Annotated in this window: 52 protein-coding genes and 1 pseudogene (2 of these 53 cut by a window edge); 43 read left to right on the top strand and 10 right to left on the bottom strand. The window is 47.0% G+C overall.

The features are described 5' to 3' along the window. Nucleotides 1-719, top strand: partial view of a YetF domain-containing protein gene (locus F4V51_RS22800; RefSeq protein WP_153979751.1) — the 3' portion only. It extends 22 nt beyond the left edge of the window; 719 of the gene's 741 nt are visible here — the last part of the coding sequence; its start codon lies off the left edge, out of view; the stop codon is at nucleotides 717-719. A gap of 11 nt (nucleotides 720-730) precedes the next feature. Here F4V51_RS22800 and spoVB read toward each other — a convergent pair whose 3' ends face one another. After that, the gene (gene spoVB / locus F4V51_RS22795) at nucleotides 731-2341 is read right to left on the bottom strand and encodes a stage V sporulation protein B (RefSeq protein ID WP_153979750.1); all 1611 of its coding nucleotides are present in this window, start codon (nucleotides 2339-2341) and stop codon (nucleotides 731-733) included. Nucleotides 2342-2568: 227 nt separating this feature from the next. Between spoVB and F4V51_RS22790 the strand changes: the two genes are divergently transcribed. The 6 genes from F4V51_RS22790 (at nucleotide 2569) to F4V51_RS22765 (ending at nucleotide 9085) form a co-directional block, all read left to right on the top strand. Continuing rightward, the gene (locus F4V51_RS22790; protein ID WP_095289489.1) at nucleotides 2569-2808 is read left to right on the top strand and encodes a post-transcriptional regulator; all 240 of its coding nucleotides are present in this window, start codon (nucleotides 2569-2571) and stop codon (nucleotides 2806-2808) included. Nucleotides 2809-2899: 91 nt separating this feature from the next. Further along, complete coding sequence (secD, locus tag F4V51_RS22785) at nucleotides 2900-4150, top strand: protein translocase subunit SecD (RefSeq protein WP_153979749.1); 1251 nt, start codon at nucleotides 2900-2902, stop codon at nucleotides 4148-4150. Next, the gene (secF, locus tag F4V51_RS22780) at nucleotides 4140-5048 is read left to right on the top strand and encodes a protein translocase subunit SecF (protein WP_153979748.1); all 909 of its coding nucleotides are present in this window, start codon (nucleotides 4140-4142) and stop codon (nucleotides 5046-5048) included. The genes secD and secF overlap by 11 nt, the downstream gene beginning before the upstream one ends. A gap of 73 nt (nucleotides 5049-5121) precedes the next feature. Further along, nucleotides 5122-6087, top strand: coding sequence for a cation diffusion facilitator family transporter (locus F4V51_RS22775; RefSeq protein WP_153979747.1), 966 nt, complete (start codon nucleotides 5122-5124; stop codon nucleotides 6085-6087). 40 nt (nucleotides 6088-6127) lie between these two features. Next, on the top strand, nucleotides 6128-8536 hold the full coding sequence (recJ, locus tag F4V51_RS22770) for a single-stranded-DNA-specific exonuclease RecJ (protein ID WP_153979746.1): 2409 nt from the start codon (nucleotides 6128-6130) through the stop codon (nucleotides 8534-8536). 36 nt (nucleotides 8537-8572) lie between these two features. Further along, on the top strand, nucleotides 8573-9085 hold the full coding sequence (locus F4V51_RS22765) for an adenine phosphoribosyltransferase (RefSeq protein WP_095289483.1): 513 nt from the start codon (nucleotides 8573-8575) through the stop codon (nucleotides 9083-9085). A 186-nt stretch (nucleotides 9086-9271) separates the two neighbouring features. Here the strand turns inward: F4V51_RS22765 and uraA are convergent, their stop codons facing one another. Then, on the bottom strand, nucleotides 9272-10588 hold the full coding sequence (gene uraA, locus F4V51_RS22760; RefSeq protein ID WP_153979745.1) for a uracil permease: 1317 nt from the start codon (nucleotides 10586-10588) through the stop codon (nucleotides 9272-9274). Between the two features lie 372 nt (nucleotides 10589-10960). On the opposite strand from uraA, the gene F4V51_RS22755 reads away from it, so the two are divergent. From F4V51_RS22755 to F4V51_RS22705, 11 genes are all read left to right on the top strand, one after another. Then, nucleotides 10961-13138, top strand: a complete 2178-nt coding sequence (locus F4V51_RS22755; protein ID WP_153980827.1) for a RelA/SpoT family protein — start codon at nucleotides 10961-10963, stop codon at nucleotides 13136-13138. Nucleotides 13139-13150: 12 nt separating this feature from the next. Further along, on the top strand, nucleotides 13151-13612 hold the full coding sequence (dtd, locus tag F4V51_RS22750) for a D-aminoacyl-tRNA deacylase (RefSeq protein ID WP_095289486.1): 462 nt from the start codon (nucleotides 13151-13153) through the stop codon (nucleotides 13610-13612). A 74-nt stretch (nucleotides 13613-13686) separates the two neighbouring features. Then, on the top strand, nucleotides 13687-13854 hold the full coding sequence (locus F4V51_RS22745; RefSeq protein WP_153979744.1) for a hypothetical protein: 168 nt from the start codon (nucleotides 13687-13689) through the stop codon (nucleotides 13852-13854). A 318-nt stretch (nucleotides 13855-14172) separates the two neighbouring features. After that, on the top strand, nucleotides 14173-14679 hold the full coding sequence (locus tag F4V51_RS22740) for a type 1 glutamine amidotransferase domain-containing protein (RefSeq protein ID WP_153979743.1): 507 nt from the start codon (nucleotides 14173-14175) through the stop codon (nucleotides 14677-14679). Nucleotides 14680-14765: 86 nt separating this feature from the next. Then, entirely contained in the window at nucleotides 14766-15218 is a 453-nt protein-coding gene (locus tag F4V51_RS22735) for a hypothetical protein (RefSeq protein WP_153979742.1), read from the top strand. 725 nt (nucleotides 15219-15943) lie between these two features. Next, the gene (hisS, locus tag F4V51_RS22730) at nucleotides 15944-17197 is read left to right on the top strand and encodes a histidine--tRNA ligase (RefSeq protein ID WP_153979741.1); all 1254 of its coding nucleotides are present in this window, start codon (nucleotides 15944-15946) and stop codon (nucleotides 17195-17197) included. A gap of 217 nt (nucleotides 17198-17414) precedes the next feature. Next, complete coding sequence (gene aspS / locus F4V51_RS22725) at nucleotides 17415-19193, top strand: aspartate--tRNA ligase (RefSeq protein ID WP_153979740.1); 1779 nt, start codon at nucleotides 17415-17417, stop codon at nucleotides 19191-19193. A gap of 18 nt (nucleotides 19194-19211) precedes the next feature. After that, nucleotides 19212-19970 (top strand): tRNA threonylcarbamoyladenosine dehydratase, encoded by a 759-nt coding sequence (locus tag F4V51_RS22720; protein WP_095289508.1) that lies wholly within the window; start codon nucleotides 19212-19214, stop codon nucleotides 19968-19970. A gap of 167 nt (nucleotides 19971-20137) precedes the next feature. Then, complete coding sequence (locus F4V51_RS22715) at nucleotides 20138-21436, top strand: NCS2 family permease (RefSeq protein ID WP_153979739.1); 1299 nt, start codon at nucleotides 20138-20140, stop codon at nucleotides 21434-21436. Nucleotides 21437-21491: 55 nt separating this feature from the next. Continuing rightward, complete coding sequence (locus tag F4V51_RS22710; protein WP_153979738.1) at nucleotides 21492-23300, top strand: ABC transporter ATP-binding protein; 1809 nt, start codon at nucleotides 21492-21494, stop codon at nucleotides 23298-23300. Between the two features lie 176 nt (nucleotides 23301-23476). After that, nucleotides 23477-25663, top strand: coding sequence for a HelD family protein (locus tag F4V51_RS22705; protein ID WP_153979737.1), 2187 nt, complete (start codon nucleotides 23477-23479; stop codon nucleotides 25661-25663). 98 nt (nucleotides 25664-25761) lie between these two features. Here F4V51_RS22705 and F4V51_RS22700 read toward each other — a convergent pair whose 3' ends face one another. Beyond that, a complete protein-coding gene (locus tag F4V51_RS22700; RefSeq protein WP_416226490.1) occupies nucleotides 25762-26700 on the bottom strand; it encodes a DMT family transporter in 939 nt (312 codons plus the stop codon). Continuing rightward, nucleotides 26697-27440 carry an SDR family NAD(P)-dependent oxidoreductase gene (locus tag F4V51_RS22695; RefSeq protein WP_153979736.1) on the bottom strand — a complete coding sequence of 248 codons (744 nt, stop codon included), beginning with the start codon at nucleotides 27438-27440 and terminating at the stop codon, nucleotides 26697-26699. The genes F4V51_RS22700 and F4V51_RS22695 overlap by 4 nt, the downstream gene beginning before the upstream one ends. A gap of 138 nt (nucleotides 27441-27578) precedes the next feature. On the opposite strand from F4V51_RS22695, the gene F4V51_RS22690 reads away from it, so the two are divergent. From F4V51_RS22690 to crcB (F4V51_RS22675), 4 genes are read left to right on the top strand one after another with little or no spacing between them, the layout of a single operon-like run. Further along, nucleotides 27579-28457, top strand: a complete 879-nt coding sequence (locus F4V51_RS22690) for a LysR family transcriptional regulator (protein ID WP_153979735.1) — start codon at nucleotides 27579-27581, stop codon at nucleotides 28455-28457. Between the two features lie 51 nt (nucleotides 28458-28508). Further along, nucleotides 28509-29816: a replication-associated recombination protein A gene (locus F4V51_RS22685; RefSeq protein WP_153979734.1), complete on the top strand. Its 1308-nt coding sequence runs from the start codon at nucleotides 28509-28511 to the stop codon at nucleotides 29814-29816. 28 nt (nucleotides 29817-29844) lie between these two features. Continuing rightward, nucleotides 29845-30243, top strand: coding sequence for a fluoride efflux transporter CrcB (gene crcB / locus F4V51_RS22680; RefSeq protein WP_153979733.1), 399 nt, complete (start codon nucleotides 29845-29847; stop codon nucleotides 30241-30243). Then, nucleotides 30240-30599, top strand: a complete 360-nt coding sequence (gene crcB / locus F4V51_RS22675) for a fluoride efflux transporter CrcB (RefSeq protein ID WP_153979732.1) — start codon at nucleotides 30240-30242, stop codon at nucleotides 30597-30599. The genes crcB (F4V51_RS22680) and crcB (F4V51_RS22675) overlap by 4 nt, the downstream gene beginning before the upstream one ends. A 132-nt stretch (nucleotides 30600-30731) precedes the next feature. Here the strand turns inward: crcB (F4V51_RS22675) and mnmA are convergent, their stop codons facing one another. Further along, entirely contained in the window at nucleotides 30732-31856 is a 1125-nt protein-coding gene (gene mnmA, locus F4V51_RS22670) for a tRNA 2-thiouridine(34) synthase MnmA (protein WP_141236692.1), read from the bottom strand. A gap of 316 nt (nucleotides 31857-32172) precedes the next feature. Here mnmA and cymR point away from each other — a divergent pair, with 316 nt between their 5' ends. Next, the gene (gene cymR, locus F4V51_RS22665) at nucleotides 32173-32592 is read left to right on the top strand and encodes a cysteine metabolism transcriptional regulator CymR (protein ID WP_127538637.1); all 420 of its coding nucleotides are present in this window, start codon (nucleotides 32173-32175) and stop codon (nucleotides 32590-32592) included. Between the two features lie 90 nt (nucleotides 32593-32682). On the opposite strand, the pseudogene F4V51_RS29175 reads toward cymR, so the two are convergent. The 4 genes and pseudogenes from F4V51_RS29175 to F4V51_RS29485 all read right to left on the bottom strand — a co-directional run bounded on the left by F4V51_RS29175 (nucleotide 32683) and on the right by F4V51_RS29485 (nucleotide 35125). Further along, a pseudogene (locus tag F4V51_RS29175) lies at nucleotides 32683-33438 on the bottom strand (tyrosine-type recombinase/integrase). A gap of 278 nt (nucleotides 33439-33716) precedes the next feature. Then, nucleotides 33717-33905, bottom strand: a complete 189-nt coding sequence (locus F4V51_RS22650; RefSeq protein ID WP_153979729.1) for a hypothetical protein — start codon at nucleotides 33903-33905, stop codon at nucleotides 33717-33719. Nucleotides 33906-33994: 89 nt separating this feature from the next. Then, a complete protein-coding gene (locus F4V51_RS22645; protein WP_153979728.1) occupies nucleotides 33995-34465 on the bottom strand; it encodes an ImmA/IrrE family metallo-endopeptidase in 471 nt (156 codons plus the stop codon). 162 nt (nucleotides 34466-34627) lie between these two features. Further along, nucleotides 34628-35125 (bottom strand): helix-turn-helix domain-containing protein, encoded by a 498-nt coding sequence (locus tag F4V51_RS29485; RefSeq protein WP_153979727.1) that lies wholly within the window; start codon nucleotides 35123-35125, stop codon nucleotides 34628-34630. Here F4V51_RS29485 and F4V51_RS22635 point away from each other — a divergent pair. The 19 genes from F4V51_RS22635 (at nucleotide 35069) to F4V51_RS22545 (ending at nucleotide 55681) form a co-directional block, all read left to right on the top strand. Beyond that, a complete protein-coding gene (locus F4V51_RS22635; RefSeq protein WP_162009977.1) occupies nucleotides 35069-35719 on the top strand; it encodes a M23 family metallopeptidase in 651 nt (216 codons plus the stop codon). The two genes, F4V51_RS29485 and F4V51_RS22635, sit on opposite strands and share 57 nt — an antisense overlap. Nucleotides 35720-36060: 341 nt before the next feature. Continuing rightward, on the top strand, nucleotides 36061-37086 hold the full coding sequence (locus F4V51_RS22630) for an SDH family Clp fold serine proteinase (RefSeq protein WP_153979725.1): 1026 nt from the start codon (nucleotides 36061-36063) through the stop codon (nucleotides 37084-37086). 657 nt (nucleotides 37087-37743) lie between these two features. After that, nucleotides 37744-37971 carry a helix-turn-helix domain-containing protein gene (locus F4V51_RS22625; RefSeq protein WP_153979724.1) on the top strand — a complete coding sequence of 76 codons (228 nt, stop codon included), beginning with the start codon at nucleotides 37744-37746 and terminating at the stop codon, nucleotides 37969-37971. 470 nt (nucleotides 37972-38441) lie between these two features. After that, nucleotides 38442-38624: a hypothetical protein gene (locus F4V51_RS22620; RefSeq protein WP_153979723.1), complete on the top strand. Its 183-nt coding sequence runs from the start codon at nucleotides 38442-38444 to the stop codon at nucleotides 38622-38624. Further along, entirely contained in the window at nucleotides 38624-39271 is a 648-nt protein-coding gene (locus F4V51_RS22615) for a GNAT family acetyltransferase (RefSeq protein ID WP_153979722.1), read from the top strand. The genes F4V51_RS22620 and F4V51_RS22615 overlap by 1 nt, the downstream gene beginning before the upstream one ends. Before the next feature lie 454 nt (nucleotides 39272-39725). Beyond that, nucleotides 39726-40877, top strand: coding sequence for a cysteine desulfurase family protein (locus tag F4V51_RS22610; RefSeq protein ID WP_153979721.1), 1152 nt, complete (start codon nucleotides 39726-39728; stop codon nucleotides 40875-40877). Nucleotides 40878-41042: 165 nt separating this feature from the next. Beyond that, a complete protein-coding gene (locus F4V51_RS22605) occupies nucleotides 41043-41564 on the top strand; it encodes a PRC-barrel domain-containing protein (RefSeq protein ID WP_095289518.1) in 522 nt (173 codons plus the stop codon). Nucleotides 41565-41574: 10 nt separating this feature from the next. Further along, a complete protein-coding gene (locus F4V51_RS22600; RefSeq protein WP_095289519.1) occupies nucleotides 41575-41784 on the top strand; it encodes a hypothetical protein in 210 nt (69 codons plus the stop codon). Nucleotides 41785-42059: 275 nt separating this feature from the next. Then, on the top strand, nucleotides 42060-43127 hold the full coding sequence (locus F4V51_RS22595) for an AI-2E family transporter (protein WP_095289520.1): 1068 nt from the start codon (nucleotides 42060-42062) through the stop codon (nucleotides 43125-43127). Nucleotides 43128-43559: 432 nt separating this feature from the next. Then, a complete protein-coding gene (gene alaS / locus F4V51_RS22590) occupies nucleotides 43560-46178 on the top strand; it encodes an alanine--tRNA ligase (RefSeq protein WP_153979720.1) in 2619 nt (872 codons plus the stop codon). A 253-nt stretch (nucleotides 46179-46431) separates the two neighbouring features. Beyond that, nucleotides 46432-46692 carry an IreB family regulatory phosphoprotein gene (locus tag F4V51_RS22585; RefSeq protein WP_024633073.1) on the top strand — a complete coding sequence of 87 codons (261 nt, stop codon included), beginning with the start codon at nucleotides 46432-46434 and terminating at the stop codon, nucleotides 46690-46692. Nucleotides 46693-46817: 125 nt separating this feature from the next. After that, nucleotides 46818-47234 carry a Holliday junction resolvase RuvX gene (ruvX, locus tag F4V51_RS22580; RefSeq protein ID WP_153979719.1) on the top strand — a complete coding sequence of 139 codons (417 nt, stop codon included), beginning with the start codon at nucleotides 46818-46820 and terminating at the stop codon, nucleotides 47232-47234. Nucleotides 47235-47246: 12 nt separating this feature from the next. Continuing rightward, on the top strand, nucleotides 47247-47546 hold the full coding sequence (locus F4V51_RS22575) for a DUF1292 domain-containing protein (RefSeq protein ID WP_095289523.1): 300 nt from the start codon (nucleotides 47247-47249) through the stop codon (nucleotides 47544-47546). Then, nucleotides 47547-47861 (top strand): DUF1292 domain-containing protein, encoded by a 315-nt coding sequence (locus F4V51_RS22570; RefSeq protein WP_095289524.1) that lies wholly within the window; start codon nucleotides 47547-47549, stop codon nucleotides 47859-47861. It abuts the gene before it with no gap. 75 nt (nucleotides 47862-47936) lie between these two features. Continuing rightward, a complete protein-coding gene (gene mltG, locus F4V51_RS22565; protein WP_236146623.1) occupies nucleotides 47937-48977 on the top strand; it encodes an endolytic transglycosylase MltG in 1041 nt (346 codons plus the stop codon). A gap of 15 nt (nucleotides 48978-48992) precedes the next feature. Next, a complete protein-coding gene (locus F4V51_RS22560) occupies nucleotides 48993-49922 on the top strand; it encodes a peptidase U32 family protein (RefSeq protein WP_153979718.1) in 930 nt (309 codons plus the stop codon). 17 nt (nucleotides 49923-49939) lie between these two features. Beyond that, nucleotides 49940-51268, top strand: a complete 1329-nt coding sequence (locus F4V51_RS22555; protein WP_153979717.1) for a peptidase U32 family protein — start codon at nucleotides 49940-49942, stop codon at nucleotides 51266-51268. A 229-nt stretch (nucleotides 51269-51497) separates the two neighbouring features. Continuing rightward, a complete protein-coding gene (locus F4V51_RS22550; protein WP_236146622.1) occupies nucleotides 51498-53738 on the top strand; it encodes a methyl-accepting chemotaxis protein in 2241 nt (746 codons plus the stop codon). Nucleotides 53739-53872: 134 nt separating this feature from the next. Then, nucleotides 53873-55681 (top strand): peptidoglycan D,D-transpeptidase FtsI family protein, encoded by a 1809-nt coding sequence (locus F4V51_RS22545; RefSeq protein ID WP_236146621.1) that lies wholly within the window; start codon nucleotides 53873-53875, stop codon nucleotides 55679-55681. Here F4V51_RS22545 and F4V51_RS22540 read toward each other — a convergent pair. Then, nucleotides 55660-56856 carry an AI-2E family transporter gene (locus F4V51_RS22540; protein ID WP_153979716.1) on the bottom strand — a complete coding sequence of 399 codons (1197 nt, stop codon included), beginning with the start codon at nucleotides 56854-56856 and terminating at the stop codon, nucleotides 55660-55662. The genes F4V51_RS22545 and F4V51_RS22540 overlap by 22 nt on opposite strands. A gap of 171 nt (nucleotides 56857-57027) precedes the next feature. Here F4V51_RS22540 and F4V51_RS22535 point away from each other — a divergent pair, with 171 nt between their 5' ends. Then, nucleotides 57028-57671: the 5' end (the start) of a polysaccharide deacetylase family protein gene (locus F4V51_RS22535; protein ID WP_153979715.1), read on the top strand. 781 nt of this gene lie beyond the right edge of the window; the window shows 644 of its 1425 coding nt (coding positions 1-644); its start codon is at nucleotides 57028-57030; its stop codon lies off the right edge, out of view.

The following is a 57671-nucleotide window of genomic DNA, read 5'->3' as shown; positions in this document are numbered from 1 at the left end:
CACATATCTTTCGAACAATTCTCATGTATTTTATTGTCTATGGGGCCATTCGGATTATGGGTAAAAGGGAAATAGGAAAGCTATCCATGTTCGATCTGGTTGTGTCCATTATGCTTGCTGAGATAGCCGCATTTGTCATCGAGGATACAGATAAGCCGTTGTCTCACGGCATTGTGCCCATGGTGACTGTACTTGTTGTTCAGATTGGCATGGCTTTTCTAAGTCTCAAGAGCCGTCGCTTACGACTCATGATTGATGGCAAACCGACGGTACTCATCTCCAAGGGTACACTGCATCGCGATGAAATGCGCAAACAGCGATATAATTTGGATGACCTGCTGCTGCAGTTACGTGAACAGAATATCGACAGTATTGGTGAAGTCGAATTTGCCATTTTGGAAACGACGGGGAAGTTAACGGTTATCCCCATGAACAACTCTTCTTCGGGCCAAGGAAACAGTTCATCGCAAAATAACATGAAAAAGCCCAGGCAGGACAAGGTCGATGGCTTTCAAAATATTAAATACGAGGGCCTTCCCCTGCCGTTAATTATGGATGGTAAAGTCCAAGACCAAAATTTGGAGCTGATCCAGAAAACACGCTTTTGGCTGAAAAACCAGATACAACAGAAGGGTGTGCTCGATTTCAAGGATGTGTTTATATGCTCCATCGACCATAATGGCAAAGTATTCGTAAGCCTCAAGGATGATAAAAAATAGCGATAGTCTGCTTACTTCCGAGATCGCCGTTGGAACCAGGAACCAATGATCGGCATCCGGGAGAGATCATGAAAGTCAATCATGCGGGTCATGCCCATCACAATAAAATAAACAATGAGACCAGCAAGAGGGGCAAGGATCATTCTCAGCCAGAAGGGCAGCAAAATGGCCGTATGTTCATAAACCAAAAGGGTTGCTGCTCCCATAATAACCATGCCGGCTGCTGTTTTGACCCAATCCATCCATTTGAACCGGAACTGAAGCAAATGGCGCACACTTCTGGCATGTAAAAGAGTAACCACAGTTGAGTTCACACAGATAGCAATTACTGCACCAAAAATGCCGTATTCAGGTTTGGATGCAAGCAGCAAAATCAAAGTGATTTTAATGACCGCACCGATAAATGTATTGAGAAGAGCTTTTCCTGGACGATCGAGTGCCTGCAGAGCAGCTTGAAGAGGTGCCTGAATGTAGATAAACAGAGCAAAAGGAGCCATAAGTTTAAGCATGCTTCCGATCGATGCATCATTATACAGTACTAAACACATCGGTTCGGCAAGCACATACATAAAAACAGCAAAAGGGGCACCTGTGACGAGCGCAAGCCGCAGTGCCTGGTGCATTCGTTTATGGATGAGCGCCCGATCCCCCTGTGCAGATGCTTCTGACAGGGAGGGAACAAGTGATGTGGCAAGTGATGAAGTCAGTGCACCCGGCAGGAGCAGCAGCGGAATGATCATGCCTTGTAACGCACCATATTGAGCGGTCGCCAGTCCACGGGATATGCCCGCAATAGCCAGACTTTGAGCGGTGACAATGGTTTCAGCAAGATAGGAGAGTGAGCCTACTAGACGGCCTGCTGTTACGGGTACAGAGATGGCCAGGAGGCGTCTGATCAATCCTGTTTGTGATGCATTTGAATCAACGGGTAGTGCGGGTGGGGGAACATGTGCATTTGGTGGGATCAGATGGTTGGAGCGATCAGGATCCTTTTTATGTCTGTTGTAATTCCATAGCAGGACAAGCATGCCTACAAATTCACCGACGAGTGCTCCGAGCATGGCCCCTGCTGCTGCCTGGGCAATACCTTGTGGGAGAAGCAGCCAGGAGAACCAGATCACGCAAATAATGCGTACGATGGTTTCCGTAATGGAGGAAGCGGCAGTAGGAATCATATTCTGCTTGCCCTGAAAATACCCGCGATACACCGCAGACACGGCTATGATCGCAATCATCGGACTCATGCTTACAAACGTATGATACACCCTCTCATCCGTTAGAACATAACGTGTAACCCACGGTGCAAAGACAATGCACAGAAACATGAAAACAACGCCCAAGGTCAAGGTGAAGCTTAGACTAATCTGTAGTATGCGCTGGGGAGAATAGCGGTTGGCCCCTGTATCTGCTTCAGCAACGAGTTTGGCAACGGCGAGCGGTATGCCTCCGGTAATCAATGTCACAAGTACGATGAAGAAAGGATAGCTTAGCTGATACAAACCCACTCCTTCTGCTCCGATTACGCGAGGGAGCGCAATACGGGGGATAAAGCCGAGAATACGATTAATAATGCCTGCAGCGAGCAGGATCATGGCTCCCTGGATAAATGTCTGCTTCTTCAAAACTACCCCTCTTTCCCGGTTGAAAGTAACAGGTCTCGTAAACGGGACAAATCCGTTGTTCTTCATCCTATGCCAGTCCACTGTCTTCTCATGACAACTTGGACTTCATTAACAAAAAGATCCAGATTGGGCAAGCAGGAATCTGAATATATGAAGTCGAATTATGTAATATTGATGCCGCATAAAGGCTTGTGCGTAAGAAGGGAGGCGCTCCCCGCTTGGAAGAAATGAACGATATGGAGCTGGAAGAATCCATTGAGATGTTATGTCGCAGCAAGGCGGAGGAATTAAGGCTCGTCGGGTACGAATATGTGACCAGCAAAGATGTCTGGAATTGCGTTAGTCATAAATATGAAAAACAGGGCATTCCACCGCTTCACCAATTGGTGAACGACATTTTGTCACTGAAAGCAACAAGCTTTATGAACTTTATGACCGTTTCTGCATATCGGGGGTCCTCTTTCTAACGAAAGGGATCTTTTTGTGTTGGAAATTGACTGCTTTTTACGGCATCGCTATAATAGGAATATTGAGAATGAAGGGGGATCTAGGAACGGCATGAAGAGAATTGTCAGTTTCATTCTGGTCGTGCTTGTGACCACAGGAGTTATGTTGGGCACAAGTCCGGGCCTGCTCAAAAATATTCGCTTGGGCCTCGATTTAAAGGGAGGCTACGAGATCTTATATGAAGCAGAGCCGCTGGAACAAGGGCAGCAAGTTACCAAAGCCTCTTTGGTACAAACTGCAAGAAGTCTGGAAAGCCGTGCCAATGCGCTCGGAACAAGCGAGCCGGAAGTAACCACAGAAGGAACCAACCGGATTCGTTTGAAATTGGCTGGTGTTACGGACGAGGCTGAAGTAAGAGCCAAAATGAAAGAACCTGCCGTCCTGACTTTCCGTAGTAAAGGAGAGAATGACAAGGAAGGCGAGTATACGAAGATTGAGCTTCGAGGAAATGAATTTGTTGAGAATGGAGCGAAGGTGGTCTTTAATCAGCTCAATGCTCCCATGATTGACATTCAAGTTAAGGATAAGGCTAAATTTTCTGAAATTACGAAGCGCCTTATTGGACAACCTCTGGCCATCTATCTGGATGATCAGCTGCTCTCTGCCCCAACCGTACAGCAGCAATTGACGGACGGTTCGGCGCAAATCACAGGCAGTTACACACGTGAGGAAGCAAACCAGCTGCGTGATACCATTAACCTGGGTGCACTCCCTCTGAAACTTACAGAGAAGTACTCGCAAAGCGTTGGAGCAACGCTGGGGAAATTGTCTCTCGACCAAACGATTAAAGCGGGCTTGATCGGTTCCGTTATTATTTTAGTGTTCATGATTGGTCTGTACCGCATACCGGGGATCATCGCAAGCTTTGCCTTGATTACACATACGTGGCTGGTACTTGCGATCTTCTATATGGGAGAATTTGTGCTTACCCTTCCGGGTATTGCAGCATTTATCTTGGGTATTGGGATGGCGGTTGACGCCAACATCATTACGTACGAACGGATTAAGGAAGAAATGCGGAGTGGTAAATCAATTCTGTCGTCGGTTAAGGCAGGAAGCAAACATTCCTTCCGTACCATTATCGACTCCAATATCACAACCATCATTGCTGCGGCCGTTATGTTTTTCCTGGGTACAGGCGCAGTCAAAGGTTTCGCGCTCGTGCTGATTTTTGACATCGTCACCAGCATTATCACGAATATTTTCTTCTCCCGCTTCCTGTTGACCCTGCTTGTGCGGGCTAACGTGTTGAAGAAGCCTAAGTACTTCGGAGTGAAGGAGAGTGAAATTCGTGCGCTTTAATTGGAACTTTGATTACATTAAGGGCAGTAAGATTGCCTATACGTTCTCCATTATTTTGACTTTGGCAGGGATTATCAGTTTGTTCTCCCTAGGATTGAATTATGCGGTTGATTTCCGCTCAGGTTCGAATGTGGATATTACCGTATCCAAAGCGATAACGTCTGAACAGATTACTCCGATTATCAAAGACATTGGCGTCAATGAAGGCGATGTAAATATCACGCCAGGTTCAGACCGGGTTAACGTTCGTTTCTCCAACGTATTGGACGAAACACAGGAGAGTAAATTCAAAGAGGAATTCACCAAGCTGGACTCAGCAGCTTCGTATGAGGTCAATACGGTTGATCCGGAAATGGCCAAAGAGTTAGAGCGTAATGCTATTTATGCTGTACTCATTGCCAGTATCGGGATCATGATCTATGTAGCTATCCGGTTTGAGTGGCGCTTCGCTGTAGCAGCAGTGGTTTCTCTGTTTCATGATGCGTTTGTGGTCATCAGTGTATTCTCTCTCTTCCGGCTGGAAGTGAACTTGACGTTCATTACTGCTGTATTGACGATTGTCGGATTTTCGATTAATGATACAATCGTTATCTTTGACCGTATGAGAGAGAACCTTCGTTTTGCTAAGAAAACAACAAAAGCTGATTTGCGTGAAGTAGTTAACCGCAGTTTATCACAAACAATGACGCGTTCATTAAATACGACATTTACGGTGTTTATTGCGTCACTTTGCTTGTTTATCTTCGGTGGAGAGTCCATCCGCATGTTCTCGCTTGCAATGGTAATCGGAACATTGTTCGGCGCATACTCTTCCATCTTTATTGCAGCACCGTTGTGGTTTACACTCAAAGGCAAGCAGACAACAAAGCCTAAAGCAACTGCTAAAGCATCCAACTAAACATCTTATTTGCAAGCCGCGTCTGTCAGGCGCGGTTTTGCAACTTTACGTACAGGATTAAGGGGGAATTTTCATGACCAGAGAACGTATTCCAGCTGCTCAAGCGGCAACGTGGAGTGGTATTGCCGGGAATATGACACTTGCAGTGATTAAGGCTGGCGTCGGTTATATGGCGAACAGCAAATCGCTGCTTGCCGATGGTCTGTATTCTGCCTCGGAAGCTGCTTCCTCACTGGCAGGTCTCTTCCCCTCGAAGTCTGTACAGGATAGCAACAAAGCTCGCAGGGAAAAGGTCAGAGAGCATTCGCGCATGGCGAGGCCCGGGATTACGGTGCTGCTGTCCGTCCTGATCCTGATGGGAGGATTACAGATTGCAATCTCTGCTCTGACCGGATTGACCGGGGATGAGCCTGGCGAATCGGCAAAATACGATCATGCACTTATTGCAGCTTTTGCTGCGCTTGCTGTGAAAGAAGCTATTTTCCAATTTCAATATCGATATTACCGCAGGCGTAATCAGTCGCAGGCTCTGTCCTATGCTCAGGAACATCGTCGTGCTCTCTATTGTTCTCTCACTGTACTCATAGGCATTGCAGGTTCTATGGCTGGTGAAACGATGGGGATTCATGTTCTGCTGTATATGGACCCAGCGGCCGCACTTATTGCTTCCTGCTTCGTGCTTCATAAGGGTTACCGCATGATTGTAGATACCGTCTATGGCTCGCTCGTTCAGGAACTGGAACAGGAAGAGGCCATGGATTTCAAGGAAACGGTACAACGGGTTTATGGTGTTATTACAATTGAGCATCTGACTGCCCGGGAACAGGAACATGCTGTAACCGTTGAACTGGTCATTAGTGTGAATCCGAGAATCTCGGTGCTGGAAGCACAGGAAATTGCCAATCGCGCCAAGACCCTGCTGTTAACCCGATTTAGTCATGTAAAAGAAGTACAAATCCAGGCTATCCCTTATGATCCGGGATATCCATACAAATCCAATCATGAACTGCCCGATCATGAAGCGACATTAATTCAGTAATGAAGCGCGGGTCCCGTAGATCAGGAAAGGAGCGTTATCATTGCTTTATTCGCAATACCGGTGGAACACACCGAATATCGATTTGGAGGCGGCTGCGGGACTCTCGCAGGCGCTTTCCGTTTCAGCACTTGTTGGACGTTTGCTGGTTAGCCGGGGAGTCCATAATGAAACTGAGGCAGAGCGGTTTCTTCATCCAGATCTGGGGCAGATGCATGATCCTTATCTGTTACGGGGCATGAATGAAGCTGTACCCCGTATCCGGCTTGCGCTGGAGCGTGGTGAACATATTTTAATTTATGGAGATTACGATGCAGATGGTGTGTCCAGTACTTCGCTAATGATCCATTTAATGCGGCATCTTGGGGCATCCTATGATATCTACATCCCTCATCGGTCCAATGAAGGCTATGGATTGCACAATCATGCGCTGGACTGGGCCCATCAGCAAGGGGTTACTCTAATTATTACGGTCGATACAGGAATCAGTGCGGTGGAACAAATTGCATATGCGGCAACACTTGGAATGGAAGTCATCGTAACGGATCACCATGAACCGCCTGAAACTCTTCCAGAAGCGTTTGCTCTGATTAATCCCAAACTTCCCGATTGTCCCTATCCTTTCAAAGGCTTGGCCGGCGCGGGAGTAGCCTTGAAACTGGCCCAAGCCCTGATCGGTGAGGTGCCTGGCGAATGGATGGAGATTGCTGCTATCGGTACCGTCGCCGATCTCATGCCGCTTGAAGGAGAGAACCGGGTTATTGTCAGTTATGGCGTTGAGTCCATGCGGGGAACACGTCTGCCAGGCATAAGTGCGCTGCTTGAGATCAGCGGTGTAGATCAAAGTCAGGTGACATCAGTGAACATTGCCTTTGCGATGGCTCCCCGTATTAATGCCAGTGGTCGTTTGGATCATGCAGGAAGAGCTGTTTCGCTTCTTACAACCGAGAACCTGGATGAGGCTCATATGCTTGCAGGTCAACTTGATCTGTTGAATCGGGATCGGCAGCAGGTTGTCGAGGGCATTGTCCAGGAGGCAAGCGCGCAGTTGGAGCAAAAAATTCAGCTTCGTTCCGGTAAAGTTCCCGATGTGATTGTTCTCGCGGGAGAAGGCTGGAATGTGGGGGTTGTGGGCATCGTGGCTTCCAAAATACTGGAACGCTATTATCGTCCGACGCTCATCTTGGGAATAGACCCCGAGACGGGTGTATGCAAAGGCTCTGCCCGCTCCATTGATGGCCTGGATATCTATGAGGCACTCACGGCTTGTAAACATACAATGGACCACTATGGTGGACATCCGGCAGCTGCAGGCATGACCCTTCATCGGGATCAGCTGGAAGAGCTGGAGTCGGGGTTGAATGAGTTTGCAGCCGCCGTTCTGACGGAAGCGGATTTTATGCCTGAGCGACTGGCAGACGACGAGTGTAGAATTAGTGACGTGCCGCTGAAAGTCATTCAGGAAATCGACAGACTTCAGCCTTTCGGCATGAGCAATCCTTCACCTCGTTTTGTTTTGAGAAATGTCATGGTAAAAGAAACACGAACGATGGGCCGGGAGAAACGGCATCTGAAACTGGTTCTCGAACAAGACGGGCAGCAGCTCGAAACGGTTGCCTTTGGCAAGGGAGCTTTGGCCGAATATTTACCTGCGGGTACGCTTATTGATGTAATGGGCGAATTGTCCATCAATGAATGGAACGGGATGCGCAAACCGCAATTGATGCTTCAGGACATTCATGTTCCACACGCTCAAGTCTTCGATCTGCGTGGGAATGCTGATCCACTGAACGCGATGAAACAGTTCCTTGGTTCACTTGAAGTACATTTAAGGTATACATCTGGCTCGGTAGGTGCGATTATCCGGAAGGATATCGATGTTTCTGAGGGAAATTCATTGTATGAACCGTGCCTTTGGGTATATGATAGAAAGGTCGGGTTGTTTCCGTATAATGCTGCTGCGCAGCATTATGGACAGGAACAGGTCCGGACGTTATTTGTGTTTGATACGCCGGAAACCCCGGAACAACTTGATGCCATGCTGGCCATGTTCAGCGGAGCCGAGAATATCATCCTTCTGCACGGATCAGGCAACCGCCGAGATCGCCTTCAGATGCCTTCCAGAGACCTCTTCAAGCGTATATATATGTTGGTGTCGAAATGGAGAGCTGAACCGGTAGAGGAACAAGAGATTACTCCTGTGCTCAGTCGTCAGTGTGGATGTTCGCCGCGTATGATTACCATGATGCTGGATGTGTTTGAAGAATTATCGTTCATCACCCGCAAGGATGGCAAAATATCGTTTGTGGATAACCCGCCCAAACGCGATCTGGCTTCGTCCCGTCATTATCAGGCATTGGAAAACATGGCCGAGACAGAACAGGTACTGCTGGATGCATCTACACCGCAGCTGACACAATGGATGATATCCCGGATGAAGGGCGTATCTTAGATGGAAGTTGTGTATTTATTTTAGGAGGAGATTATTTTGGATTTTAAAGAGTATATTCGTGTCATTCCTGACTTTCCACAACCGGGAATCAGCTTCAAGGACATTACGACATTGTTGAAGGATGGAGAAATGTACCGCAAGGCAATCAATGAGTTGAAAGTAATGGTTTCTGATCTCAAAATTGATGTCATTGCTGGACCTGAAGCACGTGGTTTCGTTGTGGGCGCCCCTCTGGCATACGCTCTTGGTGTCGGCTTTGCTCCGATTCGCAAAAGTGGAAAACTGCCTGGAGAGACGATTGAAGTAGGTTATGATCTCGAATATGGCAAGGATACACTTGCGATGCATACCGATGCAATTGAAAAAGGACAAAATGTCCTGATTGCTGACGATTTGCTGGCAACGGGTGGAACGATTGCAACTTCCGTTAACCTGATTGAACAATTGGGAGGCAAAGTTGTAGGTGCAGCATTCCTGATTGAGCTGTCTGACCTGAATGGACGTGCCAAATTGCCGGAGATCGATGTATTTACGTTGATGAACTACTAAGATCCCTGCATGCGTGCTGTCTTATCACTTCAAAGTGCATCTCCCGTTTCCCGGGAAATAATATACAGCATTAATGATTATTAAAAAGCCTGCTTTCTCATGTCCTAGGAATTGAGAAAGCAGGCTTTTTGGTATTTATGTTTGTTGGTAACCCCGAATGTGGATGTTATGATCCGACCAAGGACATTAGTCCGGGGTTTTCTCAGTCAAGGGCTGTTTTTCCGATTGGTCATTAGACCATCCGAGGACTTCGAACAATTTGAACAACAGGCTCAGCAGGATACCGACAATAGTAGCCAGTGCCATGCCTTTCAATTGTACTCCGTAAATGGATACCACAGTTCCGCTGAGTCCGATGACAAGCACAAGCGTTGTCAGGAGCAGGTTGGTTGGCTTCGCGAAGTCAACCTTTTGCTCAACGAGGATACGCAGACCGGATGCGGCAATGACACCAAACAGAAGCAGGGATACTCCGCCCATGACCGGTACCGGAATGTTGGCAACAAGCGCCGAGAACGTTCCTGAGAACGAGAGCACGATTGCAATGATGGCTGCACCACCAATGACGTAGGTGGAATAGACTCTTGTAAGTGCCATAACACCGATATTTTCACCATAGGTCGTATTCGGCGTGGATCCAACAAAACCGGACAGTATAGTGGAAACTCCGTTTCCGAGCAGGGAACGATGGAGACCAGGGTCTTTGGAGAGATCCTTGCCAACAATGCTGCTCGTTACGAGCAAATGTCCGATGTGCTCTACAATAACAACTAGAGCCACGGGCAAAATGGTGAAGATAACAGACCAGTCAAACGTCGGCGTTGTGATCGTTGGCATTGAAATGAAATCAGCACTTGCGATCTTATCCGTTTCGACTGCATCCATAAAGTATCCAAGGACATATCCGGATACAATCCCGATCAGAATGTGAATGATTTTAGGGAATCCACGGAAGGTTACGGCTCCGATTACAGTGATACCGAGAGTCACCATGGATAGAATAATGGGCTTGGCCTGAGGAACCCAGTTGGGGTTATTCACAGGATCAGAGTTGATCAGCCCAGCCATTCCAGCTGCAACAGGCACGAGTTCCAAACCGATCAATGCTACGATAGCTCCCATGACTGCCGGAGGGAACACAACATTAATCCAGCCTGTTCCGGCATATTTGATGATAAGAGCGACTAGACAGAATACAATGCCTGTTATAATAAATGCTCCGAGGGCCATGGAGTAGCCGTTACCCGGATGCGATTCTATAACAACTGTAACGGGCGCGATAAAAGCAAAGCTGGAACCCAGGTATGCTGGTATTTTGCCTTTGCACATCAATATGTAAAGCAATGTTCCGATACCGTTCATCAACAGGATCATGCTTGGATCAACCCCGAACAGGTTGGGTACAAGCACTGTGCTGCCAAACATGGCAAACAAATGCTGCAGACTGAGCAGGGAGCCTGATCCTAGTGGCATCTTCTGATTAACCTGAATTTCGCGTTGCAATGAACATTCATCTCCTTTTCCGAAACACAAATCTTCAATAGATTACAGAGTTTCTCTTAATTAAGCAATAACATTTTTTGCGATTTGGCTTCGAATGTACGTTTTTTAGCAAATATTGATTCTATTTCGAATATAAATGGCCATAATATTTAAGATAAAGGCACGGTTCAATCCCGTTGAGCGGATTATGGAGATATGAATGGGCCAGTCATAAATTCTTTAAAAAAATTGGATATACGCTCTTATTCGTCAGCAGTTGACGGGAAACGGGCGAAGCGTCATAATTATAGGAAATTACTTTTACGGGGAACCTGTGTTGATGCATTTGTCACGGGTTCCATTTTGTATAGAAAGGACACGGAACAGATCAGAATGGGCATAGAGCAATTACTCGAGAAGGCCGGAGCTTATATCAAAGAACCCGATCTGGTGCGCATACGTGAAGCTTACGAATTTGCTGATCAGGCTCACCATGGACAGACGCGTAAATCGGGAGAACCGTATATTCTGCATCCGCTTGCGGTTGCCGACATTGTTGTGAACATGCAGATGGACACCATCTCCATTATTGCAGCGCTTCTTCATGATGTTGTAGAAGATACTACGGTATCGCTTGAAGAAATCCGCACTCACTTCGGCAATACGTGTGCCATGCTTGTTGACGGCTTGACGAAGCTGGAACGTATTCAGTTCCGCTCCAAGGAAGAGCAGCAGAACGAAAACTATCGTAAAATGTTCATCGCCATGGCGCAGGACATCCGTGTCATCGTTATCAAATTGGCTGACCGCCTGCACAATATGCGGACACTCAAATTTCAATCGGAAGAAAGCCAGCGTAGAATTTCCTATGAGACGCTGGAGATTTTCTGTCCCATTGCCAACCGTTTAGGTATCTCTGCGATCAAATGGGAAATGGAGGACATTGCTCTCCGTTATTTGAATCCGCAGCAATACTACCGTATTGCAAATCTGATGCACAAGAAGCGTGCAGAACGTGAGCAGTACATCGATACGGTGATGGATGGAATCACGACCAAGCTTGATGAGATGGGAATTCAGGCAGATCTGTCTGGTCGTCCGAAACATATTTACAGTGTGTTCAAAAAAATGACAACGAAGAACAAGCAGTTTAACGAAATCTATGATCTGCTTGCGATTCGTATTATTGTGGATAATATCAAAGATTGTTATGCTACCCTCGGCATTATACACACATTATGGAAACCGATGCCTGGACGTTTTAAGGATTACATTGCAATGCCTAAGGCTAACATGTATCAATCGCTCCATACAACGGTGGTTGGCCCGAATGGGGAGCCGACTGAAGTTCAGATTCGGACATGGGATATGCATCGTACTGCAGAATTCGGGATTGCAGCCCACTGGGCCTATAAGGAAGGTGCAGCAACCGGCAATAATTTTGAAGATAAAATTACGTTCTTCCGGGAAATTCTTGAGCTTCAAAATGAAGCGCAGGATGCATCTGAATTTGTCGAATCCCTTAAGATGGATTTCTTCTCTGATTTGGTATTTGTATTTACGCCAAAAGGTGAAGTCATTGAGTTGCCTACAGGTTCCGTACCGCTCGATTTTGCGTACAGAATTCATACCGAAGTGGGCAACCGTACAATTGGTGCCAAAGTCAACGGTCGCATCGTCCCACTTGACTACCATCTGAAGACTGGAGATATCATTGAGATCCTGACGTCCAAACATTCATATGGTCCAAGTCAGGATTGGCTCAAAATTGCGAAATCATCCCATGCGAGAGCCAAGATCAAACAGTGGTTCAAGAAGGAACGCCGCGAAGAAAACGTTGAAAAAGGCCGCGAAAGCTGTGAGCGCGAGCTGAAACGTATGGGGCTTGATCCTTCTGCGTGGATGACGGATGACAAATTGATGGAAGCATGCAAAAAATATGCGTTTAACGATATTGATGACATGCTTGCAGCGGTTGGATTCGGTGGTATTACCGCTGCCCAGATTATAACCAAAGCAACCGAGAAATTGCGCAAGGAACAGGAAGAGTCGAGCTTGCTCGAATTGAATTCCGAAATGCGAGAGCTGAAGCCTGCACCTGAACGCAAGAATCGTCCTACGAACGGCATACGTGTCAAAGGCATCGATAACTTGCTTGTTCGTTTTGCACGCTGTTGTAATCCTGTCCCGGGTGATGACATTATCGGTTACGTTACGCGCGGACGTGGGGTATCCGTGCACCGCAGCGACTGTCCGAACATTCCTTCAAGCGGGGATGGAGAGGAAGCAGCACGCGTTATTGAGGTGGAATGGGAAGAAAATATTGAGGCCAACTACAGTGTCGATATTGAGATTACCGGACATGATCGCAATGGACTGCTCAATGAAGTGCTTCAGGCCGTTTCCGAAAGTAAAACCAATATATCTGCCGTCACCGGACGGACAGACAAAAATAAATTAGCATTGGTGCACGTTACAATCCTGATCCGCAATACAGAGCATCTGCATTCTGTCGTCGAACGGATCAAACGGGTTAAAGATGTCTATTCCGTGCATCGGATTATGCAGTAAGGAGCCTGTCAGATGAGAGTGCTTGTGCAACGTTGCAAAGAGGCTCAGGTTACCGTTGGTGACGAAATAACGGGACGGATTGAATCCGGGGTCATGCTGCTCGTAGGTATTACTCATGAAGACACGGAAAAAGATGCCGTTTATCTTGCAGACAAGGTGGCAGGACTTCGCATTTTCGAGGATGATCAGGAAAAGATGAATCTTAGCCTGATGGATGTGGGTGGCGCAGTCCTTTCGGTCTCGCAATTTACTCTATATGGTGACTGTCGCAAAGGGAAACGCCCGAGTTTTGCGGCTGCAGCCAGGCCAGAAGCGGCTGAGGTGTTATATGAGACCTTTAATCAACTATTGAGGGATAAAGGCATTCAGGTGGAAACAGGGAGATTCGGAGCTATGATGGATGTGTCCTTCACCAACTGGGGTCCCGTGACATTAATGCTGGAGAGCCCTCTCCGTCAGGAAGCACGTGCATAATTCACCTTGGATCAGGCCATAATGAGGGATAGTTCTAGTACTAGCATAAGCTGATCAAAGGAGTATCTCTCACTATGCGTCAATCTGCCAAGATAACACGTTCCCGTATGGAACCACTGCTCATTCCCGGGAATCTGTATGAGTCGCTAAAGTTGGCTCGCGCAGCTTCTGAATGCGTGGCTACGATCTGGTCTACCCAGGATTCGGACAAGGGAGAACAGAGTCACCTGCCGCGTGCCTAGTTATGTTGAAATAAAAGCTGTAAGCAAGCAGTCATTTTATATGCCCAAAGTTTACTCGTATAACAGGAGAGCCGAAAGCCTTGATTCGATATTCGAATCAGGGCTTTTTTGTGTTTTCGTTTCCATGTCAGAAAGAAACTCAATGTTCGATTACTTAAACTGTTATAAACAGCTGCAGTTAGGGTAATAACAACACGAGGCACAGGATCGTGCCGAGGTTAGGGTTTGTACATGGATTTACTGAATTTGTAGATTACTAAATTCTGCAAAACCCGAATATGAAAAGATTTTTCGAACACGGAAAGGAGAACATACGTTATGAGTAAAGTTGCTTTTTTATTGGCGAACGATTTTGAAGATTCGGAAATGCAGGTCCCATATGATGAGGTTAAAAAAGCCGGACACGAAGTGGAAATCATCGGTTTGAAGGCAGGAGAAACGCTCAAAGGTAAAGGCGGCAAGGCTTCCTATACTTCAGACAAGGCGATTGCAGATGTATCTGCTTCAGATTATGACGCAGTCGTCATTCCAGGAGGATCATCTCCTGAAAATCTGCGCACGGATGAAAACATCCTGAAGTTTGTAACGGAGATTAACAGTGCGAAGAAGCCAATCGCGGCAATCTGCCATGGCCCGCAAATTCTGGCCAGCGCTGACCTGCTCAAAGGGCGAACCATTACGTCCTATCCGCCACTTAAGGATGATATGGTCAATGCAGGTGCTGAATTTAAGGATCATGAGGCTGTAGTGGACGGTAATTACATTACATCGAGAACACCAGCCGATGAGCCTGCATTTGTTCGTGAACTGTTGAAAGTCATATAATCGGTCACGGGTAAACGATTTAACTTGTTTATCAAGTTAATCTCACAATACATGATGTAATTCAATCCGACAAAGGAGGGTTTGACATGGCAAAGCATATTCAGGCATATTTTCGAACCGAAGATGAGGCGGAGGGTGCTAGAACTTCACTCCAGACATTTCGGACCGAGCATTTGGAGGTAGGACAGTTGGACAGTGCGATTGGCAGAGACAAACGCATCTTGCTGCCGCTGGTGCCTTATAATACGGCGGGTGGCGCAGGTACCAATGGAGCCATGGGTGTGGGCACAGCGCCTGGAGTTCCGGCAAGTGAGAATGTAGTTCCAGTGGTTAGTAATGTGGATCGTAATGCTGACCGGGACCGGGATGTACACGACAATGTGAATGCGGACGGTGACCTGCTCAGAGCGGCAGACGTCTCCTCGGACGATTATGATGATCTGCATTATGTTTTGTCTGCCAAAATCCAGGACGAGGATTATGATGAAATTGTTCATAAGCTTCGGTCCAACAATGCCTATGTGGAGGAATTGAATTAACGTATAGATCATGGAAGAGCCCTTGTGACGCCTGACATCATTTCGTGTCAGCGCGATCACAAGGGCTCTTCTGTATAAGTTTATTTATATATTTTTAAAGCGCTATCATTTTTGTAATATTACTGTAATATTAGTTACATAAGGCTTTAACATAGGGCGTTTATAATAACAAGCATGACCCCCTTTTTTTATATATCCTTTGAGCCTGCACACCGTGTGCAGGCTTTTTTTTGCTGTCTTTTGATGTTAGCCCTTGACTTTAGTACTGCGGTTCATTACAATCAGAAAATAATATGTTGACTATAGTCAATATCAGTCGTTTTCTTGAATTATATTACTGATTTGATGACGGGACCAAGTACTCCGTGCCCACATGAACAGAGAGGAATCCCTTGGCTGTAAGGATTCTCTTGATGAGCGGACGAATGACTTCCCCGAGAACAGACGGCGAACACATCAGAGCTGACTCTGATAGCCATTAGCCGGCCTGCGCAGGACGTGCGTTACACGTAGAGCGGAACGATGGTCTGATCGTATTGCCATAGTGCAGTCTTTTATGATCAAATGATTACCTGAACGGCAAAAGTGTCAGGAGTTCCGGAATGTGGGTGGTACCACGGGTGAATGTATATACACAATCTCTCGTCCCTTTGTTTGCTGTATGCAGCGACAGGGCGAGGGATTTTTTTGTTATATAGAGAAACTAGAGGCTGGAGGGATACAAGATGGCTTTTCAGAAACCAACGGGAACACAGGATTTGCTGCCTGGCGTAGTGGAGAAGTGGCAGTTTGTCGAAGAGAAAATTAAGGATCTGTGTCGCCGTTTTAATTATCGGGAGATCCGTACACCCATTTTTGAACAGACTTCACTGTTTGAACGAGGGGTAGGCGAAACAACGGACATCGTTGAAAAAGAAATGTACACGTTCAAGGACAAGGGCGATCGCAGCATGACGCTTCGTCCGGAAGGAACCGCTGGCGTTGTACGTGCTTTTGTAGAGAATAAGCTGTATGGGGAGCCAGATGTAACGAAGCTTTATTATGTAGGTCCCATGTTCCGCTACGAACGTCCGCAAGCAGGACGCCAGCGTCAGTTCCACCAGTTCGGGGTAGAGGCATTCGGAGCAGTAGATCCGGCAATCGATGCAGAGGTTATCGCACTCGGTTATCAGTTCTGTGTTGAGTTGGGGTTGAAGGATGTCAAAGTTGAAGTGAACTCGGTGGGTAATGCGGCAAGCCGTGCTGCCTATCGTGAAGAGCTGCTGAGCTTCCTGAGACCGATGAAGGACACGTTGTGCAAGGATTGCCAAAATCGCATGGAACGCAATCCGCTTCGCGTCCTCGATTGTAAGGTAGATCAGGACAAATTTGTCGGTGCACCTTCCATTCTGGATAGCCTGGACGAGGAAGCAACAAACCACTTTGCCAAAGTTCAAGGTTTCCTGGATGATTTCGGCGTAGATTATGCAGTGAATACACGTCTTGTGCGCGGTCTGGATTATTACACCATGACAGCATTTGAATTGAAAGCACAAGGGATTGGTGCCATTGATACCGTAGGTGGCGGCGGCAGATATAACGGCCTCGTTGGGGATATCGGCGGACCGGATCAACCGGGCATCGGTTTTGGTATCGGTCTGGAACGCATTCAACTGATTCTGGAACACCAAAATATTAATGTAAGTGCCCTAACTCCACTTGATGTGTACTTTGTTGCTCTTGGAGAAGCAGCAGATCGGGAAGTAAACCGTCTGTTGTTCAAACTTCGTCAGTCTGGTCTCTCAGGTGAACGTGATTATCTGGGGCGCAAGATGAAAGCTCAAATGAAGTCAGCGGATCGTTACAAAGCCCGTTATACGGCCATTCTTGGCGATGATGAGCTGGAACGCGGGGAGATTGCACTCAAGGCAATGGATACAGGTGAACAGCAAACCGTAAAACTGGAAGATCTGATTGCAACCATTCAGGGAGCCAAATAAGATCGCACAAGCCAGATTAAGTTAAATTTAATATCAATATGATTCGGCAGCCTTACGGGGCCTGGAAGCCATTCAAGCTAGATTTTGTCCAAAAATGGTACAGCTCCCGTAAGTACAACGCCTTTTCAATACAACGTCTTCACGCAACCGCGCTGTTAAAGTAATGGTCTTGGCCTACTTGCACAGAACGGAAATTCACATAATGAGGAGTTTGGTTATGAAAAGAAGTCATCATTGCGGCGCATTAACGACCGCACACATCGGCGAAACCGTAACATTGAACGGCTGGGTACAGACCCGCCGTGACCTGGGGGGCGTACTGTTTATCGATCTGCGTGACCGCAGCGGTATTGTACAAGTGGTATTTAACCCGGCTTACTCCGGCGAAGCTCTGCAAATTGCTGATCGGGTACGTAGTGAGTATGTTATCGCCGTATCGGGTAAAGTGGTTAAACGTGATGAAGAGACCGTGAACAAAAACCTGCCTACAGGTGAAATTGAAGTTCAGATTACGGAAATCGAAGTGCTGAACGCGGCAAAAACGCCGCCATTCTTCATTGAAGATGGTGTGGAAGTCGATGAGTCCCTTCGCTTGAAATATCGTTATCTGGACCTTCGTCGTCCGGAAATGTACGAAACACTGAAATTGCGTTCCAAAGCGTCCAAAGTATTCCGTGACTACCTGGATGGAGAAGAGTTCGTTGAAGTGGAAACACCGATTCTTACGAAGAGCTCCCCGGAAGGTGCGCGTGACTATCTCGTACCAAGCCGTGTACATGAAGGTGAATTCTTCGCTCTGCCGCAATCTCCGCAAATCTACAAACAATTGCTGATGGTCGGCGGACTTGAGCGTTATTATCAAATCGCCCGCTGTTTCCGGGATGAGGATCTGCGTGCAGACCGTCAACCTGAGTTCACACAAGTCGACATCGAGACTTCCTTCCTGGAACAGGATGACCTGCTGCCAATGATGGAAGAGCTGATGGCCAAATTGCTTCGTGAAACGAAAGGTATCGAGCTTGAGCTGCCATTCCAGCGGATTACGTATGCAGATGCGATGGGTAAATACGGTTCAGACAAGCCGGATCTGCGCTTTGGCTTGGAGCTGGTGGAAATGAACGATATCGTAGCGAACAGTGGTGTAAAAGTATTTGCTTCTGTCATCGAAAAAGGTGGAGAAGTGAAAGTGCTGAATGCCAAAGGCTGTGGCACATGGAGCCGCAAAGAGATCGACGATCTCGGACCATTCGCAGCACGTTACGGTGCCAAAGGTCTGGCTTGGATTCAAGTGAAAGACGGCGAATTCAAAGGCCCAATCGTGAAATTCTTTACACCGGAAGAGATTGAAGCGGTGAAAGAACGCACTGGCGCTGAAGAAGGCGACTTGCTGCTCTTCTCTGCCGACAACAAAAAAGTGGTTGCAGACGTTCTGGGTGCACTGCGCTTGAAAATTGGTCGTCAACTTGGTCTGATCGATGACAGCAAATTCAAATTTGCCTGGGTTGTGGACTTCCCATTGCTCGGATATGATGAAGATGCGAAACGTTATGTGGCAGAACATCACCCGTTCACTCGTCCAAAAGACGAAGATGTAGCTCTGTTCGATACAGACCCGGGTGCGATTCGTGCACAAGCTTATGACCTTGTTCTGAATGGTTATGAAGTAGGTGGCGGTTCGATGCGTATCTACAAACGTGACGTGCAAGAGAAAATGTTTGCAGCACTTGGACTTTCTCCTGAAGTATCCAATGAGAAATTCGGTTATCTGCTTGAAGCATTCGAATACGGAACTCCACCACATGGCGGTATCGCCTTTGGTCTTGACCGTCTCGTTATGCTGCTGGCAGGCCGTACAAACCTGCGTGAAACCATTGCCTTCCCGAAAACGGCAAGTGCAACCGATCTGCTCATGAACGCACCTTCTGAAGTGGACGGAGCCCAGTTGGAACAACTTCATATCCGTGTAGCCCGTAAACCGGTGGCGGAAAAGAAATAAAGGAGGCATCGATTCTCAATGCTCCATCAATTTTCAAGAACAGAGCTGGCAATCGGACCTGAAGGTCTGGATGCTCTGAAAAATAGTACAGTTGCCGTGCTTGGTATTGGCGGCGTGGGCGGTATAGCCGTTGAAGCCCTTGCTCGCAGCGGGGTTGGACGCATCATCCTGATCGATAAGGATGTGGTGGACATCACCAACGTTAACCGCCAGATTCACGCGTTGACCACGACCGTTGGTCAGAAAAAAGCCGATCTGATGGTGGACCGGGTCAAGCTCATTAACCCTGAGATTGATGCCATCGCCTTGAACATGTTTTACACGGAAGAAACGTATGAGGAACTCTTTAAATACGAACTGGATTATGTCCTGGATGCATCCGACACGATCATCTACAAAATCCATCTCATCAAGGAATGCCTCAAACGTAAGATTCCGGTGATCTCCAGCATGGGTGCGGCGAACAAAATGGACCCTACGAAATTCCAGGTTGCGGATATTTCTAAAACGTCCATGGACCCGATTGCCCGTGTGGTTCGCACAAAACTGCGCAAAGAAGGCATCAAAAAAGGGGTCAAAGTGGTTTTCTCTACGGAGGAGCCATTAAAGCCACGTGAAGATGTTACTCAAAAGATCGTTCCTGAGAACGCACCGGAAATTCGCAAGGCGAAACAGCCACCAGCGAGCAACGCGTTTGTTCCTCCGGTAGCTGGCCTGATCATGGTCAGTGTGGCAGTCAAGGAATTGATTGAAAATGCAGCGAAAAAACAACAGTAACCTGTTGAGCGAAAAGCGTAGGTGCCTACAAGGCGCCTGCGCTTTTTTTATAGTCATCATGTAATGTACTTCAATCTCAAAACCGTGTATGATATGTGGTGCTGCGCGAAATGATGATAAATATATAGAGAAATGGCAGTGTACATAGAGAGAGGGGAACAGAACGGATGAAACAAGGTTGGATGACCAGACGTCTCGGTGTGGAGCCGGGGGACCAGTGGAAAAAAGAGATTGTGGCGGGAGCCATCTCCTATTTTGCTGTCGTTTATATCGTGATGGTCAATGCTACAATTCTGGCAGATGCCGGCATGCCTTTACAGGCAGCGATGGTAGGCACACTGCTGACGTCTATTGCGGGTTGCTTGCTGATGGCATTCGGAGGTAAGTCACCTATTGTGGTTGTACCCGGAATGGGGATCAATGCATTTTTCACGTACACACTCGTACATTCCATGAAGCTGAGCTGGCAGGAAGCACTGGCCGTGGTGGCTGTTACAGGTATACTTTTTGCAATCGTTGCATTTACATCACTATATAAATTGATCAGCGAAGCCATACCGAAAAACCTGCAGCATGGGATTACGGTGGGCATTGGTCTGTTTTTGACCTTCATTGGTTTGCAGAAAAGCGGAATTGTTATCGCTCATCAGACGACATTTGTAGCGATCGGGCATTTCAATGATCCTAATGTTATTACGGCCTGCGTGACACTGGTGCTTGCTGTGATTCTATTCATACGTAATATTCAGGGCGGACTTCTCATCAGTATTCTGATCGGGACTGGACTTGCCTATGTGCTAGGTGCAGTGAACCCGGGTGAACCCGTGTCCGCGATGGAAGCGCTGCGTCAATACGGCGGGTTGTTTGGCGAATTGTCCCTGATGAAGCTGGCAGATATTGCGTTCTGGATTGCTGTCTTTTTGCTGCTGCTGATTGTCGTATTCGAGAATATCGGATTGATTACGGCTCAGACGCAAATGATTGATCGCCCGCAGCGTTTCAAAGGCAGCCTGCGCGCTCTGTCGATCAGTACGGTATTGGCAGGTATATTCGGGAGCAGCCCTCCTGTAGCTGCGGCAGAGACCACGGCCGGCATTGCAGCAGGCGGACGCACGGGCTTGACACCGCTCGTTACAGCCGTGCTGTTCGGGGCGACTTTTTTCTTCATTCCGCTGCTCGGGTATATTCCGGACAGTGCAATAGCCCCCATTTTGATCATCATTGGCGGTTTGATGGTGCAAGGTGTGAAGGATATGGATTTTGGTGACTTTACAGAGGCATTCCCGGCATTTCTGATTATGGTCATGATTCCCTTTACGTATAGCATTGTGGACGGCATGGCGTTTGGTTTCATTGCCTATCCACTGGCGAAGCTGGCCGCAGGTCAGGGGAAACAGGTGCCTGTGGTCATGTATGGCATTGCCATTCTTTTTCTGGCCAACTTTGTACTGCATGGCGTATTGTAATCAGTTGGGACGTACGGAGAAATCATTCGTGTAATGTCTAGTGAACAGGTGGAGAATGGAGGAACGGGGAATGGAAGAGAAGGAACAGACGGACCGGGTTGAACCGAAGCTGGGGAAAAAAGGATTCAAAGATTTCGTGAAGCTGATTGCTTCCACAGAACCTCCCAAACTCATTTTGATTGTCGCATTGATTCTGACCCTCATTCAGACTACAGCCGGGTTAATTGTTCCACTGATGACCAAAGGTCTGATTGATGGACTAACGATGTCTGCACTTAATAAATCCGTCATTTTTCTCCTGCTTGGCGCTTTTGTCATTCAGGCGATTGCTTCAGGCATCAGCATCTATATGTTGAATTATGCAGGACAACGTGTGGTTGCAACGCTGCGAACGAAGCTGTGGAACAAGGTGTTATCTCTGCCAATGCCATATTTTGATCGTAATCGTACAGGGGATACAATGAGCCGCATCACCAATGATACAAGCCAGATCATGACGCTGATTGCCGATTATCTGGTCTCCTTTGTCTCCAATATCGTTGCGGTGGTGGGCGGGGTGGCTCTGCTATTCTATCTGGATTGGGTGATGTCGCTTATTATCTTGAGCTTGGTGCCGTTAACGCTGCTGATTTTGCTGCCGGTTGGACGTAAAATGTACAAAATCTCCAAAAAGCAGCAGGATGAGATGGCCGGGCTTACTTCCGTGCTGAGCCAGGTTATTAGTGAGATCCGATTGGTAAAAGCGTATGGCACCGAACAACAGGAGGCGGAAGCGGGACATTCCCGCATTGGCAAAATGTTCGCTTTTGGTTTGCAGGAAGCAAAAATCCTGGCGTTGATCGGACCGCTCTTTACCTTTGTCATGACCGCTGTATTAGTTGTTATTCTGGGAGTTGGCGGTATGCGGGTAGCATCTGGCATGTTATCACCCGGGGAACTGGTGGCCTTCATCCTGCTGCTGTTCCAGGTCATTATGCCGATGGGGCAGTTCACGACACTGTATTCGCGTTTGCAAAAGGTGGTCGGGGCAACCGAACGCATTCAGGCTATTCTTGCACATGAAGAAGAACCACAGCACAGTGTGAAGTCAGCTCCAAAAGGCAACGAGACCATTGCATTCAACAACCTGCATTTCGCCTATGTCACAGGAGAAGAAGTACTGCATGGCATTCAACTGACCGTTCCAGCACGTAAAGTGACGGCGATTGTCGGTCCGAGCGGCAGCGGCAAATCAACCCTATTCTCGCTGCTCGAGCAGTTTTACCTTCCTGGTTCGGGTAACATTACCTACGGTGGACAAGACATAAGGGATTATTCGCTCGCCTCCTGGCGCAGCAAGATCGGATATGTTTCACAGGAGAGTCCGCTAATGGCAGGTACCATCAAGGACAACATTACCTATGGGCTTGGACGAGAAGCAAGTATGGACGAGATTCGGCACGCCGCAGACATGGCATACTCGTCCGCATTTATTGATAGCTTGCCCCAGGGTTACGAGACCGAGGTGGGGGAACGTGGAATCAAGCTTTCGGGCGGTCAGCGTCAGCGCATTGCCATAGCCAGGGCTCTGCTGCGCAGTCCGGATATCCTCATGCTTGATGAGGCAACGTCCAGTCTGGACAGTACTTCGGAACATGAAGTGCAGCAAGCCCTTTCGAATTTGATGGAGGGACGGACAACGGTTGTAATTGCGCATCGTTTGTCCACAGTCGTGGATTCGGATCAGATTGTTGTACTGGAGCAGGGCCATGTCACCGGGACGGGTACACATGCAGAGCTAATCAGCACGCATCCGGTATATCGTGAGCTGGCTCAGAAACAATTTGTTGCACAGGATGGGAAGCCAGAGCCCGAGGAGTATTAATTGATAAACGCTGTGAACCGTTGTTTTTTCGTCTTAAAGGGACGGGAACAGCGGTTCATTTGTCTTTTCGTCCTGTTAGCTGTAGCTTTTTGCCATTCAATATGATATAGTGGGTATCCTTTTGTGTCGTCAGATTGGCCATGCAAAAAAACATATTCTTAGGAGGTAACTGAAACATGTCAGACAGCTTTCAAAGTGCCTATCAAGAAGAAGAGTACAGGTTAGAGCGAACGATGGAGGAAGTGGATCGTCAGCTGGAACGGCTGAAGAATATACCGGTGTATACTGGCCACGATTTCACCGAACAAGTGCTGGAAGCCGGACGCGAAGAGCGCCGCACCGCCTTGTCCAAGAGCGCGCAGCAACCCTATTTCGGACGCTTGGATTTCGAAGAACAGGGCAGCGGGGAACGGAAGCCGCTGTACATTGGCAAAGTCGGCGTAGACCGCGAAGAGGTGGGAGAGCATCCGCTCGTCATCGATTGGCGTGCTCCGGTCGCGAGCCTGTTTTACTCATTTACGGGAGGGGAAGCCTCCGCAACCTACGATGCACCCGAAGGTTTGATTGAAGGACTGGTCTATCTAAAACGTAACGTGGTTATCCGGCAGCGGATATTGGAGCGCGTTGCGGATACATACAACCGGGATAGCGATCAGCCGGCCGTATCGGATGAGTTTCTCGTCTATCGGCTGGGAGAGAACAAGGATAACAAGCTTCGTGACATCGTATCCACTATTCAGGCAGAACAGGATCAGATCATTCGCGCCGCAAGGAACACGGCATTGATCATTCAAGGTGTAGCGGGTTCGGGAAAAACAACCGTTGCCCTGCACCGGCTGGCCTTTTTGCTGTATCAGTACAAAGAGCAGGTATCTGCGGAGAAGATGGTTATCTTCGCACCCAACCACATGTTCCTCGATTACATCTCGGATGTACTCCCGGAACTCGGCGTCGGAGATATTCAGCAGCGCACATTCCCGGATTGGGCGATGAATCTACTAGGATTAGAGATGCCACTGGCAGATACGTCGGAGACATTGAATACCTGGTTTGAAACGCCGGAAGCACGTCCCGAATTGAATGATGACGTACCTGGGCGCTATAAGGGCTCGATACGCTTCATGAAACTCATTCAGGAATGGCTGTCAGGCATGGAGGAGGAATCGGTACCCGATCTGGACTTCACTCCCTGGGACGGTGCGGTACTTAGCAAGGCAGAGATCGAAAGCTGGTTTAGCGAAGAATACAAGCACTATCCACTGGCTAAACGTAAGGAGCGCGTGATGGCGCGTATCCACCGCTGGATCGAAATGGAGCTCAAGAAGCCTTGTCCCGAGAGCGTTCGCAAAGAACGCAAAAAGAAAGCAGCGACACGTGAAAAAGCATACGCCAAAAAGTGGCCCCAATATGAACCGCTTACGCTGTATAAACAGCTGTTCAAGGCCGCTAAGGGTGGCTCAGTGCCTGCTTCACTAAGCAGTCTTATTCCCAAAGGTGTGATGAAGCAGACGACAGCAGATCTGAAGCAGGATGTTATTCGTGAAGAGGATCTGCCTGCGCTCGTTTATATTCACACCCTTATTCATGATATTGAAGGAGCGGAACGATTCGATCATGTCGTGATTGATGAAGCGCAGGATTTCTCACCATTTCACGTCGCTCTGCTGGATCTGTTTGTCAAAGGACATTCCTTCACCATCCTGGGTGACTTGTCCCAGGGCATTCATGAGTATCGCGGGGTTCATGCGTGGGAAGAGATGAGTACCCTGTTTCCCGACGAGCAGAATGCTTACTTTGCCTTGACCCGTAGCTATCGGTCCACCATGGAAATTATTGATTATGCCAATACGATACTGGAACATGGGGTCAAAAGCGGGATTACAGCCATCCCTGTCTTCCGGAGCGGGGATCCGGTTAGAACATTACCCTATGAGGGTGAAGGAAGAACGAAGAGTCTTGAACGGGCTTTAAAGCTCTTAACGGTAAAAGACTACCGCACCGTATCCATTCTGACGCGTACCCTGCATGAAGCGGTTGAGCTTCATCGTGAACTTCTGGATGCGGGATGGGAACTGAACCTGATTGATGGCGGCAAAAAGCAATACACAGGTGGACATTCCGTTTTACCTGTCTATCTGTCCAAGGGACTAGAGTTTGATGCGGTTATTGTGGCAGACGCGGATGAGCAGCATTACTTGTCTAATGCGGGCGACGCTAAGCTGCTGTATGTAGGCTGTACACGGGCATTGCACGAGCTGTGGCTGTTCCATGACGGTGACCTGCCGTCTTATGCGGCGGCAACACATCATTCGGAAGGCGAACCGGTAACCATTCAGGGTTGGCCGGACAGTGACACCGAATAAATATGGGTAGAGCAATGTAAAATCAAGAATATAAAAGGCATGTCGTTCATGGGGGAATCCCATGAGCGCATGCCTTTTTCTGCTGGTGTGTGACCATCTCAACTCACTGGAGGAGAATGCTTAAGGAGTTCAGATGAGCGTTCCTTCGTTTTCTGTGCAGATGAACGACGATTGACCAGAAAAATACCAACACCTATGAGTATGCCGCCAGCACCAACGAACCACTCGACCTGTTCCTGCAGTAAAATCCAGCTCGACAATACTCCAAAGAACGGTGTCAGAAACAGATAGGAACTGGTTTGGGCGGGGTCACTATGCTGCAGCAAATAGAACCAGAGTGAGAACTGGATTATGGAGCATACAAGGGACAACCAGAGCAGCACTGCAACCGAGGTGGGGTTCACAATAAAATAAGGCTGTTCAGTCCATGTGCTAAGCAGAAGCAGTACTGCGCCTCCAGCGAGCATCTGGTACGCGGTAAGCACAAAAGTATCGTAACGATCACCCCAGCGTTTAATAAGTAATGTGGAGACTGCGAAGGAAACCGCACCACCAATTCCAATCCAGGTTCCGGGGCTAAAACTCATATGCGAGCCAAAGGTTAACAGGACGCCGGCGAGGCCGAGGAGTACACCCATCCACTGGCTGAAGCGATATGTTAACCGATACAACAAAGCACTGATGATAATGACCAGCAACGGATTGGTAAAGGTAAGAATGGCAGATTCACCGGATGTAATCCAGTTCATGCTGTAATAGGCGCATCCCATCACTCCAGCAGATTGGAACAGGCCAATTAAAATAATTTTTAGCCAGGCTTGCCATCCTGCAGGTAGAGGTCGTTTTCGCAGAAACCAGGCCATCAGGCCCCCTGCCAGTACGTAACGCATGCCCATGAGCAGGAACGGTGGAGCATACAACATGCCGATTTTGCCAACCGGAAAAGAAGTACCCATAATCAATGTCGTTAACAAGATGCATATTGTATATTTTAATGGTTTCATCGCGCTGCCGTCAGCTTGAGTACCGGGGCTCATAACGTCTGACCGCCATCTACGGTAATCAGCTGTCCGGTCATGGATGGCTGTTCAAGCGCAGCACATATCATGTGCGCAATATCCTCAGGAGAGGAAATTCTCTGTAATAACAACGAGCCAGCGAGACGATTCATTCGCTCCTCGTTTCCGGCCCACCAACGGGTTGCAACGGCGCCAGGGACGATGGCATTCACCCGAATGAGCGGTGAGAGTGCGTGGGCAAGAGATAAGGTCAGGCCGTGAACTGCAGCTTTGGAAACGGCATAAGGGAGGGACGAGCCGGAACCTGTGCTGCCCGCAATGCTGCCCAGGTTCACAATGGAGCCGCCGCCTGCCTGCTGCATTCCTGCTGTCACTGCACGAGCGCAATAAAACATGCCCTTCACGTTCACATCATACAGTTCATTCCATACATCCTCCGTAATGGATTCCAGATCCTGCAGAGGAATGTGCCGGGTGATTCCGGCATTGTTAACAAGGGCAGTTATGGGGCCATACGTTTCGGTAACTGCAGCCACCATCTTCCGAACTTCCATATCACTAGCAACGCTGGCTTGAACAGCGAATGCCTGACCTCCTTCATCCACGATCTGTTGAACTGTTTCTTCTGCCGCTTCCCGAGACCGGGAGTAGTTGACAGCGACTAATGCTCCCTTTTGAGCCAGCAGCAGACTCACCGCGCGACCAATGCCTGTTCCGCCCCCTGTAATTAAGGCTACTCTGTTGTTCCAGTATGTCATGTTGAACACTCCTTCTCATCATCCAGCTGGTGAACTGGTTTGGAATCTACATGAATTGTAGTCCGGTTTGCGCATGGAGTATAATGATTGTTAGTGAACTGGCCATCATTCTGAATGATGTCAGAAGTGGGGGATAAGATGGAGAGCGGAGATCTTCGAATATTTCAATGTGTGGCACAGGAAGGAAACTTGACGAAAGCTGCTTCGAAGCTGGGATATGTGCAATCCAACGTCACGGCCCGGATCAGACATCTGGAAGCAGAGGTGGGCACCAAGCTGTTCATTCGTCACAACCGGGGAATGACGTTATCTCCAGCCGGAGAGATGCTAATGAGTTATGCAGATAAAATCATTGGTCTGCTGAACGATGCTTCCAAAGCGCTTCAGGCGACAAGTGCGCCATTGGGTCCATTGCGAATAGGCTCTACGCAGACTGCAGCAGCCGTGCGATTGCCCGAACTTTTTGCAGCATATTATAGGCAATATCCCGACGTGTCCTTGTCACTGACCACTGGGAATTCGCAAGAGCTTATAGACCAGGTTATCGGGTATGAATTGGAAGGTGCATTTATTGGTTGTGCCTGCGATCATCCCGAGATCACATCTCTGGATGTATTTGATGAAGAACTGTTTGTGGTTTCATCTGGTGTAATGCCAGAAGATGAGCTCACTCGTAAACCGATCCTTGTCTACAGCATGGGATGTTCCTACCGCCAGACGTTAGAGGAGTGGTTGCTATCCTGCGGAGTAAATCGCCCAATAATCATGGAATTTGGCACACTGGAAGCCATTATCAGTGGTGTAGCATCGGGAATGGGCATCTCGTTGTTACCGGAGATTGTTATTCGTCAGCAGATGAATAGCGGCATACTTCGCAAGCATTCGCTTCCCGCGGGCATGAGCCGGATGATGACTCGTTTTATTACACGCAAGGATGCATTTGTCAGCAGTGCGCTCGGTGCATTTATGGCTATGCTGCCGCGGGATTATGATATGATAGAGAGTAGAGAATATTGAGGTGTTTAGATCCAATCTAGGATAGGTAATCCGTTAAGGAAGTGATGAGCAGTGGATTTATTTTCGTTTCAACAGGACTCCAAGCCCCAGGCAAGACTGCTTGCTGATCGCATGCGACCAGAGCATCTTGATGAATATATTGGACAAGAACATATTATTGGACCAGGTAAGCTGCTGCGGCGTGCGATTGAAGCGGACCAGATCTCGTCCATCTTGTTATACGGCCCTCCCGGCTGCGGGAAGACGACGCTTGCCCACATCATCTCCAAGCATACACAGGGAGAGTTTGTTCGACTGAATGCGGTAGACGCCTCGGTGAAGGATGTTCGTGAAGTTATTGAGCAGGCACAGACAAACAAGCAGCTGTACGGAACCAAAACCATCTTGTTTCTGGATGAGGTACACCGCTTCAACAGTTCCCGTCAGGATGCATTGCTGCCAGCAGTGGAGAAGGGCACCATCATTTTTATCGGTGCTACGACAGAGAATCCATTTCACTATGTGAATGGTGCCTTGATGAGTCGTTCAACCCTCTTTCAGCTCGAGTCGCTGAACAAGGCACATTCGCTTATTGCGATGCGCCGTGCGCTGGCGGATTCCGATAAAGGGCTTGGATTCATGGAACTGCAGGCAGATGACGACGCTCTGGATCATATTGCCACCATGGCCAATGGAGACATTCGGCGTGCTCTAAATGCCCTGGAACTGGCTGCGCTGACCACGCCGCCTGAGAAGGATGGGTCCATTCATATTACGCTTGCCGTGGCAGAGGAGTCGATTCGTCGTCCGATTGTGAAGGCGGATGAGTCCACGCAATATGATGTACTGTCTGCTTTTCACAAGAGCATTCGCGGTTCCAGTGATGCCGCATTGTTCTGGTTTTTGTACGCAGTAGAGAAGCTTGGCATGGATCCGATGACATTTATCAGACGTCTGATTGCCGCGAGCAGCGAAGATATCGGTCTGGCGAATCCACAAGCGATGACCCAGGCCATAGGTGCGCTGGATGCCTACCGTAACAACGGATGGCCCGAAGCGAAGCTGAATATTGCACAGGCCATTTTATTCGCAGTGGAGAGTCCGAAGTCGAATGCGGTATACACGGCCATCTCGAAGGCGATGAGCGCCATCGATGAGGTGAAGTCGGCTGAGGTACCGCTCCATTTAAGGGATACCCATTACTCGGGAGCAGTGAAGCTGGGACATGAAGGTTATCAATACCCCCATAATTATCCGGGGCACTATGTGAAGCAGGAATATCTGCCCAAACAGCTCTCGCGAAGAGTATTCTATGAAGCAACAGAGCAGGGCAATGAGTCGAAAATCAGACTGAACCAGCAGCGGAGAAAAGAACTGTAAGATTGATGACCCGGGAGATGCATACAACATGAAAGAGCTTCTGTATATAGGCGCTGGTGGGTTTCTGGGTACACTGACCCGATATGTCATTCAATTGGGGATTCCATCAGCGAGCGTAGGATTTCCTTGGGCAGTCCTGCTGATTAACGCGATTGGCAGCCTGTTCTTAGGCTGGTTCTTTACCATCGCCGTCCCGGACAAAATAACACCACAACTTCGTCTTGCGATAGGCACCGGATTTACAGGTGCATTTACTACGTTTTCTACCTTTACGCTGGATATTGTCCGCCTATCCGAGAACGGCATGTGGACGAAGGCTGCAATTTATATCGTGGCGAGTTTGCTCGCAGGTTTGCTGCTCTGTGCGTTGGGAATCCAGCTTGGACAGCTCATGCGGGGTAAATCGTCGCAGGGTGGTGCAGCATGATCATCTGGATTGGACTGGCAGGTACTTTAGGGGCCATACTTCGTTACAGTCTGGGGCGATGGATCTCAGGAAAATTGGGCACAGCTATCCCATGGGGAACCTGGATCATTAATATCAGTGGTTCTCTGCTGCTGGGCTTGTTATATGGATGGCATCAATCGGAGTTGATCTCGGATGGACTTTGGGTGGTGTGGGGCACCGGATTTTGCGGAGCCTATACAACGTTCTCGACCTTCGGGTATGAAACGATTCAATTGCTCACCTTGAAACGTTATCCGTCAGCTATTCTATATGTAGTAAGTTCCGTTTTACTGGGTGTAGCAGCCTCCTTTGCTGGCGTTTGGTTAGCGGCATAACTAAAAATTTTAAATGTTTTTTCAGGAAAAAGCAGGAAAAAAGCCATCCTTCATGGTATACATGAAAGATGGCTTTTATGATGGGAATACAGGGTATTCCACATCATCTATACATATTGGAGGCTTTCCTGATTATTGCATCGCTGGTACAGGTACTTTTTGAACCTGATCAATTGTGCCACCACCGAGACAAACATCACCATCATAGAATACAACGGCTTGTCCCGGGGTAATCGCTTTTTGTTGTTGATCGAACTGTACATCGACGCTTCCGTCTTCCTGCCAGGTCAGAGTGACACCTTGATCCGGCTGACGATAACGGAATTTGGCAGTGCAGCGGAAGGGTACGTTAGGCACTTGGTCAGCACCAGCAATCCAGTTAACACCAGTAGCCGTCAAACCTGTTGAGTACAGGCTCGCGTGCGCATCGCCTTGAACCACAAGCAGCTGATTTTTCTCCAGATCTTTATCTGCCACGAACCATGGTTCACCATTGCCGGAACCGCCGATGCCCAGACCTTGGCGCTGTCCGAGGGTGTAATACATCAGTCCGTCATGACGGCCTTTTACTTCACCCGTTACAATATCAACCATGTCTCCGCCTTTGGCAGGAAGGTAGTTGCTCAGGAATTCCTTGAAGTTGCGCTCGCCAATAAAGCATACGCCTGTGCTGTCTTTTTTCTTAGCCGTGTACAGACCTGCCGCTTCAGCGATTTTCCGTACTTCCGGTTTAGGAAGATGGCCGATCGGGAACATCGCTTTGGACAGCTGGTTCTGGCTTAGTGCATTAAGGAAGTAGGTTTGGTCCTTGTTGCTATCCACACCCCGCAGCAGTTTGAACGTGCCGTCTTCTTCGATAAGGCGAGCATAGTGCCCTGTGGCAACATAGTCTGCGCCCAAATCAAGCGCCTTGTTCAGGAATTCGCCAAATTTGATCTCGCGATTGCACATGACATCTGGATTTGGAGTCCGACCTGACTTATATTCATCAAGGAAATAGGTAAATACTTTATCAAAGTACTCTTTCTCGAAGTTGACAGTGTAATAAGGAATGCCGATCTGTTCACAAACCCGGCGAACGTCCTCTGAATCTTCTTCAGCGGTACAGTGGCCGAACTCGTCCGTGTCATCCCAGTTTTTCATAAAAATACCGATGACATCGTATCCCTGCTCCTTCAGCAGCAAAGCGGTAACGGAAGAATCGACACCTCCGGACATGCCAACGACGACCCGAGTATTCTCAATTGTTTTGGACATCGTTATCACCATTTCTATATATAAATGTGTTTCGTTTCTATTCTAGCATAACCGGACTCAACTTACGATACACCCGGCCAATTTTGGATAGTGTCCACTCCAGGCGCACAATTTGGAATATCGTCAATCTTTCTTTTCCATAAAGCTTGCAGATATGTTAACATTAGCTGAGGGTTATGATCGGAATACGGAGGATTACGTGCGTGAGATCTGTATTATTCATATCCCGCTGTGGCGGATCATGAAAAATACGGTCTTGCATCACGCCAAGTATATATTGTAATTGTTTTTCTGAAAATTGAAAGAGGTGACTCCTTTGAAAATATCGACAAAAGGCCGTTATGGGCTAACTATCATGATGGAGCTGGCAGCCAGAACTGGCGAAGGCCCTACATCCCTTAAAAGCATCGCGGAGCGCAATCAGCTCTCGGAACATTATCTGGAGCAGCTGATCGCACCGCTGCGCAATGCCGGACTCGTCAAGAGTATCCGTGGAGCATACGGTGGATATATTTTGGCAGGAGATCCTGCGACAGTGACTGCAGGTGACGTGATTCGTGTTCTGGAGGGGCCGATCTCCCCAGTGGACTTCACCGAGGAAGATGACCCGGCCAAACGGGATCTGTGGCTGCGCATTCGTGATAGCATTGCAGAGGTGCTGGATTCCACAACGCTTAAAGACCTGATTTCATTCCAGGATCAGGAACAAAAAGACAGCTACATGTTCTACATCTAAGATTCTGTTGAGTCTATTAGGAGATTGCCATATCAGGGAAGGGTTTTCGAGGTTTGATATAAAATAGGTTACCCACAAATTACCCACACTTTAGTTGTTGATGGCCCATTCAAAATCATCAGCAATTTGAATTTGGCGGTTCTTTGTGACGTGAAGGTAAATTAACTCAGTAATTTTTGAATTGCTTTTGTGCCCTATTCTCGCTTGAATTTCAGGTAAACCTACACGGGGGTTGGACGCAAGTAATGAAACATGAGTATGTCGTAAACTGTGCGGGGTAAGGTTTGTTGGTAGCTTTGCTTTTCTAAGGACCTCCCGCATAATTTTACCCATGCCTGTCACCTGAATCGGGTATCCCGGTAGGTAGGGACTTCAGAAAACAAAATCGTCTTTTGGATTAAACTTTTTGGTGAAAGATTTATCTTCTTTTTGCCATTCCATCAATAATTCAAGTGCTTTTGCTACTGTGCTCCCGAAACTCACAACTCGCTCACTTTGTTCATTCTTCGGGGGGATAAAAGTGTATTTGCGAACACTCGATCCAAAAACCTGCTTATTTACATCAATCGTTCTTTTCTTCATATCGATGTCTTCCCATTGAAGGCCTGCTGCTTCACTGATCCGTAATCCTGTATAGGCTAAAACAACGAAGAGGGCCCATAGATTTGTGGAAAGTATGAACCTGCTCAATTGAAGACATTCTTTAAGCTCGTCCTTCTCAAGAAATTTGGGGAGGACTTGTCTTTTTTCTCCTACCTTTCGGGCCGCTTTGCGCTCCTTGGGAATTACAGCATCCTTGGTGGGATCTTCCTTAATTAATCCGTTTCGTTTGGCATGTTCAAACATAAGTGAAGCTGCTGTATGCACCGTGGTAATTGTACTACGGCTTTTACCTATTTCCTTTAGTTCATATAAGAAGTCTTGATATTGGCTTACTGTCACTTCGTTAATTGCGAAACCGCCAAATTGTTTTAAAACAACACTTAACCCATACTTACGGCTTCGGATAGTGTTTTCGGCTGGCTCTCGCTCTAAGATATAAGCTTTAAGCCATGATTTACCCCAAGTACTCACTGTAAGGACATCAGAGTGATTTAACTTTTTCTGTATCTTCTTGGCTTCGATTAGTATACAAAATCGACAGCCTCTTGGATTGTATCAAACCTGGGCGACTCTTTTTGCTTACTGCTTTTCTTCTCTTTACCATCTTCAATGATCGTAGTCGGTACACGATAACGATAAGTGTACTTTCCATCTCGTTCTCTAACATTTGGTGGCAATGATTTCTTCGTTGTGTTGCTTTTCTTCTTCACGTCATTTCTCCTTCCCTTTGAGAAATATAGAATGTATGTTCTTCTTTTTTGTGTGTTAAACTGCCTCGCATCGGTGAAAGCGCAAGTGTTTAAACAACTTCAATTACTCCAAGGGGATCGAGTACGACTACGTGATGATCGTCTGCCTTTACGGTCAAGCCATATTTTGCAGAAAATCGATCAATAGCGTTTTGAAGAAACTCTTCCGTCACACTTAAATATTCGGCCAGTTCATATCTACCTGCTATCCGGTTATGATGGGCCTCCACGATCCGATCTAAAGGGAGCATGCAATCATATGCCCAATGTCTTGAAAGTAATTCTTGCTTACGATTTCTAATGTCCCTCTGATCGAGAATGTTTCCTGAACTGGTGTAATGATGTCCGAGCTCTTCAGCAAGTATGCAGGCTTTCTCAATTATGGTCGTTATACGCTTATCTATTAGAATCATTCCATCCCCGTACAAACCCTTGTTACTTCCCCGTAAGGTTTTCTCAGCGATATCTATTCCTGACGCATGGGCTTTTATAGTTAGCGTCTCGTAGCTGTAAGCCTGCATAACGTCACCCCTTATTCTGCTTTAGCTGCCTTTTTAGTTTCAGTAGCTCTTTAAATTCCTCAATATCTTTTAATTCCTCCTCAGTCCAATCCTCCCCATCATGATGCGCGGCTACGGTATCGATGGTGCTGTTTTTAAAGTTTTCGTTTTTGAAATCTTCTTCTAGTCGACTAAAGCTTCCTCAGGAGCCACTGAGGGCCCATCATATGCTGGGGGTTCTTGGCGTGCGAGCGCTGATCTTAATGAAGAAGGCCGAATCCCAAGTGCCTTGGCAATCTTCTCAATAGCTACGTAATCACCTGCCTCAGGAATAATGTTGTCGACATTAAGTATGAAATGTAGGCTAACTCCCGCTTTTTTAGCAAGTTCCTCTGCAGATAATCCATTCATCTGTAATTCGAATTCAATTATGGACCCAATTGAGTTCCCCAATAGATAGTCCACAGTAACCCCCAAAAAATCAGCTAAGGAACTCAAAGTTTCAATTTGAGGGTTTTTAGTTGTACCGTCCAAGATTTTAATTAATGTTGTGTATGGGACACCAGTCAATTTTGCCAGCTTATACCTAGTGATCTGCAGAAGCGATATGGGAAGGAGCAAGACGTGAGTAATCCATTTGAGGGGTACCGGATCACGAGCCCATTCGACATGCGGATCCATCCGGTCTCAGGACTGAAGAAATTCCACTGGGGCATTGACCTGGTTATTTCGCCTGCAGACGGACCAATCTATGCTTTCGTAGCCGGCGAGGTCATGCACGCCAAAATGGGTGTATCCGGATCCGGCTTCGGAAATTATGGAATTGTTGTGGCCATCAAAGATGACAAGGGATATCTGCACGTCTATGCGCATCTATCTGCTGCAGGAGTAAACGTTGGCCAACAAGTAAAGCGTGGTCAGCTGATCGGTAAGCAAGGCAACACAGGCATTAGCAGTGGGGCACATCTGCATTATGAGGTGCGTAAAGCATGCGCTCCTCAGTATGGCTACACGGCCACGGAGGCGGGAGTTGTCGAGCCAACCCAGTATTTAGTCAACTACTACGGGCTGAAGCCTGATAAGGAGGACAAGCCAGTGACAACGAGGGATATTAACATTGTAAGCACTTGGGCCGAATCATCTTGGAAGGAAGCACAGGTTAACGGCTATTTCGATGGAACTCGCCCTGGCGCGCCGATCACAAGGGAAGAGGCAGCTATCGTAATTAATCGGCTGAGACGAAATTTCTTGGCGCTCATTGCTGGTGTAGACTGAGATGTGAAAGACTTAGACGGTCGACTTCAAAAGATTGAAGCCGAAAGATAAACATATTGAAAGGGGCTGTACTGGCATATCGCTAGTAGAGCCCTTTTTTTTATAGATAGCAAAAAAACATCCGGAAACCGTACGTTATTCCTCAGCGCTCAGATTAATTTTGCTTATTATTTAAGTATACTTCCGCTTATAGCTCCTTTCTCAAGAGGGGAGTAGCTGTAATGTGAAAGAGGTGATCAACAAAACAGGGAGGAAACAAAGAAATTTTTTATTTGTCAGTAGGAAAATATTACCTTACTATAGAAACAGGTAGTATTACATTTTTAAGGAGCACAGTAATAATGTATGTAGACAGAAGAGACCTCTATGAACAGTTGGAATCCATGCTTGGTTCTAAACTGTTGGTCTATGTAACTGGAGACCGTCCTGGTTGGGAAACACAGATTGGCTCAGACTGCTTAGATTACTTTTTGCACCATCTCGATAATATGGATCAAACCGAGAAAATAACTTTGTTCCTTTACACGAGAGGGGGAAGTACACTAGCTGCTTGGAGTATTGTAAACTTAATTAGGCAATTTACCGATAACTTCAATATAATCGTTCCTTCAAAGTCACATAGTGCTGGCACTTTAATGTGTTTAGGTGCCAACTCTATAATGATGACGAAACAGGCAACGCTAGGTCCGATTGATCCAAGCATTAACACGCCGCTTAACCCACAAATTCCAGGTGGGAATCCATCTGCGAAGTATGCTGTAAGTGTAGAAGCAATTAAAGGCTTCTTTGAACTTGCAAAAAGTGAGTTAAGTATTAAGGATGATTCAAGCTTGTCCCTAGTGTTAAATAAACTAGCAGACGTTGTTCATCCGCTTGTGTTAGGAGAGGTTTACAGGGCGAAAGAGCAGATCCAAATGCTTGCAAAAAAATTGTTGGTACACCAAGATATTGACCCTGTGAACTTGGATGAGATCGTTTCTTTCTTGGTTAGCGAATCAGGTAGTCATGACTATACTATCTACCGAAGAGAAGCTAAAGAGGAATTAGGGCTAAACGTCATATCTCCTTCACCTGAGGAATACGATTGTATCAAGCGGATTTACACTGACATCTCAGAAGAACTAGAGTTATCAGTTCCGTACAATCAAGAGCAGATGCTAGGCGGCAACGGGAATGCACCTTATGGCGTTAAGCGAGTACTTATTGAGAGTTTGAGTGGGGGATCTCACTACTTTGCGAGTGAAGGTGAATTAAGAAGAGTGCAGATGAATACCCCACAAGGTCAACAATTTGGAATCCAAGATTTAAGAAACTATGAAGGGTGGAGGTATCAGCATGTCCCTAATCCAATCCCAAACAGCTACTAACATTGTGTTCAATACTTACGCATCATCTTCCATTGGTTCAATTAATTATGAATCTTCAATTAGACTAGATGCCTATTCTAACATTTACAGAGATTCATTGCAGATTAGCGGCAATAAAATCTTGCCTGTGTTCGAAAGAACATCAGCTTACTCAGTTAAGTGATCTGCTGTTCTTGAATCCAAAAGCCCACCAGTATAAACCGGTGGGCTTTTTTCGTTGCGCTCATTTAGTTTTCACGGCGGCTTTTTATGCGAAAAAGGGTATCTACAATAAAACCTATTGACCTAGGTAAACAGGTGTGGTATATTATTAATATGAGGTGAGCACATGAAGAGAAAAAAGAGAAAGAAAAAGGAACTCCCGGTGGACAAGCTGGTTACGCTTCTGACGGCAATCGTCAGCTTGATCACTGCAGTAGTCAACCTCATCATCATCCAGCGTAGGTAAGCAGGAGCTGAGGCATGCACGGTCGGTTAATCCAATGGCCGACCGTGTGAGTTCCTTCTCTTTCTCTCCCTTATTATAGCATGGTAAGAAGGGAGCATGTATAATCATGAGTATGACAAAAATAACTAAAGTGACTTTGATCCTCAGCTTGCTTTCTATGGGTCTCAGTATCGTTACGATTGTATTGATCTTAATGGGATGGTGATTTGATGGAACGGGATGAACTGATCCGTATCATTCAAGAAAACGTGGTGACATCTGCTGAGGCAGCGGATCTGCTTGATGTGTCTAAACAAAATTTGCTCTCGCTGGTGAAACGCGATAAATTGAAGCCGGTTAAGGAATCCGGGTCAGTTCGTCTCTTTCTCAAATCAGACGTATTAGAACGTAAAAGAGAGGCTGAGTCCTTACGTGAAAAGTACAGACCTTATGAATGATTAAGTCCGTCAGGGATAACCTGGCGGATTTTTCTTATATAAAAAACAGCTCAAAAAAATGCTTAAATCATCCGTTTTTCCTACAACGCTTTTACGCAGCTGATGTTAGTATTGATTATATTTGAGTGGAAGGGGTTGAAAATATTAACAAAAATTAATAAAACACTGATAAACAAAGTTATATGTACCGGGCAGAGCGAACAAATTAAATAAGGGGGTAATGTGTTTACGAATAATTATTAATGAATAGTAAGATTTAGATCATAAATTTAGCTTTAATAATAATTATAAAGCTGGGCATAATTACTCTTAACTAAGTTGCTCTAAAATAAAGGAACTTTTCTTGTGACGGTGAATATAATTACTAGAAGATGACATTTCCTTGAAAAGTCTTTGCTTAACGTCTGTTTTAGGGTAATATATGTTTGTTGGTATTGATCGGATCTTATAACGGAAAGGTGGCAACCCAAATGGCTACCAAGAGTTTCACTTCAGAATTTAAATTTAATCAAAGAGCCAGTTCGAAACTTGCCGATGCAATTGAAAAGTCCAGAAGAGTGGATTATGAGATTCAGCAGAAGGTCAATTTTGTCGCTCGAACGGAAAGTATTGAAAATATTATGCAAAGCTTTTTAGGGGATAATAAGAATTAATGGCTTTAAATGTTATCTCCCTCTACGACATGCTCAGATCAATTCCAACAGAGGAAGATAATAAGTCACCTCTTTCTGAAGCTAGCATTAAAGAACTACTTTTATCTTTCAAAACTTTAGATTCGCAAGATAGTGCTGGGGCAGATGATGTCCAATACTTTTTGCATGAAAAATCCATTCAATTTGAGAAGATGGATTTGGCAAGGACCTATTTGGTGATGTCAACTTACAGATCAAAGCCAGTGTTGGTTGGTTATTTTTCTATTTCCAATAAACCTCTTACTCTTCCAAACAAACAGTTTAGGAGGCTATCTAATAGCGTGAAAAAACGCTTAATGGGGCTAGGCTATAAATCTGAACAAAGTTCTTACATCATCAAAGGGTATTTGTTGGGCCAATTAGGTAAAAATTTTAGTGAAGAAGCGCGTTTAGCTAATTGTTGTAATGGTAACGATCTTCTTCAAATTGCCTATAAGAAGATAGCTGAAGCCCATCAGATAGTAGGGGGACGGGTTTTGTATCTTGAATGCGAAAACGTTGCCAAAATCATTGACTTTTATAAGTCTAATGGTTTCAGTCAACTAGATGGGTTCGAATCAGAAAATGGCTACTGCATGATGGTAAAACAATTGAAGGATATATTATAGCATAGCATTTGTTTATAACGATTAAATATCCACCAAAGCGAATTTGGCGGATATTTTTTTGATTAGCCTCAACATTTAGTGTGATCATACAATTAAATTTTGATCAATCTTTTTTTTCATCTTATAGCTGCAACGTGGAGATGCTGTAAATGAACTTATTTCATTGATCAGAATTTTACCCACATTCTACCCACGCATTTGATTGTAGATTAGTAATTTTTCTTGTAGGTTCCGCTAGATTAAAAAACCGAAAACCCGCTTGCTGTATGTCTTTATATAGTTTAGACTAGAACCTTGTAGATGATGAAAAATAGATGTTCTACACCTAATCAAGGTTGATTATGGAACATTCAGCCATACACTAAAGCCCCCATTATGGGGGCTTTAGCCATGCAAAGCAACATTTTATACCCATAAATCAAATGAAATTTCAACATATAACGGGGTGAATTCAATGGATAGAATTTATTTGGACCACGCTGCATCCACGCCCATGCATCCACAGGTAGCGGAAGCGATGATGAAAGTCATGACAGGTCAATACGGCAATGCTTCGAGCATACACTCTTTTGGACGGGATGCGAAACGGACGGTTAGCGGAGCAAGGGACAGTATTGCGGCTTCCTTGGACTGTTTCCCGGATGAACTCGTATTCACGAGTGGTGGCACGGAAAGTGATAATCTGGCGATCTTTGGTGCGGTTTCTGCACGAAAAGAGCAGGGGAAACACGTGATTACAACGGTGATTGAACATCATGCAGTTCTTCACAGCTGCCAGGAGCTTGAACGTCAAGGTTATGAAGTTACCTATCTGCCTGTAGACGAGCATGGAAGAATAAGTGTGGATGAGCTGCAGGAGGCTATTCGTCCGGATACGGTACTGATTACGATGATGTTTGCCAATAACGAGGTAGGAACGATTCAGCCCATTCGCGAAATAGGGGAGCTGGCACGGAAGCATCAGATTTTATTTCATACCGACGCAGTCCAGGCTCTGGGCACCCAAAACATCTCTTGTAAAGATCTACCGGTTGACTTGATCAGTTTCTCTGCGCATAAAATTAATGGGCCCCAAGGTGTAGGGGCACTTTATGTGCGTCGTGGCATTGTACTGGAAGCCAAATCCCATGGAGGACTGCAAGAGCGTCAGCGCCGAGCAGGTACGGAGAATATCGCAGGAATTGCCGGATTTGCAGAGGCACTCAAAATTGCGACAGCCCAAGCAGAGACGCATCGCCAGCATGATCTGGAATTACGGAAGCTTTTGTTAAAACAGCTGGAAATCCATGTGGGCAAAGACCATTTTCATGTGAACGGTCATCCCGAGTATACGCTTCCCAATATTCTGAATATCAGTTTTCCTGAGGTATCTACGGAAACCATGTTAATGAACCTGGATATGGAAGGCATCGCGGTTGCGAGCGGTTCTGCATGTACTTCAGGCTCTCTCGAAGTATCTCATGTACTCAAAGCAATGATGCTGCCGGAGGCATTTTTGCATTCAGCGATTCGTTTTAGCTGGGGATTGGGTAATACTACGGAAGAAATCATGAAAACTGCCGAAAAAATTGGAACCATTCTTGAACGATTGCGTAATAGACCCTAAGGGGCTCTTTTGCACATGGAACAAAAGGAGGGAAGAAGTTCCATTTCATCGGTTAGATAGAAGCGGTTTTGATGATCGGCGTCTGATTGCCACTCATCAACTTTGGGCATACCTAGCAATAGCGCCGCGCCTATTTAATGATAAGAAGATGAGGAGGACCCTGCGATGAAGCTTCAGGAAATGATCGGACTAGCCGTTTTTGATGTCGAGGACGGGAAACAGGTCGGGAAGATCCAGGATTTCATTGTTAGTGACGATTGGAAAATTGAAGGCATTGAACTTGAGAACAAAGGCCTGTTTACCAATCATGTCAAAATCGTGCAGTGGCAAGACATTGTTGCCTACGGCGAAGATGCCGTCATGATCCGTAATCAACAGGCTGTCCGCAAGACGGGAGCCGACGACATAAAACACACGTATCTTCTTGGCCAATCTAAATTGAAAGAAATGTCCGTACTGACCGAGGAAGGTTTGCTGCTTGGACGAGTCTCCGATGTTTATTTTGACCAAGAGTTGGGAAATACAATAATAGGGATTGAAATTACGGACGGTTTTGTGTCCGATCTGATCGAGGGCCGTAAATGGCTGCCATGTACAAGCGATATGTCTATCGGTGAAAGTGCCATTATGGTGCCTCCACTGAGTGAGCAGCGCTTGGAAAATGCCATTCATTCTGTTAATGGATAGGTGAATGTATATGAAATGTCCAAATTGTAGTTCCAAAGATATCGGGAAAATTGGTTCCCACCAGTTCTATTGCTGGGGTTGCTTTATTGAACTGAACGTAAACGGTGAGAAAATGTCTGTATATCAAGTTGAAGAAGATGGAACGCTCAGCTCGCTTGACGATCTGTTCTTCGGGGAAGAGCTGCCACAGGACTTCCCGCACTTGCACGCATCTTCTTAACTCGCGAGTGAAACTTCCTCTATATGCGGTTTTGTGACAACGAACGTCACGGACCATGTCGCAAAGCGACGACAGATGTGTATAGATGACAGTTACATAGCAGTCTGTCCAGCCTGCATTAATGTATGCCGGGGCAGGCCTTAACATGCGTCTCCTTCCTTAGTGAAGGGGGCGCTTTTTTGTTTTCTTCTTTTCCACATCTGTGCGGGGTTAATAAATATTCCCTTTCCTACATATACTGACTCTCAGAGCCAGTCCAAAGGGGAGAGATGCAAGTGGAGCAATTAACCAAAAACAAGCTGTTCCGTTATGCCATCTGGCTGCTGCTCGGCTTGATTATTCTGTATTTTATATGGCTGTTAAGGCCCTTGCTGCTTCATATATACGGATTCCTGAAGACCGTGCTTGCACCGTTTATCGTAGCCCTTATTATTTCCTATGTGCTTAATCCGATTGTAAGTATGTTGGGTGGACGGAAGGTGCCACGCTCCATCGCTGTTTTGCTGATCTATGCTTTTTTTCTCACCTGTATCGGCGTCATCCTCATGAATGTCATCCCGGTGCTGATTGAACAGCTTGAAGAACTGAATGAGCATATGCCTGAATTGTCGATGCGCGCGCAGAGTCTCATGAACAGCATGGATCATAAATTGATGCCACCAAGCGTACGCACAGGCATGAACAGCTGGTTCTTCCAGATGGAAGACCGTCTTACTCAAGGCATAACGATGCTGATGGACAATATCGGAGCCACGATCAATGTGCTGTTTAACGTATTTATTGTGCCGTTTCTCATTTTTTATATGTTAAAAGACTTTGAGGTGTTCGAACGCACGGTCGTAGCGTATCTGCCGCGTTCTCGCCGCAAAGCCATCGTATCGGTTATGAAAGAGATTGATACAGCACTCGGTAATTATATTCGGGGACAGTTCATCGTCTGTGTCATTGTTGGCATCTTCGCCTATATCGGTTACGTGATTATTGATATGCCTTACGCGCTGCTGCTAGCAAGCATTGTGGCCGTATTTAATATTGTGCCATACCTGGGGCCTTTCCTGGGTGCGGCGCCAGCTGTAGTTATGGCTTCAACCGTATCTGTTAAAATGGTCCTGCTGGTGGTCATCGTAAACACGCTATGTCAGGTACTGGAGAGCAACGTCATCTCCCCGCAGGTTGTAGGGCGGACGCTGCATCTGCATCCATTGTCGATTATTTTTGCGCTGCTTGTAGGTGGAGAACTGGCAGGAATTGTAGGTCTTATTCTGGCGGTACCTGTTTTTGCCGTTCTGAAAGTCATCGTGCAGCACTTTTTTGCCTACTACATCAAGCGAAGGACGGATTAAAAGCTCGAGGATGAGGCGTCCTGGGGGGTACATTGACACTCGCATGGCGTATCGATATAATGAAGTCACATGTTTCAAAAATGAAATCGATGATGAAATGAAGTACGCCGGGGGTTCCTTTCCTCAGAGAATAGACTTCTTCGGATCAGATTCAGATCTGACCGATGGCTGGAAGAGTCTTGAAAGTTGAAGCGGCGGAAAGCTGATTTCGGAGTGCAGGACAACCCTGCCGGGCGCGACCGTTATTCGCATCAACGAGGAGATTGCTGATTGGTCCGAAATGAGGGACATGCAGCAATAACCAGGGTGGTACCGCGATAACATCGTCCCTGATATTTCAGGGGCGTTTTTTGTGTTTGTTTTTACAAAAGCAATGTTTACCAACCGGAGCAATTCGCACCGGACCATTATAATTAATTGGGGGCAGTTCGTATGAAAGCCAGTGAAATCCGTTCCAAATGGATAGAGTTTTTTGCAAGTAAAGGTCACAAAATCGAGCCAAGTGCATCGCTCGTACCTCACAACGATCCATCCCTTTTGTGGATTAATGCGGGAATGGCACCGCTTAAGCCGTATTTTGACGGACGTGAGAAACCGGAGAATCCGCGTCTTGCGAACTCCCAAAAATGTATTCGTACCAACGATATCGAGAATGTCGGCAAAACACGCCGTCACCATACGTTCTTCGAAATGCTGGGTAACTTCTCCATTGGAGATTACTTCAAAGAAGAAACCATTACTTGGGCATGGGAATTCCTGACCAGCAAGGAATGGATCGGATTCGATCCAGAGCGTCTGTCGGTAACGGTTTATCCGGAAGACGAAGAGGCTTTCAAACTGTGGAACGAAAAAGTGGGATTGCCGGCAGAACGTATCATCAAACTGGATGAGAACTTCTGGGATATTGGTGAAGGCCCATGCGGACCTTGTACTGAAATATTCTATGACCGCGGTGAAGCCTACGGCAATGACATGAACGATCCGGAAATGTACCCGGGCGGGGAAAACGAGCGTTACCTTGAAGTATGGAACCTGGTATTCTCCCAGTTCAATCACAACAAGGATGGCAGCTATACGCCGCTTCCTAACAAAAACATTGATACAGGTGCTGGTTTGGAGCGTTTTGCGTCCATTCTGCAGAACGTGGATTCCAACTTTGACACAGACCTGTTCCAGCCGATGATTCAAAGAACAGCGGCACTTGCCGGTGTGAAATACAACGACAGTGTGGAGATTGATGTAGCCCTGAAAGTTATTGCTGACCATATCCGTACCGTTGCTTTTGCAGTAGGCGATGGCGTTCTGCCAAGTAATGAAGGACGTGGATACGTTATCCGCCGCCTGCTGCGCCGTGCTGTACGCTACGGAAAAGTTCTCGGATTGGACCGTCCATTCCTCTATGAACTGACAACAACCGTTGGAGAAGTCATGGGCGTATACTACCCAGAGGTGGTAGACAAGCAGGAGTTTATCGCGAAGGTCATCAAAACCGAAGAAGAACGGTTCCACGAAACACTTAGTGACGGATTGGCGATTCTGGCAGACATCAGTGCTGCAGCCAAATCCGAAGGTCGTACGGTGATCAGTGGTCCGGAAGCATTCAAATTGTATGACACATATGGCTTCCCGTTTGACCTTACTGAAGATTATGCGGCAGAGCATGGCTTGACTGTTGATCGTGAAGGTTTCGATGCATCCATGCAAGAGCAACGTGATCGTGCACGTGCAGGCCGTCAGGAAAGCGAAAGCATGAAGGTTCAAGGTGGACCACTTGCCGATCTGGAGGTTAAAAGCGAGTTTGTTGGTTATACTGACCTGTTGACGGAAGCAAAAGTGGTTGCCATCGTTGCAGGCGATGCCCTTGTCGATTCCGTAAGCGAGGGACAAACCTGTCAGGTGATCCTCGACAAAACTCCGTTCTATGCAGAGAGCGGCGGACAAGTCAGCGACCAGGGCTTGCTGCGCGGAGCAGGCGTTACTGCCAAAGTACAAGGGCTGTTCAAAGCTCCGCAAGGACAGCACGTACACATGGTAAGCGTTGAGTCGGGTGAATTGCGTGTAGGTGATGTGATTCAAGCGGAAGTGGATGCGTCCAAGCGCGGAGATATTATCAAAAACCATACCGCTACCCATTTGCTGCACAAAGCGCTTAAGGATGTGCTGGGTACGCATGTCAATCAGGCAGGTTCCCTTGTGGAGCCACAGCGTCTGCGGTTTGACTTCTCTCACTTCGGCAGCATTACGCCGGAAGAATTGACAGAGATTGAACGTCAGGTGAATGAGCAGATCTGGAATCGCCTGAATGTGAACATTGAACTGAAGGCCATTGATGAAGCCAAAGAAATGGGCGCTATGGCATTGTTCGGTGAAAAATATGGAGATATTGTACGTGTCGTACAAATTGGAGACTACAGTTTGGAACTTTGTGGCGGCTGTCACGTAAACAATACATCGGAGATTGGCATGTTCAAGCTTGTCAGCGAGAGCGGAATTGGTTCTGGTGTACGTCGGATTGAGGCTGTAACAGGTCGTGGTGCGTACCTCTTCGTTGAAAGTCAGCTGGAGCTGCTCAAACAATCCGCAGCCCTGCTCAAAGCCAATGTTGCAGATGTGCCTAAACGGATCGAAGGTCTCAACCAACAGTTGAAAGAAGCTGCGAGAGAAACAGAATCGCTGCAAAGCAAGCTGAGTGCCATGGAAGCAGGCTCGTTGACGGATCAAGTGGTACAGGTAGGAGATACGCAAGTACTCGCAGCTCGCGTGGACGCGCCGAACATGGATGCCCTGCGTACTGTTGCCGACGAATTGAAAGTGAAATTGCCTGATGCTGTGCTCGTTCTGGGTGCTCCTGCAGATGGCAAAGTAAACTTCGTCGTTGCTGTTCCTGCTGAGAAAGTGAAGCAAGGACTTCATGCCGGTAAAATCGTCAAGGAAGTTGCAGCTGTTTGCGGCGGTGGTGGCGGCGGACGTCCAGACATGGCACAAGCGGGAGGCAAGGATGCGTCCAAGCTGGATGAAGCGCTGAAACTGGCCGTTTCACTCATTGGTTAGCATATTGCATAAATCCAATAAGCGGCTTTCAATGACCAAAATATAGATCGAAATGGTTCTATTCGGCTATATTTTGTTCCCGGGAGCGAGTGGAATCAATTATGCAACATGCTGAGGTTAATAACGGACAAGCAAAAAACACAATTGCATTCTCCTTTGTTTACTCGTGGCAGTCAGAATATGTTATTATATAAGCAGAAATCAATTCGGCAGGACATGGTCCCCATGTTCATGCAGGAGCGAGGTGTCATCAATGGACTCCATGGATAAGACGGTTAAATTTAATGTGAAAGCTGACGAGCAAGAAGCATCCTCCAAAGAGATTCTTCTCACGGTGTATGATGCACTGGTGGATAAGGAGTATAATCCAATCAACCAGATTGTCGGGTATCTCATTTCGGGAGACCCTGCATACATTCCTCGTCATAACAACGCACGCAGTCTGGTCCGGAAGAAGGAGCGCGACGAGCTGATTGAAGAGCTTGTACGTTCTTATCTGGCCAATCACCGGTAATGTATACCGCTTCCGCTGTGAGCAGCCATGCATGCAGCGGGAAATGAACCGACAGAAGACAGCCTGAAGCTTGAGAAGGGAAGAAACTTATCTTCCTGCACGGGCTTGAGGATGGGAGAGCATGGATGAAAATATTAGGTTTGGACTATGGGGACCGGAGAATCGGAGTTGCCGTTAGTGACGCCTTCGGTTGGACTGCCCAGGGATTAGAAGTGCTTGAACGCCGCCGGGATGAAGGTGAGTTCGGTCGTATTGCTGAACTTGTGCGTGAGCACGAAATCAGCGAGATCGTTGTCGGGCTCCCCAAAAACATGAACGGCACCGTAGGGCCGCGGGGTGAAATTTGCATTGCTTTTGCCGAACGCCTGCGGGGCGAACTGAATTTACCTGTTCACCTTTGGGATGAACGGCTGACAACCATGGCAGCAGAACGAACGCTGCTTGAAGCGGATGTCAGTCGGAAAAAACGCAAGCAGGTTGTGGACAAAATGGCCGCAAGCTTGATTTTGCAAAATTATTTGGATGCGAACAGTAAAAGGTGAGGGGGATCAACAATGGCTGAAGATCGACTGGGTATGGAAGAAGAATCGGAGATTATTTACATCGCGGATGACGAGGGCAATGAAGAAGAATTCGAAGTCATCATGAAGTTTGAAGTGGATGGGTCGGAGGCCAAGTATATGATGGTTGCTCCGGTTGAACCTGAAGATGGCGAAACGGATGTATATGCATTCCGTTACGAAGAAGATGGCGACGATATTAAACTTTTCGTCATCCAAGATGATGCCGAATGGGATATTGTCGAGGAGACGTTTAATACATTTTTAGCTGAAGATGAAGAGGAAGCGAACTAAATGACGGAATATAGCCGCAAAGACCTGAAATGGACAGATTCACTGCGTCTGGCATTCGGTGCTCATGTTGAGCTCGAGGAAGAGAACGGTAAATCGCAACCGTATGACTTGTTGGCTGAGTTTGAAGTGCATGGTCAACAGTACGCGGTACTCCGCAGTTCATTGCGTCCTTATGACGAGGTTGAACTTCTGCGGGTATTGCCGGGAAGCGAAGACCAGATCATGCCGGAGTTAGTTACGATTGATGATGACGATGAATGGGAGAACATCTCGGAATTGTACGATGAGTGTACCCTCCCTATTGATGAAGATTAACCAGCTTCAAATTGAAGAAACCGGAAGGGCGGAGAAGTCCGCTCTTTTTGGTTGTGTAAAGGAGTTGTGTCTTTTTTGAAAGGGAAAGCCATAGTAGTCGTTCTGCTTATCATTGTGATTGCAGCTGGAGGAGCGGGTGCGGCGGTCTGGAACATGATGCGTCCCGTTGCGGCTTCGGCAGATCCGGTCGTATTCGAGATCAAAAGCGGATCAGGGACATCCCAAATTGCCGATCAGCTGGAACAAGAAGGACTGATTCGAAGCGGTTTAGCCTTCAAGGGATACTTGAAATGGAAGAAGCAAGGATCGAGTTTTATGGCAGGTACATATTCGATGAATCCTGGCGTGTCATACGATGAGATTATTAGCAAGCTGAACAGCGGTGAAGTGGTGCCCGAAGAAATGGTGAAATTTACGATTCCTGAAGGATATACCGTGCTGCAAATGGCGGATAAGTTGTCTGCGGAAGGTGTAGTCGATCGTGAAGAATTCATCAAGCTGGCAAACGATCCGTCTTCCTTCGATGTCGATATCATTAAGGATATTCCGGTGGATGAAGAACTTCGTTACGTCTTGGAGGGATACTTGTTCCCTGAAACCTATGAGCTCAAGAAGGGGAGCTCCACCCATGACGTCATGCAGCGAATGCTTGAAGAATTTCAGACCAAAATCAATACCATACCGGATCTGGATTCCAAACTGAAAGCCCGCAATCTCTCTTTGCATGAGCTGCTTACGATCGCTTCCCTTGTGGAGCGAGAAGTTGTGGTGGATGAGGAACGTGCTCTGGTTGCAGGCGTTATTGATAACCGGATCAAGCAGGACATGAAGCTGGAGATTGATGCAACCGTTCAGTATTTGCTGGACAAGCCCAAGGCACGATTGTTGTTCAAAGACTTGAAGGTGAAGAGTCCATACAATTCGTATCTCAACAAGGGACTGCCGCCAGGGCCAATTGCAAGCCCAAGTTTGGAATCCATTGAGGCGGCTCTGGCACCGGAAGCTTCAGACTACCTGTTCTATGTTACGAAGAAGGATGGATCATCCGGGCATCTGTTTGCCAAAACGTACAAGGAACATCAGCAAAATATAGCCAAAAGTAAGGCTGCGCAATAAGCGGAGGGGATGTATATGAGTAAGAAACATGAACTGCTCGTTACGGCAGCAAATGTTAAGGAAGCAGAAGTACTGCTGCAGGCCGGAGCAGATGCCTTGTTAATTGGAGATGATCGCTTCGGGATGCGATTACCCGGCAGTTTCACTGTGGAAGAGACAGCAGAAGTAGTTGCCCTGGCTACCAAACATCAGGCTCGTGTATATGTATCCATGAATAACCTGATGTCCAACGAGCTGTTGAAGGAGCTCCCTGCGTATGTTCAAGCTCTGGGCGGCATTGGGGTCCATGCCGTGGACTTTAACGATCCATCCGTTCTGGCTGCGATTAAGGAGTACGCTCCCCATATCCAGCTGCACTGGAATGCGGAGATGACTTCAACGAACTACGCAACGGCAAACTACTGGGGCAATAAAGGTGCCAGTCGTGTTGTACTCGCCAGAGAGCTGAACATGGATGAGCTGACGGAGATGGTTCCTTTTCTAAAAGTTGAAGCTCAGGTCCAGGTGCATGGCATGACGAATATTTATCATTCCAAACGCAGTCTGGTGCAAAGCTATATGGCTCATCAGGGGCGCCCGGTAGAGGGGCACCTTGGTAAAGAACGCGGGCTATTTCTGATTGAGGCAGAACGCCGGGATGAGAAATTCCCGATTTATGAAGATGTCAACGGTACGCACATTATGAGTTCTGAAGATATTTGCATTTTAGAGGATCTACATCTGTTGATGGAGGCAGGTGTTCATAGCTTCAAGATTGAAGGTATTCTCAAACCGCTGGTTTATAATGAGGCTGTTGTCCGGGCATACCGGAAAGCTATTGATTATTATGCAGCAGATGCGGATGCATATGCTTTTTCGGATGAGTGGCTGGATGAGGTCCGCCAATTGCAGGATCCTGAACGGGAGCTGTCATTTGGCTTTTTCTACAAAGAACAGGTGTATTAATAGACGAGGTGAACGAAATGGAAACAGTGGCGGTACAGCGGAAGTTCTCGGGTAAACGTAACCGTCTGGACAAACCGGAGCTTCTTGCTCCGGCGGGGAATCTGGAAAAACTTAAATTTGCGATTCATTATGGCGCAGACGCTGTGTATATTGGCGGACAGGCCTATGGACTTCGTTCCAATGCAGACAACTTCAGCTTTGAAGAAATGCGTGAAGGTGTGGAATTTGCCAACAAATACGGCGCCAAAGTATTTGTGGCGACCAATATCTATGCACATAATGAAGACATTGAGGGCATTGAGGCATATTTGCAAAACTTGTACAATGCGGGTATCGCAGCCGTGATCGTGGCGGACCCGGCGATTATTGAAGTCGCTCAGCGTGCCGTACCCGGCCTTGAGGTGCACCTAAGTACACAGCAGTCTACATTGAACTGGCAAGCCGTGAAGTTCTGGAAAGACGAGGGACTCCCGCGTGTGGTTCTGGGGCGTGAAACCAGCTTCGAGGAGATCGAAGAGATCAAGGCGAATGTCGATATCGAGATTGAAGCCTTCATTCATGGGGCTATGTGTTCCTCCTATTCCGGACGCTGTGTGCTCTCCAATCACTTTACAGATCGGGATTCCAACCGGGGGGGCTGCTGCCAATCCTGCCGCTGGAAGTATGATTTGTTTGAGGATGCCAGAGAAGACGCGGTGTGGGTAAGCGAGGAAGAAATGCAGATGCAGGCACCGGCACCTTTCAAGCTGGGTGAGAACCAGCTGCCCCTGTTCCAGGAACAGGATAATTCATTCTCCATGGGATCGAAAGATCTGTGCATGATCGGCCATATTCCCGAGTTGATTGATGTAGGCGTGGATAGCTTCAAAATTGAAGGTCGCATGAAGTCGATCCACTATGTGGCTACTGTCGTGAACGTATATCGTCAAGCGATCGATGCTTACATGGCTGATCCGGAAAACTATGTGTTGAAGCCGGAATGGGTCGAAGAGATGAATAAGGCTGCCAACCGTCCGTTAAACACCGGATTCTTCTATGATACACCGGACCATCAGGATCACATCTACGAGCCGGAAGAAAAAGCGGTACCTTATGATTTTGCCGGATTGGTTATGGACTACGATGCCGCTACAGGGATGGCCACCATTCAGCAGCGGAATCATTTCAAGCCTGGACAAGAGATCGAATTTTTCGGTCCAAACGGCACCTTTTTCAAACAGGTTGTAGGTGAAATTCAGGATGAAGAAGGCAATGTACTGGACGCAGCAAGGCACCCACTGCAGTTGATCAAAATGAAGGTAGACCAGCCTGTATCCTATTTTGATATGATGAGAAAAAAGAAATAGGTTAAATGACCTATCGATAACAAAATTGTGTTATGAATTAACAATATGTTGTTATGAATCTAACGATTTAGCCCTCCGTATATCGGTATATGGGGGGCTTTTTTTTATAGAAAAATAGGAAAAAAGTTGCAAAATATTTTTTAAAAACAAAAGGGGAAAGGGGAAAACTGTCGAATATTACATATTTATAGGGGAGAGAAAGAAAAACAACTAGCAAAATGGCAGGTGAATGGAATTGGTTCAAAAGAAGCAGAAGGACAGTGGGGAAAAGGTGGAGAAACCAGTGAAGGAAAAAAAACCGAGAGAGCAAAAGTTTAAGAAATTGAGCTTCTTCAAAAGCAAGACGGAAAAACCATCGAATAAGAAGCCATTTAAGCTGGATTGGAAAAAGATCCAGTGGAATAAGATGGGAGGGACAACGTTAACTCAGGTCAGAAAGGCAAATCCGGTTAAATCTGTAGGGGTCAAACTATTCTTAATCTTTTTTGCGGGGATTATGATTTTTGTTATTAGTTTGGGTCTATTATCCTACTCGAAAGCCAAAAACACTATTGAGGAAAATGCCTCCCGGGCAAACCAGGAAACGATTGATCAAACCAAAGAAAAAATGGATATCATTCTGGAGCGTTTTGTGGATACGTCAACCCAGATCTTCTTTGATCCGGAGATGCAATCCTTGTTGCAAAACATGTCTAATAAAGATTTGACAGCATATGATATGTTCATCAATTCAAGCTCGATCAATAAACAGCTATCCAATGTTGCTTTTACAAATAAATCTATGGAAGCGATTTATCTGGTACCCACGGATGAAAACAAGTCCACCATGGGAACGGGCAGCAGCAGTTCTTCCATGGGTAATATTCGCAGCGAAGCTTGGTATAACGAAATTGTACAGTCCGGCGGATATCGCTGGCTTCCAACAGAAATTAAAGAAGACGGAAGTGCGCCAACGTTCCGAATAGCCCGTTCCATGAAAAACCTGCAGGGGACAAATCAGTCCTATGTCTTGGTGATTGAGTTGAAACTGGAAGTTTTGGAGGAACAGTTGAAATCGCTTAATCTTGGAGAGGGAGCTGTGATTCAGCTTATTGCTCCGGATAAAAAAATTGTTGCCTCAACGATTGCTGACCGCACAGGTAAGGAGACAGAGCTCGCATTTTACGGAGAATTGACTGAAAAGACAGGCAGTACCAATGCAGCGTATGCGGTTGATGGGAAATCTACCGATATGCTTGTCGTTTACAGCACGATGGAAACATCGGATTGGAAATTGATTGGAATGGTACCTACTTCAATGCTGGTTAAGGATGCCAAAGGCATTCTGACGCTGACCTTATGGATGGCGTTGGTCGATGCGGCAATTGCGGTACTGATTGGGGTATGGATGGTACGCATGATTGCCCGTCCGCTTGGAAAATTGAAAGACCTCATGCAGGAAGGTGCCAAAGGAAATCTGAAGGTACGTACACCATTTACCTCCAAAGATGAAATTGGTCAATTATCAGCCGCCTTCAATCTGATGATGGAACAGATCACGAAGCTGGTTGAGCAAACGAATCGTTCCGCACAGGAGGTGCTGGATACCGCTTCCGAGCTAAGTAATGCATCCAAGAAGACAGCCATTTCTGCATCGGAGATTGCAGTGGCAACAGAAGAGATTGCAGGTGGCGCAAGCAGTCTGGCTACGGAAGCCGAGCGTGGGAATGAATTGACCGATAATATTTCACGTCAGATGCAGAGCGTTGTAGCCGCGAACGAGGAGATGGGACAATCGGCCCGTCATGTAGAGCAATCCAGTGAGACAGGCACACAGCACTTGAATCAGTTAATAACGAAGACGCAGAAGACCGAAGAGATGATTGGTGCTCTGGTGAACAAGGTGGACTCCCTGAAAGAGAGTACATCTTCCGTTCTTAAGGTTCTGGATGTGCTTCAGAATATTACAAAGCAGACGAATATTCTGTCTCTGAATGCCACCATTGAAGCAGCACGTGCTGGAGCAGCCGGGCGCGGATTCATGGTTGTTGCTGGTGAGGTTCGTCAACTCGCCGAGCAATCCAGACAGTCCATTGACATGGTGGGCGAGATAACCGATAAGATCATGCATGAGATGAACGAAACGGTGGCTGCGTTGTCCAATGTTAATCCTTTGTTCAGAGAGCAAATGGATGCCGTTAAAGATACCAATGTGATCTTTGCTTCGGTTCAAGAACAGATGGGTGCGTTTGTAGAGAAGCTGGGCATGGTTACGGACTCCATCGGGGATCTGAGCAAGTCTCAAGGTACGTTGTCTGAGGCGATGAGTAATGTAAGCGCAGTTGCCGAGGAATCCTCTGCAACCTCTGAAGAAGTGGCTTCCTTGAGCAGCGAGCAGCAGAATATCAGCAATCAGTTAGTAAACTTGTCCGATAAGCTCGAGAATGTATCCACTGAACTGAAAAATACACTGTCACGCTTTACGGTATAATCAAATACAAATAGTGTGAAATCTCTTCAACAAACCTGTTCCGTTTCTGGAGCAGGTTTGTTGCTGTTTTCCGGATAATCCCAGATGCGATGAAGCATACTATGCAGAAAAATGAAGAAGGGGGATAAGGAAGCATGCATGTACAACTAAAAAGAAGAATTTATATGGGTTGTGTCTTCCTGACCATCATTTTTGCAATCCTTATCCTTCGTCTTGGTTGGATTCAGATGGTTCAGGTGAATCGAGTCATGCCGGGATTCCAACGAACGGTACGTGAGATGTCTGTATTGCAGCGTGAACGGGGCGTTATGCTTGATTCAGGCCGAGGACAAATCACAGACCGTAAGGGAAAATCACTGACAGGAAGCCTGCAGTGGGGTGTTGTGCTTTTTCCGCACTTTGCACATGGGCATGTCCAATCGGTGATGAGTACGACAAACGTCAGATTGAAGCGGCTGGCAGCCATACTACATACGGATACAACACACCTGATTAAAGAGTGGGAGGAGGGAGACGCCCCTCATTTCTGGACCGCAGGCACACATCAACCCATGGTTTTGGACAAGGCCCAACTAGCGAAACTTCAGGAATTCGAAGGAGATGGAGCCAGCGTATACCCCGTGATGTCACGCTATGACAAGAGCCGTACAGGAAGGCAATGGTTGGGTTACCTGGCTGAACAACCTGAAGTTCTGAGAGTGAGAGATCAACATACAGTTGAAGTGAAACAACCTTTTGCGCTGAAGTCGGGTGCAGCTGGACTGGAAAGGACGCTTGATCCCCTGTTGATGGGCATGGGTCCAACCTTGCTGACTCGAATGGTTACCGGATCAGGAGAGATTATTCCCGAATACGCACCTAGGGTAATTGCCCCGAGAAATAGTCACTATCCTTTAAAGGTAGAGACCACAGTTGATTTGGACATGCAGCAAGGAGTAGAACAGATTGCAGAGGAATCGGGTATGGAAGAGGGAGCGATTGTTGTACTGGATACGGCAAATGCCGATGTACGCGGAATGGTCTCTGTTCCATTTTACGATCCACTGCATGTGGATCCTTCCAACTCCTCCTGGGCGAATCGGGCTGTGCAGAGTGCTGTACCTGGATCGATATTCAAAATAGTTACGGCGGCAGCAGCTCTGGAATCACAAGCTGTTTCAACCAAAGAAACCTTTCATTGTGGCGGAGAATGGGGAAAGTATGGGTTATCCTGCTGGAAAGAACATGGACATGGTGATCTGAAGCTGGAACAAGGCTTCGCTGAGTCCTGTAATATTGTTTTTGCCGAAACCGCCCGCCGCCTCAGTATGGAACAATTGGAGCGAACTGCCGATGCTTTGGGCTTGGCACGGACCATCGGATGGAAGAAAAAGGATGTGGCCGGAATGCCGGTCCTGCGTCATTTTGATCACGAAGATGCTGGGCGTGTACGTACAACAACAGTCTCCTCGAAGGATGAAGGAGCCCGGGTACAGACAGCCATTGGCCAGCGTGATACCCGTGTATCCCCGTTACAGGCAGCGAATCTGATTGTGACCCTGCTTCATGATGGCCGTGTTCACGCACCGCGGCTTGTTCAGCGTATCCGATATGCTGATGGTGATGTGATGCTTGAGATGTCCCCGCAGCACTCGCCTTCGGAAGCCGGCCAGATCTCTCCCGCAACCTCTCATCAGCTTCTGAGATGGATGCGTAAGGTTGTAACGGATGGAACCGGAAAAACCCTGCAGCATGCACGGTGGCACGTTGCAGGGAAGTCAGGTACCGCCCAGGTGGAGCAGAAAGGACGGAAACGCAATCATCAATGGTTTATCGGGTATGGCCCGGTAGAGCAGCCTCGATATGCCGTTGCTGTTTTGGTGCAGAATGTAACACCAGGCGGACACCACCAGGCTACAGAACTCTTTCGCCGTGTGATGGATTACTTGGCCGAATCTTCCTGATCTGCAGTCTGTGTTGAAGCTTCAGCAGATGCTTCGGTGTTCACGCCCGCGGCTTCACCCTCAGGCGTATCCATGACTAATGGAGAAGAATCGAATTCATCCTTGGGCAGATGAATCCACCGCTGTAAATAGCCCTGCTGCAGCAGTTCTTTTAGCAAAATCAGCAGTACTGGAGATAGAACAACTCCGGCAAGGCCGAATATGGAGAGTGAGATCAGCATAAATGAAAGCATCAGGTATGCGGAAGACACTCCGATCGAGTTGCCGGATATTTTCGGTTCAAGCAGCTGGCGTGTCAGCATGGTAATCACGAGAACGACGACAAGACCAATGGCCAAGCTGCTGTTGCCTATGATAAACAGATAGACAATCCATGGGATAAATATAACCGGAACCCCCAGAAGAGGCACGAGATCAAATACCGCACAAACTGCAGCGATCGTAAAGGCATTATTGGTTCCAAGAATGAGCAGTCCAACATAGATCAATACAAAGGTGATCAGCATCATGATCATCTGTGCCTTCAAGTACGAACGAATGGTTTTGAAGACATGGTTGCGCATAAAAGCCATAGCGAGCTTCAATGTTTTCGGTGTCTTGGCACGGGCAAACTTGCGCCAGGATTCAATCTCGATACTGAGAAAGAAGGCAAGAATGATTGCAATCCCAAAGTTTGTGATAAAGGATGAAAATGAACTGAGAAATCCAATAATGAATTGTGCGCCACTGGTCACCCAGCTGGACAGAAAACCGGTAAGGGTTGCAAAGTAATCGTTTATTTTCTCAATAATACCGGGAGGAAGTGCGTTCCACTTGTCCTGAAGAAAGTAGGCCAGATTGGTGAACTCGCTCTGCAGCAGCTCTACGTATCGAGGGAAGTTATCCTGCAGATTGGATATTTGAGAGATAATAATCAGACCCACGCCAAAAAAGGCAGCAACAATCAGTGCGAGAAAAAGCAAAACGGATATCGCAGCTCCCAGTGTTTTGGGCAGTCCTCGGCGATGCAAAAAACGGGCCAGCGGTTCAATCATCCAGTATACGATAAATGAAAGAAACACAGGTGCAGCGAGTTGATACAATCGGCTAAAGCCATACATGACCAAATATACAGTTAACACAAGTAAAGCGATGTCAAAAACAGTACGTCCATATTTTCTATACAGGGGTAACATGGGCAGGGCTCCTTCATCCGTCATTCATTCCATTTATTGTACACGATTGACTTGTTTTTTGGAAAACAGGATTCAAGAAAAGTTTAAATTATGATAAAATTAAAGGCGATTTATTTTCCATAGTACTTGGATGGGAGCAGTCATTCAGCAAGAGAAGTGGGGAATCAGAGCATGACCAATTTACTTCAGAGCCTATTTTTATGGGCATTGTACATTTCATCTTTTTACGCCTTTATTCCTAGTTTGATCAGCAGACTCTTTGGGTTGCGCGTGTTCAGGCGTGGGAAAAGCGATACACAGTTTGCGTTAACATTCGATGATGGTCCCGATCCGGTATACACGCCAAGGTTGCTCCGATTGCTGAAGCAATACGATGCCAAGGCGACTTTTTTTGTGGTTGGGGAGCATGCAGCCAGTCACCCGGAACTTATCCAGCACATTCATGAGCAAGGGCATCTGATCGGAATCCATAACTACATCCACAAAACCAACTGGTTAATGCGGCCGCGTACGGTTAAAAATCAGATACAGCGAACAGGCCAGATTATAGAGGAGGTCACGGGGGTAAGAACCTGTTTTTATCGTCCGCCTTGGGGAATCATGAACCTGTTTGATTTTTTCAGCAGAAAGGATCGCCAGATTGTCCTGTGGTCTTCCATGTTCGAGGATTGGAGAAGTCGTGTCGGAGCGAAGAAACTGACAGAACGCATGTTGAAAGAGCTCAGAGGCGGAGAAGTTATGCTGCTGCATGACCGGGGTACCACGATCGGGGCTGACGCACATGCACCTGAACAGATGCTTCAGGCCTTGGAAGT

The organism is Paenibacillus xylanilyticus (assembly GCF_009664365.1).
In the GTDB taxonomy this organism is placed as follows: Bacteria; Bacillota; Bacilli; order Paenibacillales; family Paenibacillaceae; genus Paenibacillus; species Paenibacillus xylanilyticus_A.
This window is presented reverse-complemented; position numbering and strand designations above follow the sequence as displayed.

Bases quoted from the DNA above. Each gene is read 5' to 3' on its own strand.
- hisS (WP_153979741.1), top strand. From the start codon at position 15,944: ATGGCTTTTCAGAAACCAACGGGAACACAGGATTTGCTGCCTGGCGTA.
- F4V51_RS22550 (WP_236146622.1), top strand. From the start codon at position 51,498: ATGGAATTGGTTCAAAAGAAGCAGAAGGACAGTGGGGAAAAGGTGGAG.
- F4V51_RS22790 (WP_095289489.1), top strand. From the start codon at position 2,569: ATGAACGATATGGAGCTGGAAGAATCCATTGAGATGTTATGTCGCAGC.
- F4V51_RS22700 (WP_416226490.1), bottom strand. From the start codon at position 26,700: ATGAGCCCCGGTACTCAAGCTGACGGCAGCGCGATGAAACCATTAAAA.
- F4V51_RS22695 (WP_153979736.1), bottom strand. From the start codon at position 27,440: ATGACATACTGGAACAACAGAGTAGCCTTAATTACAGGGGGCGGAACA.
- F4V51_RS22600 (WP_095289519.1), top strand. From the start codon at position 41,575: ATGAAATGTCCAAATTGTAGTTCCAAAGATATCGGGAAAATTGGTTCC.
- F4V51_RS22745 (WP_153979744.1), top strand. From the start codon at position 13,687: ATGCGTCAATCTGCCAAGATAACACGTTCCCGTATGGAACCACTGCTC.
- F4V51_RS22710 (WP_153979738.1), top strand. From the start codon at position 21,492: ATGGAGGAACGGGGAATGGAAGAGAAGGAACAGACGGACCGGGTTGAA.
- dtd (WP_095289486.1), top strand. From the start codon at position 13,151: ATGAGAGTGCTTGTGCAACGTTGCAAAGAGGCTCAGGTTACCGTTGGT.
- F4V51_RS22630 (WP_153979725.1), top strand. From the start codon at position 36,061: ATGTATGTAGACAGAAGAGACCTCTATGAACAGTTGGAATCCATGCTT.
- F4V51_RS22705 (WP_153979737.1), top strand. From the start codon at position 23,477: ATGTCAGACAGCTTTCAAAGTGCCTATCAAGAAGAAGAGTACAGGTTA.
- F4V51_RS22540 (WP_153979716.1), bottom strand. From the start codon at position 56,856: ATGTTACCCCTGTATAGAAAATATGGACGTACTGTTTTTGACATCGCT.
- F4V51_RS22610 (WP_153979721.1), top strand. From the start codon at position 39,726: ATGGATAGAATTTATTTGGACCACGCTGCATCCACGCCCATGCATCCA.
- F4V51_RS22615 (WP_153979722.1), top strand. From the start codon at position 38,624: ATGGCTTTAAATGTTATCTCCCTCTACGACATGCTCAGATCAATTCCA.
- crcB (WP_153979732.1), top strand. From the start codon at position 30,240: ATGATCATCTGGATTGGACTGGCAGGTACTTTAGGGGCCATACTTCGT.
- F4V51_RS22555 (WP_153979717.1), top strand. From the start codon at position 49,940: ATGGAAACAGTGGCGGTACAGCGGAAGTTCTCGGGTAAACGTAACCGT.
- F4V51_RS22690 (WP_153979735.1), top strand. From the start codon at position 27,579: ATGGAGAGCGGAGATCTTCGAATATTTCAATGTGTGGCACAGGAAGGA.
- F4V51_RS22605 (WP_095289518.1), top strand. From the start codon at position 41,043: ATGAAGCTTCAGGAAATGATCGGACTAGCCGTTTTTGATGTCGAGGAC.
- F4V51_RS22560 (WP_153979718.1), top strand. From the start codon at position 48,993: ATGAGTAAGAAACATGAACTGCTCGTTACGGCAGCAAATGTTAAGGAA.
- F4V51_RS22570 (WP_095289524.1), top strand. From the start codon at position 47,547: ATGACGGAATATAGCCGCAAAGACCTGAAATGGACAGATTCACTGCGT.
- F4V51_RS22755 (WP_153980827.1), top strand. From the start codon at position 10,961: ATGGGCATAGAGCAATTACTCGAGAAGGCCGGAGCTTATATCAAAGAA.
- alaS (WP_153979720.1), top strand. From the start codon at position 43,560: ATGAAAGCCAGTGAAATCCGTTCCAAATGGATAGAGTTTTTTGCAAGT.
- secD (WP_153979749.1), top strand. From the start codon at position 2,900: ATGAAGAGAATTGTCAGTTTCATTCTGGTCGTGCTTGTGACCACAGGA.
- F4V51_RS22625 (WP_153979724.1), top strand. From the start codon at position 37,744: ATGGAACGGGATGAACTGATCCGTATCATTCAAGAAAACGTGGTGACA.
- crcB (WP_153979733.1), top strand. From the start codon at position 29,845: ATGAAAGAGCTTCTGTATATAGGCGCTGGTGGGTTTCTGGGTACACTG.
- ruvX (WP_153979719.1), top strand. From the start codon at position 46,818: ATGAAAATATTAGGTTTGGACTATGGGGACCGGAGAATCGGAGTTGCC.
- F4V51_RS29485 (WP_153979727.1), bottom strand. From the start codon at position 35,125: ATGGATCCGCATGTCGAATGGGCTCGTGATCCGGTACCCCTCAAATGG.
- F4V51_RS22735 (WP_153979742.1), top strand. From the start codon at position 14,766: ATGGCAAAGCATATTCAGGCATATTTTCGAACCGAAGATGAGGCGGAG.
- F4V51_RS22775 (WP_153979747.1), top strand. From the start codon at position 5,122: ATGACCAGAGAACGTATTCCAGCTGCTCAAGCGGCAACGTGGAGTGGT.
- F4V51_RS22715 (WP_153979739.1), top strand. From the start codon at position 20,138: ATGAAACAAGGTTGGATGACCAGACGTCTCGGTGTGGAGCCGGGGGAC.
- F4V51_RS22585 (WP_024633073.1), top strand. From the start codon at position 46,432: ATGGACTCCATGGATAAGACGGTTAAATTTAATGTGAAAGCTGACGAG.
- F4V51_RS22740 (WP_153979743.1), top strand. From the start codon at position 14,173: ATGAGTAAAGTTGCTTTTTTATTGGCGAACGATTTTGAAGATTCGGAA.
- F4V51_RS22645 (WP_153979728.1), bottom strand. From the start codon at position 34,465: ATGCAGGCTTACAGCTACGAGACGCTAACTATAAAAGCCCATGCGTCA.
- F4V51_RS22545 (WP_236146621.1), top strand. From the start codon at position 53,873: ATGCATGTACAACTAAAAAGAAGAATTTATATGGGTTGTGTCTTCCTG.
- F4V51_RS22720 (WP_095289508.1), top strand. From the start codon at position 19,212: ATGCTCCATCAATTTTCAAGAACAGAGCTGGCAATCGGACCTGAAGGT.
- F4V51_RS22575 (WP_095289523.1), top strand. From the start codon at position 47,247: ATGGCTGAAGATCGACTGGGTATGGAAGAAGAATCGGAGATTATTTAC.
- F4V51_RS22620 (WP_153979723.1), top strand. From the start codon at position 38,442: ATGGCTACCAAGAGTTTCACTTCAGAATTTAAATTTAATCAAAGAGCC.
- mnmA (WP_141236692.1), bottom strand. From the start codon at position 31,856: ATGTCCAAAACAATTGAGAATACTCGGGTCGTCGTTGGCATGTCCGGA.
- aspS (WP_153979740.1), top strand. From the start codon at position 17,415: ATGAAAAGAAGTCATCATTGCGGCGCATTAACGACCGCACACATCGGC.